The 57,671-nt window shown below is 57.7% G+C and carries 50 protein-coding genes and 1 tRNA gene (2 of these 51 running past the window's edge); 29 read left to right on the forward strand and 22 right to left on the reverse strand.

What is annotated here, in order from left to right; all coding sequences use genetic code 11:
- Nucleotides 1-520, forward strand: the 3' portion of a protein-coding gene (gene pbpC / locus PG871_RS02470) for a penicillin-binding protein 1C (protein WP_270725621.1). The gene continues 1,523 nt to the left of window position 1, outside the view; 520 of the gene's 2,043 nt are visible here — the last part of the coding sequence; the start codon falls outside the window, past its left edge; the stop codon is at nucleotides 518-520.
- A gap of 75 nt (nucleotides 521-595) precedes the next feature.
- On the opposite strand, the gene PG871_RS02475 is transcribed toward pbpC, so the two are convergent.
- From PG871_RS02475 to petA, 4 genes are all read right to left on the reverse strand, one after another.
- On the reverse strand, nucleotides 596-1,390 hold the full coding sequence (locus PG871_RS02475) for a hypothetical protein (RefSeq protein ID WP_270725622.1): 795 nt from the start codon (nucleotides 1,388-1,390) through the stop codon (nucleotides 596-598).
- A 142-nt stretch (nucleotides 1,391-1,532) separates the two neighbouring features.
- Nucleotides 1,533-2,324 carry a cytochrome c1 gene (locus PG871_RS02480; protein WP_270725623.1) on the reverse strand — a complete coding sequence of 264 codons (792 nt, stop codon included), beginning with the start codon at nucleotides 2,322-2,324 and terminating at the stop codon, nucleotides 1,533-1,535.
- Nucleotides 2,325-2,338: 14 nt separating this feature from the next.
- Entirely contained in the window at nucleotides 2,339-3,652 is a 1,314-nt protein-coding gene (gene petB / locus PG871_RS02485) for a cytochrome b (RefSeq protein ID WP_270725624.1), read from the reverse strand.
- A gap of 11 nt (nucleotides 3,653-3,663) precedes the next feature.
- Nucleotides 3,664-4,224, reverse strand: a complete 561-nt coding sequence (petA, locus tag PG871_RS02490) for a ubiquinol-cytochrome c reductase iron-sulfur subunit (protein WP_270725626.1) — start codon at nucleotides 4,222-4,224, stop codon at nucleotides 3,664-3,666.
- Between the two features lie 452 nt (nucleotides 4,225-4,676).
- Here petA and PG871_RS02495 point away from each other — a divergent pair, with 452 nt between their 5' ends.
- The 3 genes from PG871_RS02495 (at nucleotide 4,677) to fdhF (ending at nucleotide 10,132) form a co-directional block, all read left to right on the forward strand.
- Nucleotides 4,677-5,567 carry a LysR family transcriptional regulator gene (locus tag PG871_RS02495; protein ID WP_270725628.1) on the forward strand — a complete coding sequence of 297 codons (891 nt, stop codon included), beginning with the start codon at nucleotides 4,677-4,679 and terminating at the stop codon, nucleotides 5,565-5,567.
- An 88-nt stretch (nucleotides 5,568-5,655) separates the two neighbouring features.
- Complete coding sequence (locus PG871_RS02500) at nucleotides 5,656-7,347, forward strand: NAD(P)H-dependent oxidoreductase subunit E (protein ID WP_270725630.1); 1,692 nt, start codon at nucleotides 5,656-5,658, stop codon at nucleotides 7,345-7,347.
- A 1-nt stretch (nucleotide 7,348) separates the two neighbouring features.
- Nucleotides 7,349-10,132: a formate dehydrogenase subunit alpha gene (gene fdhF, locus PG871_RS02505; RefSeq protein WP_270725632.1), complete on the forward strand. Its 2,784-nt coding sequence runs from the start codon at nucleotides 7,349-7,351 to the stop codon at nucleotides 10,130-10,132.
- A gap of 204 nt (nucleotides 10,133-10,336) precedes the next feature.
- On the opposite strand, the gene PG871_RS02510 is transcribed toward fdhF, so the two are convergent.
- From PG871_RS02510 to dapF, 5 genes are all read right to left on the reverse strand, one after another.
- Nucleotides 10,337-10,942 (reverse strand): glutathione S-transferase, encoded by a 606-nt coding sequence (locus tag PG871_RS02510; protein WP_270728681.1) that lies wholly within the window; start codon nucleotides 10,940-10,942, stop codon nucleotides 10,337-10,339.
- 12 nt (nucleotides 10,943-10,954) lie between these two features.
- Nucleotides 10,955-11,590, reverse strand: a complete 636-nt coding sequence (locus PG871_RS02515) for an FMN-binding negative transcriptional regulator (RefSeq protein WP_270725634.1) — start codon at nucleotides 11,588-11,590, stop codon at nucleotides 10,955-10,957.
- 121 nt (nucleotides 11,591-11,711) lie between these two features.
- Nucleotides 11,712-12,371 carry a glutathione S-transferase gene (locus PG871_RS02520; RefSeq protein ID WP_270725636.1) on the reverse strand — a complete coding sequence of 220 codons (660 nt, stop codon included), beginning with the start codon at nucleotides 12,369-12,371 and terminating at the stop codon, nucleotides 11,712-11,714.
- A complete protein-coding gene (gene mtaB, locus PG871_RS02525) occupies nucleotides 12,368-13,630 on the reverse strand; it encodes a tRNA (N(6)-L-threonylcarbamoyladenosine(37)-C(2))-methylthiotransferase MtaB (RefSeq protein ID WP_270725638.1) in 1,263 nt (420 codons plus the stop codon). The genes PG871_RS02520 and mtaB overlap by 4 nt, the downstream gene beginning before the upstream one ends.
- Nucleotides 13,627-14,472 (reverse strand): diaminopimelate epimerase, encoded by an 846-nt coding sequence (gene dapF, locus PG871_RS02530; protein ID WP_270725640.1) that lies wholly within the window; start codon nucleotides 14,470-14,472, stop codon nucleotides 13,627-13,629. The genes mtaB and dapF overlap by 4 nt, the downstream gene beginning before the upstream one ends.
- A gap of 99 nt (nucleotides 14,473-14,571) precedes the next feature.
- On the opposite strand from dapF, the gene PG871_RS02535 reads away from it, so the two are divergent.
- Nucleotides 14,572-14,647 (forward strand) — tRNA-Lys (locus PG871_RS02535).
- Between the two features lie 174 nt (nucleotides 14,648-14,821).
- Here the strand turns inward: PG871_RS02535 and PG871_RS02540 are convergent.
- Entirely contained in the window at nucleotides 14,822-16,918 is a 2,097-nt protein-coding gene (locus tag PG871_RS02540) for a DEAD/DEAH box helicase (RefSeq protein WP_270725642.1), read from the reverse strand.
- 269 nt (nucleotides 16,919-17,187) lie between these two features.
- Here PG871_RS02540 and PG871_RS02545 point away from each other — a divergent pair, with 269 nt between their 5' ends.
- From PG871_RS02545 to PG871_RS02580, 8 genes are all read left to right on the forward strand, one after another.
- A complete protein-coding gene (locus PG871_RS02545; protein ID WP_270725644.1) occupies nucleotides 17,188-17,673 on the forward strand; it encodes a MarR family winged helix-turn-helix transcriptional regulator in 486 nt (161 codons plus the stop codon).
- A complete protein-coding gene (locus PG871_RS02550) occupies nucleotides 17,670-18,710 on the forward strand; it encodes an efflux RND transporter periplasmic adaptor subunit (protein WP_270725646.1) in 1,041 nt (346 codons plus the stop codon). Before PG871_RS02545 ends, PG871_RS02550 begins: the two co-directional genes overlap by 4 nt.
- Nucleotides 18,711-18,721: 11 nt before the next feature.
- Nucleotides 18,722-21,778, forward strand: coding sequence for an efflux RND transporter permease subunit (locus PG871_RS02555; protein ID WP_270725648.1), 3,057 nt, complete (start codon nucleotides 18,722-18,724; stop codon nucleotides 21,776-21,778).
- Between the two features lie 189 nt (nucleotides 21,779-21,967).
- Complete coding sequence (locus PG871_RS02560) at nucleotides 21,968-23,089, forward strand: MlaE family ABC transporter permease (RefSeq protein ID WP_270725650.1); 1,122 nt, start codon at nucleotides 21,968-21,970, stop codon at nucleotides 23,087-23,089.
- 2 nt (nucleotides 23,090-23,091) lie between these two features.
- Nucleotides 23,092-23,901, forward strand: a complete 810-nt coding sequence (locus PG871_RS02565; RefSeq protein WP_270725651.1) for an ABC transporter ATP-binding protein — start codon at nucleotides 23,092-23,094, stop codon at nucleotides 23,899-23,901.
- A 3-nt stretch (nucleotides 23,902-23,904) separates the two neighbouring features.
- Complete coding sequence (locus PG871_RS02570; RefSeq protein WP_270725652.1) at nucleotides 23,905-26,019, forward strand: MCE family protein; 2,115 nt, start codon at nucleotides 23,905-23,907, stop codon at nucleotides 26,017-26,019.
- Nucleotides 26,016-26,678, forward strand: a complete 663-nt coding sequence (locus PG871_RS02575; RefSeq protein WP_270725654.1) for an ABC-type transport auxiliary lipoprotein family protein — start codon at nucleotides 26,016-26,018, stop codon at nucleotides 26,676-26,678. Before PG871_RS02570 ends, PG871_RS02575 begins: the two co-directional genes overlap by 4 nt.
- A gap of 172 nt (nucleotides 26,679-26,850) precedes the next feature.
- Nucleotides 26,851-29,286, forward strand: coding sequence for a HAMP domain-containing sensor histidine kinase (locus tag PG871_RS02580; protein ID WP_270725656.1), 2,436 nt, complete (start codon nucleotides 26,851-26,853; stop codon nucleotides 29,284-29,286).
- A 152-nt stretch (nucleotides 29,287-29,438) separates the two neighbouring features.
- Here PG871_RS02580 and PG871_RS02585 read toward each other — a convergent pair whose 3' ends face one another.
- The 3 genes from PG871_RS02585 to PG871_RS02595 all read right to left on the reverse strand — a co-directional run bounded on the left by PG871_RS02585 (nucleotide 29,439) and on the right by PG871_RS02595 (nucleotide 32,580).
- The gene (locus PG871_RS02585; protein ID WP_270725658.1) at nucleotides 29,439-30,383 is read right to left on the reverse strand and encodes a DMT family transporter; all 945 of its coding nucleotides are present in this window, start codon (nucleotides 30,381-30,383) and stop codon (nucleotides 29,439-29,441) included.
- 138 nt (nucleotides 30,384-30,521) lie between these two features.
- Nucleotides 30,522-31,625 (reverse strand): 3-isopropylmalate dehydrogenase, encoded by a 1,104-nt coding sequence (gene leuB, locus PG871_RS02590; RefSeq protein ID WP_270725660.1) that lies wholly within the window; start codon nucleotides 31,623-31,625, stop codon nucleotides 30,522-30,524.
- Between the two features lie 58 nt (nucleotides 31,626-31,683).
- Nucleotides 31,684-32,580 (reverse strand): LysR family transcriptional regulator, encoded by an 897-nt coding sequence (locus PG871_RS02595; RefSeq protein ID WP_270725662.1) that lies wholly within the window; start codon nucleotides 32,578-32,580, stop codon nucleotides 31,684-31,686.
- An 88-nt stretch (nucleotides 32,581-32,668) separates the two neighbouring features.
- Between PG871_RS02595 and PG871_RS02600 the strand changes: the two genes are divergently transcribed.
- Nucleotides 32,669-33,580, forward strand: a complete 912-nt coding sequence (locus PG871_RS02600) for an epimerase (RefSeq protein WP_270725664.1) — start codon at nucleotides 32,669-32,671, stop codon at nucleotides 33,578-33,580.
- Here PG871_RS02600 and PG871_RS02605 read toward each other — a convergent pair.
- Nucleotides 33,547-34,497 (reverse strand): endonuclease/exonuclease/phosphatase family protein, encoded by a 951-nt coding sequence (locus tag PG871_RS02605; RefSeq protein WP_270725665.1) that lies wholly within the window; start codon nucleotides 34,495-34,497, stop codon nucleotides 33,547-33,549. The genes PG871_RS02600 and PG871_RS02605 overlap by 34 nt on opposite strands.
- 80 nt (nucleotides 34,498-34,577) lie before the next feature.
- Nucleotides 34,578-35,411 carry a hypothetical protein gene (locus PG871_RS02610; protein ID WP_270725667.1) on the reverse strand — a complete coding sequence of 278 codons (834 nt, stop codon included), beginning with the start codon at nucleotides 35,409-35,411 and terminating at the stop codon, nucleotides 34,578-34,580.
- A 428-nt stretch (nucleotides 35,412-35,839) separates the two neighbouring features.
- Here PG871_RS02610 and PG871_RS02615 point away from each other — a divergent pair, with 428 nt between their 5' ends.
- Nucleotides 35,840-37,051, forward strand: a complete 1,212-nt coding sequence (locus PG871_RS02615) for a TsoY family (seleno)protein (protein WP_270725669.1) — start codon at nucleotides 35,840-35,842, stop codon at nucleotides 37,049-37,051.
- 39 nt (nucleotides 37,052-37,090) lie between these two features.
- Here the strand turns inward: PG871_RS02615 and PG871_RS02620 are convergent, their stop codons facing one another.
- From PG871_RS02620 to leuC, 3 genes are all read right to left on the reverse strand, one after another.
- Complete coding sequence (locus PG871_RS02620) at nucleotides 37,091-37,807, reverse strand: barstar family protein (protein ID WP_270725671.1); 717 nt, start codon at nucleotides 37,805-37,807, stop codon at nucleotides 37,091-37,093.
- Between the two features lie 77 nt (nucleotides 37,808-37,884).
- Complete coding sequence (gene leuD, locus PG871_RS02625; protein WP_270725673.1) at nucleotides 37,885-38,490, reverse strand: 3-isopropylmalate dehydratase small subunit; 606 nt, start codon at nucleotides 38,488-38,490, stop codon at nucleotides 37,885-37,887.
- Entirely contained in the window at nucleotides 38,490-39,896 is a 1,407-nt protein-coding gene (gene leuC, locus PG871_RS02630; RefSeq protein WP_270725675.1) for a 3-isopropylmalate dehydratase large subunit, read from the reverse strand. Before leuC ends, leuD begins: the two co-directional genes overlap by 1 nt.
- Nucleotides 39,897-40,167: 271 nt before the next feature.
- On the opposite strand from leuC, the gene PG871_RS02635 reads away from it, so the two are divergent.
- The 3 genes from PG871_RS02635 (at nucleotide 40,168) to rlmH (ending at nucleotide 42,607) form a co-directional block, all read left to right on the forward strand.
- A complete protein-coding gene (locus PG871_RS02635; RefSeq protein WP_270725677.1) occupies nucleotides 40,168-41,568 on the forward strand; it encodes a mechanosensitive ion channel family protein in 1,401 nt (466 codons plus the stop codon).
- Between the two features lie 168 nt (nucleotides 41,569-41,736).
- Complete coding sequence (gene rsfS / locus PG871_RS02640; RefSeq protein ID WP_270725678.1) at nucleotides 41,737-42,084, forward strand: ribosome silencing factor; 348 nt, start codon at nucleotides 41,737-41,739, stop codon at nucleotides 42,082-42,084.
- Between the two features lie 46 nt (nucleotides 42,085-42,130).
- Complete coding sequence (gene rlmH, locus PG871_RS02645; RefSeq protein WP_270725679.1) at nucleotides 42,131-42,607, forward strand: 23S rRNA (pseudouridine(1915)-N(3))-methyltransferase RlmH; 477 nt, start codon at nucleotides 42,131-42,133, stop codon at nucleotides 42,605-42,607.
- 97 nt (nucleotides 42,608-42,704) lie between these two features.
- Here the strand turns inward: rlmH and PG871_RS02650 are convergent, their stop codons facing one another.
- Nucleotides 42,705-43,403, reverse strand: a complete 699-nt coding sequence (locus PG871_RS02650) for a DUF599 domain-containing protein (protein ID WP_270725681.1) — start codon at nucleotides 43,401-43,403, stop codon at nucleotides 42,705-42,707.
- An 86-nt stretch (nucleotides 43,404-43,489) separates the two neighbouring features.
- On the opposite strand from PG871_RS02650, the gene PG871_RS02655 reads away from it, so the two are divergent.
- The 6 genes from PG871_RS02655 (at nucleotide 43,490) to PG871_RS02680 (ending at nucleotide 50,365) form a co-directional block, all read left to right on the forward strand.
- Nucleotides 43,490-44,929 (forward strand): FAD-linked oxidase C-terminal domain-containing protein, encoded by a 1,440-nt coding sequence (locus tag PG871_RS02655; protein WP_270725683.1) that lies wholly within the window; start codon nucleotides 43,490-43,492, stop codon nucleotides 44,927-44,929.
- A 78-nt stretch (nucleotides 44,930-45,007) separates the two neighbouring features.
- Nucleotides 45,008-46,114 (forward strand): glycolate oxidase subunit GlcE, encoded by a 1,107-nt coding sequence (glcE, locus tag PG871_RS02660; protein WP_270725684.1) that lies wholly within the window; start codon nucleotides 45,008-45,010, stop codon nucleotides 46,112-46,114.
- A gap of 86 nt (nucleotides 46,115-46,200) precedes the next feature.
- A complete protein-coding gene (glcF, locus tag PG871_RS02665; protein ID WP_270725686.1) occupies nucleotides 46,201-47,523 on the forward strand; it encodes a glycolate oxidase subunit GlcF in 1,323 nt (440 codons plus the stop codon).
- A gap of 92 nt (nucleotides 47,524-47,615) precedes the next feature.
- The gene (locus PG871_RS02670) at nucleotides 47,616-48,419 is read left to right on the forward strand and encodes a trypsin-like serine peptidase (RefSeq protein ID WP_333559652.1); all 804 of its coding nucleotides are present in this window, start codon (nucleotides 47,616-47,618) and stop codon (nucleotides 48,417-48,419) included.
- A 121-nt stretch (nucleotides 48,420-48,540) separates the two neighbouring features.
- Nucleotides 48,541-49,014 (forward strand): Hsp20 family protein, encoded by a 474-nt coding sequence (locus PG871_RS02675; RefSeq protein WP_270725688.1) that lies wholly within the window; start codon nucleotides 48,541-48,543, stop codon nucleotides 49,012-49,014.
- A 139-nt stretch (nucleotides 49,015-49,153) separates the two neighbouring features.
- Entirely contained in the window at nucleotides 49,154-50,365 is a 1,212-nt protein-coding gene (locus PG871_RS02680) for an MFS transporter (protein WP_270725690.1), read from the forward strand.
- Between the two features lie 52 nt (nucleotides 50,366-50,417).
- Here PG871_RS02680 and PG871_RS02685 read toward each other — a convergent pair whose 3' ends face one another.
- On the reverse strand, nucleotides 50,418-52,607 hold the full coding sequence (locus PG871_RS02685) for an esterase-like activity of phytase family protein (RefSeq protein ID WP_270725692.1): 2,190 nt from the start codon (nucleotides 52,605-52,607) through the stop codon (nucleotides 50,418-50,420).
- Between the two features lie 186 nt (nucleotides 52,608-52,793).
- Here PG871_RS02685 and PG871_RS02690 point away from each other — a divergent pair, with 186 nt between their 5' ends.
- Nucleotides 52,794-53,576 carry an alpha/beta hydrolase gene (locus PG871_RS02690; protein WP_270725694.1) on the forward strand — a complete coding sequence of 261 codons (783 nt, stop codon included), beginning with the start codon at nucleotides 52,794-52,796 and terminating at the stop codon, nucleotides 53,574-53,576.
- 12 nt (nucleotides 53,577-53,588) lie between these two features.
- Here the strand turns inward: PG871_RS02690 and PG871_RS02695 are convergent, their stop codons facing one another.
- Complete coding sequence (locus tag PG871_RS02695; protein ID WP_270725696.1) at nucleotides 53,589-54,560, reverse strand: P1 family peptidase; 972 nt, start codon at nucleotides 54,558-54,560, stop codon at nucleotides 53,589-53,591.
- Between the two features lie 81 nt (nucleotides 54,561-54,641).
- Nucleotides 54,642-55,067 (reverse strand): organic hydroperoxide resistance protein, encoded by a 426-nt coding sequence (locus PG871_RS02700; RefSeq protein ID WP_270725698.1) that lies wholly within the window; start codon nucleotides 55,065-55,067, stop codon nucleotides 54,642-54,644.
- 121 nt (nucleotides 55,068-55,188) lie between these two features.
- Between PG871_RS02700 and PG871_RS02705 the strand changes: the two genes are divergently transcribed.
- The 4 genes from PG871_RS02705 to PG871_RS02720 all read left to right on the forward strand — a co-directional run.
- Entirely contained in the window at nucleotides 55,189-55,641 is a 453-nt protein-coding gene (locus PG871_RS02705; protein WP_270725700.1) for a MarR family winged helix-turn-helix transcriptional regulator, read from the forward strand.
- A gap of 148 nt (nucleotides 55,642-55,789) precedes the next feature.
- A complete protein-coding gene (locus PG871_RS02710; RefSeq protein ID WP_270725702.1) occupies nucleotides 55,790-56,866 on the forward strand; it encodes a hypothetical protein in 1,077 nt (358 codons plus the stop codon).
- Entirely contained in the window at nucleotides 56,863-57,369 is a 507-nt protein-coding gene (locus tag PG871_RS02715; protein WP_270725704.1) for a DUF4279 domain-containing protein, read from the forward strand. Before PG871_RS02710 ends, PG871_RS02715 begins: the two co-directional genes overlap by 4 nt.
- On the forward strand, nucleotides 57,366-57,671 hold the start of the coding sequence (locus tag PG871_RS02720) for a hypothetical protein (RefSeq protein ID WP_270725706.1). The gene runs 816 nt beyond the window's last position; only the first 306 of its 1,122 coding nucleotides appear in the window; the start codon lies at nucleotides 57,366-57,368; its stop codon lies off the right edge, out of view. The genes PG871_RS02715 and PG871_RS02720 overlap by 4 nt, the downstream gene beginning before the upstream one ends.

Below are 57,671 nucleotides of genomic sequence, written 5' to 3' on the forward strand. Positions count from 1 at the left end.
AACGGGGACCAGCTACGGGCATCGGGACACTTGGGCGATTGGTTTTGACGGGCGCCACGCGGCAGGTGTCTGGATCGGCCGGCCCGATGGAACACCCGTGCCAGGGGCGTTTGGGGCCGACGTCGCAGCGCCTGTGTTGTTTGACATGTTCCAGCATATCAAGCCGGAGCTTGATCCGCTTGGGACGCCGCCGCCAGAAACGATCCTATCGGCCAATGCACAACTGCCTGAACCCCTAAGGGAATTTCGCAGTCGGAGTGCTGTTTTTGAAGCACCGAAAGACGGATTGACGTTGGTATTTCCGCCGGACGGGGCGAGGTTGGTTGATGGCGGTGACGGGGTGACGATCAAGTTCAAGCACGGGGCGACACCGTTTACGGTTCTGGCAAACGGTTTGCCTGTCGCAACCGGTGTGCGCCGTCGGGAAGTTGCGTTGCCGTTGGTGGATGTGGGCGCCTCCACGCTGACGGTAATAGACGCCGAAGGCCGGTCTGATCGCGTGACAATCTGGCTGGAATAGGCCTGTCGGTATCGCGTCGGTATCGCGACTGTTTTGCGACAGCGTCGGTTTCCGGTCTCAGCCTTGATTGCGAAATCAATTAAAGACGTGGCTATAGGCGAAGAATGGGCCAGTGGACCAGATATCAGATCCAAACGTGCCGTCTGATCGCTGGGTGCTGAAGCTAAAGTCTACATGCCGCCAGCCAAACATTAGGGCTGAACGCTCGTTGATTTTTTTGACCAAACCGACGGTTCCGCTCCAGCTAAGATCGTTGCCGTTTACACCAAAGCCCGAAGCATCGACCATCGCGGTTCCGCTCCACTTTTCGTTGATCCCCCACGCATAGCGCGCCCCGACAACGGGTGCCCACCAGTTTTCTGTGCCGCCCACTGTTCCCAAAGGACCTGACGATGTCAGCGTTTGTTTCAGATGGTTGTAGCGTGCACCGGCTTGTACGTCGAAGGCGTAGGGTTGACCGGTCTGCGTGGTGCCTTTAGCCACCCGATATGCGGCCATCAGGCTGAGCCAGCCTTGCTCGGAGTCCACAGACACCTGTGTGCCAGCGAAGCCACCCGACTTGATAGTTGAGGATTCCGACAGGCCGATGTAGTGCCCTTCGGCAATCAGACCGAAGTCTCCGTTCCAAGCTTCGTACCGGCCAGTTGCGGTGAAATCGAGATGTTCGAGCGCGTCCCGGAGTGACAGGCTCAGGTCGGAGCTATTGCCCGCAACTGTGGTCTCGCCCTTTGTCCGAACGGCACCAAAAAGACCAATTGTAAATCCGTGCCTCCAGCCGTCGCTGTCTTTTAGGGTCAGGGTTTGCGCGGCAGTACCTGACGCTGTGACTAATGCCAGACTAAGTGCGGCTAGGAGTTTTCTTAAATGCATTTGACTACCGTTGCTGGTTTGTAATTGGCGAACCATAGCACGAAAAACGTCTTATGCTAAAACGGCAGTTTTCTGTCAGGCAAAGAAAAGCCCCGCTGGAATAACCAGCGGGGCTTTCAATTCTTTAGGATCAGCGGGCTGATCAGATGTCGAGCTTTTTGCCTTTGATCGGCGCCCAGAGCTTTTTGTTGGTCAGATACAAAAGCACCGTCAGGATCGACAGGAACAACACACCCACAAATCCGGCCTGCTTGCGGGCCATCATTTTGGGTTCTGCAGCCCACATCAGGAAGGCTGCAACGTCTTCTGCTTCGTGGTGCAGAGAGTTGGAGTGTCCGTCAGCATAGTCGACATCCTCACCGTAGAGCGGGGGTGCCATGGCGATCCAACCACCTGGGAAGGCGGTGTTTTCATAAAACGTGGTACCGGCTTCTTCTTTTTCTTTGCCGGTGTACCCGTCGAGCAGCGACACGATGTATTCCGGGCCACCCATGCCTTTGAACAGCTGGTTGATACCAGTGCCGTAAGGACCGTGGAAGCCGGCGCGGCCTTTGGCCATCAGAGATAGGTCAGGCGCTTCGGCGATACCGCTCATTGGGAAGTGGTCGGTTGGTGTCCGGGCACGATCTTCGTCCAGCTCGGCATCATAGATGTCAAACTGTGCCGAATAGGCGCGCACCTGATCTTCTGGCAGGTGTGGACCACCTTCGTCAGCCAATGTGCGCAGTGGCACATAGCGCAGCCCGTGACAGGCTGAGCAGACTTCGGTGTAGACCTGAAGGCCACGTTGCAGTTGGTTCTGGTCGAATTTGCCGAACGGGCCTTCGAACGAGAACTGCGTGTCGTGAATGTGGCCTGCGCCACCCGCCGCCAGTGCGCCACCTGCCGAGAACGACAGGGCGGCCAGAGCAGCAATGCTAAGTTTCTTAAGCATAATCCTATGTCCTCTTATTCTGCAGGTTTGCCGTAGTGGGCTTCGAAGTCTTCCTCGATGGTCGCCGGCGGAGCCGTCGGCTTTTCGATCACACCCAAGAGGGGCAGGATCACGAGGAAATATCCGAACCAGTAGGCCGATGCGATCAGCGAGAAGGTCGCATAAGGCTCTTCTGCAGGCATGGCACCAAGCCACATCAGCGCGATGAAGTCGACGATCAGCAGGGCGAACCACCACTTGAACATCGGACGGTAGCGACCGGAGCGAACACGCGATGTGTCGAGCCATGGCACCAGCGCCATCACGATGATCGCGGCAAACATCGCCAGCACGCCAAAGAATTTGGCGTCGATGATGCCACCGGTGATCCAGCTTGCGAACATCACAACCCAGACTTCGGAGGTGAAGGCACGCAGGATCGCGTAGAATGGCAGGAAGTACCATTCAGGCACGATGTGTGCAGGTGTCGCCAGTGCGTTGGCTTCGATGTAGTTGTCCGGGTGGCCCAGATAGTTGGGCATGAAGCCAACAACCGCAAAGAAGATCACCAGGATCAGAGACAGCGCGAAGAGGTCTTTGATCACGAAGTACGGCCAGAATGGCAGGGTGTCTTTCTTGGCTTCTTCTTTGGAGCCGCGACGCACGTCAACCCCGGTCGGGTTGTTGTTGCCCGTGGTGTGAAACGCCCAGATGTGCACGATTACCAGAGCGGCAATCACGAAGGGCAGAAGGTAGTGCAGCGAGAAGAAGCGGTTCAAGGTGGCGTTGTCCACCGCAGGGCCGCCAAGCAGGAAGGTCTGCAGTGCTTCGCCCACAAAGGGGATGGCGCCAAACAGGCCGGTGATCACGGTTGCGCCCCAGAAGGACATCTGACCCCAAGGCAGAACGTAGCCCATAAAGCCGGTTGCCATCATCAGGAGGTAGATAACCATGCCGACGATCCATGTGATCTCACGTGGGGCCTTGTAGGAGCCGTAGTAGAGACCGCGGAAGATGTGGATGTAGACGGCAAAGAAGAACAGCGAGGCGCCGTTCATGTGCAGATACCGCAGCATCGCGCCGCCATTCACGTCACGCATGATGTGTTCGACCGAGGCAAACGCCATGTCGACATGCGGCGTGAAGTGCATCGCCAGCACGATGCCGGTCACAATTTGCAGCGCCAGACAGAATGCGAGGACGATGCCCCAGATCCACATCCAGTTCAGGTTCTTCGGAGTGGGGATCATGAGCGTGTCATAGATCAGGCCAATCACCGGCAGGCGGGATTCGACCCATTTTGCGCCCTTTGATTTGGGCTCGTAATGATCGTGAGGAATTCCGGACATAAGCGCGCTCCTTATCCGAGGACCAGTTCGCTGCCCTCAAACGAGGCAATCGGAACGTGGAGGTTTTCAGGCGCCGGACCTTTGCGGATGCGGCCGGAAGTGTCGTAGTGGGACCCGTGGCACGGGCAGAACCAGCCACCGAAGTCACCAGCGCCGTCGCCCAGAGGCACACAGCCGAGGTGTGTACATACACCCATCATCACCAGCCATTCGCCAGCTTCGTCCATCGCGCGGTTTTCATCCGCTGCGTCGGTGTCGGGTTTGTTGGCGTTCTGGCTGCCTTGGTCGATGGACAACTGATCCATTGTGACGGCACGGGCTTCGTCGATTTCCGCTTGTGTGCGGCGACGGATGAACACCGGCTTGCCGAGCCATTTAACGGTCAGCTGGGTGCCTTGCTCGATGCCGGATGTGTCGACGCGAATCGACGACAGCGCGCGCACATCGGCGGAGGGGTTCATCTGGTTGACGAGGGGCCAAACTGCGGCGCCTGCGGTTACGGCACCGGCGCCAGCCGTGGCGTAGTAGAGAAAGTCTCTCCGGGTGCCTTCGTGGTCTTCTGCGTGGGACACGAGGTTCTCTCCATTCTTCAGCCGAATCCGGCCAATAAGCTCCGGGCCGCGGTGTCCCGCAGCCTCTCCCCGCCGCTATTTAACGAAGGGGATCGCACCCGTCCAGCGAACATTCGCTAGATACGGCCCGTAGCGTCCCTCTGTCGCGCTTGAAGTCTTGACAAATTGAGCGACGAAACAGGTTTGCGGGCGTGATCCAAAGGAGCGTCTGCGGTGCGCAGGCTGTGCACTGCGTGCGGATTGGGCGGTCGCGCCAAGGTTTGGGGCCCCTTTTGGCGTTTTGATCGTCAGATACCCTTGGGGGGAATCGCAAGGACGCGCGGCGGGCGCTGGTCCCCTCAGCACAATGACTTGTGCGGTGTCAGCAGGGCGAATCAGCGCTGGAGAAAATGCTGCTTCTGGTTCACTGATAGTTCATTGCGTAGGAGAGGGTCATCAATGGAGCAGCGTCAGTGATTAGCCTCAAGGATTTGGAATTCCTGTCGTCTTTGGCGCGTCATCGCCATTTCGCACGCGCGGCCGAAGAGTGCGGCGTGTCGCAGCCGGCGTTCTCGATGCGGATCCGCAAGCTCGAGGAACGTCTTGATTCCGCGATCGTCAAACGCGGAAACCGCTTTCAGGGCTTCACGCCTGCTGGCGAGGCTTTGCTGCGACATGGCCGCAAGATTATGGATGGCATGAAGCTGCTGGAGGAAGAGTTCCGCTCGGCAGGAGGCGACGTCACCGGTCAATTGGCGCTTGGGGTTGTGCCGACGGCGGTGGCCTATGCGGCGGGCGTGGTGCAGCGGCTGCGTCACGGCAACCCCGGCATCACTGTGCGGTTGCAGGCGGCAAGCTCTCTGGCGATCCAACAAGGGTTGGAAAACGGGCTTTATGATGCAGGCATCACATACGGCGAAGGCGTTTCGCCGGATTTGATGCGGGTCGAGCACCTTTATGATGAGCGGTATCTGCTGCTTGCGCCAGCCGCACTGGCCCCGAGGACCAGCGGGCGGGCTACGTGGGCGGAGGCGGCTGAGCTGCCGCTGGCATTGTTGGAACCGGGGATGCAGAACCGGCGCATTCTTGATCTGGTGTTTCGCGAAGTTGGCATTGTACCGGACGTGATCGCCGAAACCGGCGAGTTCACGTCGGCAATGATGATGGCAGCCAATGGAATGGCGGCCACGGTGGTGCCCGAAGGGTTGGCAGAAGCGTTTGGCGAGAATGCCGGGTTGGTGGCGTTGCAGCTTGAAGCGCCGGTGGTGGAAAAAGATGTGAGTCTGGTTTCCGCCCATCGCCACCCGGGTCTTTCCACAGTTGAAGCTTTGCGGCGGACTTTGGAATTGTCGGATTTTTCGTGATAAGCAAAAATTATGGTGAATTAAATTCTTGCTGATTGATTATCAAAAAGCGTGATGCGAGGGTTTCCCATCTGGCAGGGAGGCTAAGATGGCACCACTCGACGATCAAAAAGGCGTCTGGAAGAAAAAAGGCACCGGAAAATCGCGGCGCACTCCAAAGGGGCGTCAAGTTGATGATGTCGCGCTGAGCGAGGTGCAGGCGCTGTTGGGCGATACACCGCGCCGACGTGATCTGCTGATCGAGTTTCTGCATCTGATTCAAGATGCTTATGGCCATCTGTCCGCAGCCCATATCCGCGCGTTGGCCGAAGAGATGCGCCTTGCTCAGGCGGAGATTTATGAGGTTGCCACTTTCTATGCGCACTTTGATTTGGTGGGTGATGGAGAGGCGCCGCCGCCTGCCTTGACCATCCGCGTGTGCGAATCGCTGTCGTGTGAGTTGGCCGGTGCTGATCAATTGGCGCAGGCCTTGCGCGACGGTGTGGACCCTGCTGCCGTGCGTGTGTTGCGCGCGCCTTGCATGGGGCGGTGCGATACCGCGCCAGTCGTCGAGCTGGGTCACAACCACATCACCTATGCCACCGAGAACAAGGTTTTGGCCGCGATGGAAGCCGGACAAGTGCATCCGGCGGTGATCGATTATCAAGGTCTGACGGAGTACAAGGCAGACGGCGGATACCGAAAGCTGCGCGAGCTGCGTGAAAACGGCGATTGGGAAGAGGTACAAGCCAAGATCGGCGAGGCCGGATTGCGAGGTCTGGGCGGCGCGGGTTTCCCAGCCGGCACCAAATGGGGCTTTGTACGTGCCAATCCCGGTCCGCGGTATCTGGCCGTGAACGGCGACGAAGGCGAGCCGGGCACATTCAAGGATCGCCATCACCTTGAGCGCAATCCGCATATGTTCCTTGAGGGTATGTTGATTGCGGCTTGGGCGGTCGAGGCCGTGACTTGCTTTATCTATATGCGCGACGAAAACCCCGGTGTGATCCACATCCTGAACCGCGAAATCGGGCGGTTGGTCGACGATGGTATCGTCGAGGCGGGCTTTATTGAGGTCCGGCGCGGCGCGGGGGCTTATATCTGTGGCGAAGAGAGCGCCATGATTGAATCCATCGAAGGCAAGCGTGGCTTGCCACGTCATCGTCCACCCTTTGTGGCGCAGGTTGGCGTTTTTGGGCAGCCGACACTCGTGCACAATGTCGAGACGCTTTATTGGGTTGCGCGGATTGCGCGGTTCGGACCCGAGGTTCTGAATTCGGTTGAAAAGAACGGACGCGTTGGTCTGCGAAATTATTCGGTGTCGGGACGGGTGAAGCATCCTAGCGTGTACCTGCTGCCAGCGGGGTCGACGATTGACGACGTGATCGAAGCGGCGGGCGGCATGGCTGATGGTCATGTGTTCAAAGCCTATCAACCGGGTGGGCCGTCGTCGGGATTGTTGCCTGCGACGTTGAATGATGTGCCGCTGGATTTTGACACCCTGCAGCCGCATGGAACCTTTATTGGCTCTGCCGCCGTGGTGGTGTTGTCCGATCAGGACAGCGCGCGGGATGCGGCGCTGAATATGCTGAAGTTCTTTGAGGATGAAAGCTGTGGCCAGTGCACGCCGTGTCGGGCGGGCTGTGAGAAAGCAGTGAAGCTGATGCAGGCGGACACATGGGATCAGCCCTTGTTGGAGGAGTTGTGTCAGGTGATGGGCGATGCGTCGATCTGTGGTTTGGGGCAAGCGGCGCCAAACCCGATCCGCTTGACGATGAAACATTTCGGGGAGGAGATCTGAGATGGCTGACGGAGCACAGATCGACATGGTGACGTTTTCTCTGAACGGTGAAGATGTGACTGTGCCTGAGGGCACCTCTATTTGGGATGCGGCAAACGGGCAGGGGTTTGTAATCCCGCACCTGTGCCACAAGCCGGCCAAAGGCTATCGTCCCGATGGCAACTGTCGGGCTTGTATGGTTGAGGTTGAAGGCGAGCGCACATTGGTGGCGTCCTGCATTCGTCCTGCGGCCGAGGGCATGGTGGTCAAGACGGACAGCGACCGCGCCACCAAAGCGCGCGAAGTGGTGATGGAGTTGCTGGTTGCGGATCAGCCCGAGGTCAAACACGACGCATCAAGCCATTTCTGGGATATGGCCGAGATGGCCGGTGTGGACGAGAGCCGCTTTCCGGCCAAAGAGGCCGAGCGCGTGCCGCTGCTGGATGCCAGCCATGTGGCGATGAGCGTCAATCTGGACGCCTGTATCCATTGCAACCTGTGTGTGCGGGCCTGTCGCGAAGTGCAGGTCAACGATGTGATCGGCATGTCAGGGCGCAACAACACCGCGCAGATCGTGTTCGATCAGGGCGACGACATGGGTGCCTCAAGCTGTGTGGCTTGTGGTGAATGTGTGCAGGCTTGCCCAACAGGCGCTTTGATGCCTGCGGCTGTGCTGGACGAGGATGGCGCGGGTGACAGTGCGGATTATGATCGCGAAGTCAAAAGCGTGTGCCCCTATTGCGGGGTTGGCTGTCAGATCAGCTTCAAGGTCAAAGACGATAAGATCAAATATGTCGAAGGCATCGATGGCCCAGCCAATGAAAACCGGTTGTGCGTCAAAGGCCGCTTTGGGTTTGATTATATCGACCACCCGCACCGTTTGACCAAACCGCTTATTCGTCGTGATGACGCGCCAGCCAAAGGATTGAACGTCGACCCCGGAAATCTGTTGACGCATTTCCGCGAAGCGACGTGGGATGAAGCGTTGGATTTTGCCGTAGGTGGCATGAAGCGCCTGAGTGCGGAAAAAGGCACGAACATTGCTGGTTTTGGCTCTGCAAAGTGTTCCAACGAAGAAGCTTATCTGTTTCAAAAACTGATCCGTCAGGGCTTTGGCCACAACAACGTCGATCACTGTACGCGGCTGTGTCACGCATCATCCGTGTCGGCGTTGCTGGAGAATGTCGGATCGGGTGCTGTGACGGCGACGTTCAACGAAATTGAGAACGCCGATGTGGCGATTGCGATCGGCTGTAACCCGATCGAGAACCACCCTGTGGCGGCGACCTATTTCAAGCAGTTTGCCAAGCGTGGCGGCAAGTTGATCGTCTGTGACCCGCGCGGCGTCGGCCTTGGACGATATGCAAGCCACAAGGTGCAGTTCAAACCCGGTGCGGATGTGTCGATGCTGAATGCGATCATGCACGTGATCGTCGAAGAAGAGCTTTATGATGAAGCCTACATCGCGCAGTTCACCGAGAACTGGGACGAGATGAAGGCGCATCTGAAGGGGTTCTCTCCGGAAGCGATGGAGCCGATCTGTGGCGTTGATCCCGCATTGCTGCGCGATGCGGCGCGGACGTTTGCGGCTGGCAAAGCGGGCATGATTTTCTGGGGCATGGGTGTCAGTCAGCACATTCACGGGACGGACAATGCGCGTTGCCTGATTTCGTTGGCATTGATGACCGGCAATGTTGGAAAACCCGGCGCTGGGCTACATCCGCTGCGGGGCCAAAACAACGTTCAGGGTGCGTCCGATGCGGGCCTGATCCCGATGTTCTTGCCGGACTATCAGTCGGTGACAGATGACGGCGTGCGCTCGGCCTTTACGGATGTGTGGCAATCTGAGGACTTCTCCAGCCAGAAAGGTCTGACGGTGGTCGAGATCATGCATGCGATCCATGATGGCGACATCAAAGGCATGTATATTCTGGGTGAAAACCCTGCGATGTCGGATCCGGATGTGGATCATGCGCGCGCGGCTTTGGCCAAGCTAGAGCATCTGGTGGTGCAGGACATCTTCCTGACGGAAACGGCGAACTATGCGGATGTGATCCTGCCGTCGTCGGCGTGGTATGAAAAATCCGGCACCGTGACCAACACCAACCGTCAGGTGCAGATGGGGCGGCCCGTAACATCGCCTCCGGGTGAGGCGCGCGAGGATTGGTGGATCGAAGTCGAACTGGCCAAACGGTTGGGTCTGAATTGGGATTATACGCACCCTTCTGAGGTGTTTGCGGAGATGAAGCTCAACATGGGTTCGCTCGACAACATCACGTGGGAACGGCTTGAGGGCGAGGCGGTGACCTATCCGTCGCTTAGCCCCGAAGACCCCGGTCAGGCGATTGTGTTTGGCGATGGCTTCCCACGTGCGGGCAACCGTGCGCGGTTCACGCCTGCGTCTGTGATCCCGCCAGATGAAGTGCCAGATGCCGAATATCCGTTTGTGTTGATCACTGGTCGTCAGTTGGAGCATTGGCACACAGGCTCGATGACCCGCCGAGCCAGCACGCTGGATGCGCTGGAGCCGGAAGCAAACTGTTCGTTGCATCCGTCGACATTGCGCAAACTGGGTGTCGAGGCAGGAGGCTATATCGCGCTGTCGACCCGTCGAGGGACAGTGACCGTGATGGCGCGTGCGGATCGGGCTGTGGCGCCGGACAACGTGTTCCTGCCGTTTGCATATGTCGAAGCGGCGGCCAACATCTTGACCAATGCGGCGCTGGACCCATACGGCAAAATCCCCGAGTTCAAATTCTCGGCGGTACGTGTGGAAAAAGCGGAAACACCCGTCGCGGCGGAATGAAATGAACTCCGGTGGTGAGGCGATTGCGGCGCTTCGCCACCGGAGTCCCCCTCGCCACTGTTAAACCCCTTAGACAGTCGCAAGGCTGACGGCAGACCCGCTAAAAGGCGTGCCGACAGCAAATCGGTAGCCGATTTTACCGTCCAGATAAAGTATTTTATTTGAGTCGCGAATTAAATATGGATTTTGTTTGGACGCGTGTTGTCAGTCGCTTGGGGCGGTGGCAACCATGCTGTTTCGCGCGCCAAATGTCTCGTACCACGCGGCCAGATTGTCGCGCCCCTGCCGCCAGTCACGATCGCCGTGACGAAAGTCGAGGTAGCCAAGTGCGCAGCCAATTGCGATTTGCCCCATGTCGAGAGGCCCGTGCAGGTGGCTCATCCAGCGGTCATTGACCGCGTCAAGCGCGCCAGCGACTTTGCCCCATTGCGCCTCCAGCCAGTCGTCAAAAACGATCTCGGCGGGGCGCAGGCGTTTTTCGTAAACCATCAAAACTGCGGATTCGAGGATCCCGTCCGCGGTGGCCTCAAGTGTCAGCACATCCCATAGGCGGTCCTCGGGATAGAGGTCAGCCCCAGCACGAGCGACCAGAAAGCGGCAGATCACGCGGCTGTCGTAAATTGCCGGACCATCGGGCCGGACCAATGCCGGGATTTTACCGAGCGGGTTGGCTGCGGCGGCTTCGTCGGCAGTCGAGAGCGCAGTGGTGTGCACGCGCACAAGATCGACATCGTCGGTCTGGTCGGTTTCGGCCAGTGTCACGCGCACCTTGCGCACAAAAGGTGAGGCGGGGGAGTGGATCAATTGCAGGCGGGACATGGGTTAATCCTTTTTGGGGTCTGAAACGGGCGATTGCATCATGGCCGCCAACTCTCGTGTGTGCGAGCCAACCGATTGGGCGGCCATCTGGCGGGCAGCCGCGTGGCGCGCCTCTGTGGGTTTGTTCTGGCCCAGTTTCCAAGTGCCCTGAACATCGGTGATCTGCAGTCGGAAAGGCTGGATCATGCGCAGCATACGGGTGTAGGCCTCGCTATCCATCTTGTCGCTGCTCCAGGGTGGTTTCGGCAGAAGCTGTGCCTCAAAATGATCTGACAGGCGGTCCAGCAGGTCGGGCAGGTCGCTTTGTGGCAGCGGCGCAAGCGTACCTGTCAAGTGCACGGCCACATAGTTCCACGTTGGTACCTGATCATCCAAATCGTACCAATCGGGGCTGACGTAGCTGTCTGGCCCACTGACCGCGAGACGGGCTGGTTTCGCATCCCGTAACGCGCGCGCCATTGGGTTGGACCTCACCAAGTGCAAGTCCACACAACTGCCGTCACCGCTCACCAAAAATGGCACATGCGACATCAAAGGCGCGTCGTCGGTTGAGAGCGTCAGAACGCCAAAGCCGCGTTCGCGCGCAAAGGCAAGGTTCTGGTCGGTATCGGCGTCTCTGAAGGTGGGGTTTGGGTGCATCGCGTGGCTCGCTTTAAAGTCGCGGCGATGGTGCCGTGAGCGCGGATGTATGGCAACCGCCAATTCGTGATGCGATAGCAAAGAGAACGTGATCTGAAGGAGCGGTTTGTGGTCCGGTAGCCTACGCCTGCGGAGGCGCCTGTGGCGGTGTGATTGCACCCGCAAAAACCGTCGGCGCATCGCCCTCGCCCCATTTGGGCAGTTTGGGCATAATGGTGGCAAAAAGCGCGCTTGTCAGGAATGTCTCCAGCCATCGGGCGAGGTTCGGCCCTGCATCTGCGTCAAACCGGGCTTTGTCGATAAATGCAAACTGGCGCACGAAAGGCAGGATCGCCATGTCTGCAAGGCTTGGCGCGGCGCCAAACAGAAATCCGTCAGCAAGGTGTGTTTCAAGGTTGGTCAGAAAGGCCATCGCCGCGGCGCGGCTGGCTTGCGGATCAAGCTCTGGATAGCGGGTGTGGTATTTTGTGTGATCCAAAGCGGCTTTGAACGGGCCGTCGGCCTCGGCAATCAATGCGTGGCCCTGATCAGGCATGTCCAACCACCCCATCGGGTCGTTTTGCCCCAAGGCCCACGTCATAATGTCGAGGCTTTCGTCGATCACGGTGCCATTGTCGTCAAGGCAGGGCACGGTTGCACTTGGAGACACCGCCAGAAATGCCGGCGCCTTGTCGCGCAACACAATCTCTCGCAATTCGACGCCTATTTCGGACACCGCTACGGCCAAACGTGCCCGCATGGCATAGGGGCAACGGCGAAAGCTGTAGAGGATCGGCATCATGCCACCAGTTGCGATCCACGCAGGTCTAGAATTGGTGCGGTCACGATGGACCCTTCGGTCTGGGCGACGTCAAACGCAACTTCGGTAAATTGTTCCGTGCGGCCCATGTGCGGGTTTTCCATCAGGATGTGATGGGTTTTGCCAAGTTGGCCCCGCAAATGCCGCGCGACTTGCGCTTGCCCGGCTTCGCGCAGGCGGGCGGCACGTTCTTTGATAATGGCGCCGTTCACTTGCGTCGGAATTTTTGCCGCTGGCGTGCCTTCGCGTTTGGAATAAGGAAACACATGCAGCCAAGTCAGGTCGCAGTCATCCACCAGTTTCATAGAGTTCTCAAAATGCGCCTCGGTTTCCGTAGGGAAGCCCGCGATGATGTCCGCGCCATAGGTCATGTCGGGACGGAGCTTTTTGGCCTCTTCGCAGAACCGGATTGCGTCATCGCGCAAATGCCGGCGTTTCATGCGTTTGAGGATAAGGTCGTCACCGTGTTGCAACGACAAGTGCAAATGCGGCATCAGGCGTGACTCGGTCGCAATCGCCATCATCAGGTTCTCATCGACCTCGATGCTGTCAATCGAGCTGATCCGCAGGCGGCGCAGGTCCGGCACCAGTTTCAGAATGCGCATCACCAGATCGCCGAGTTTTGGCGCTGCAGGCAGGTCTGCGCCCCAGCTGGTCAGATCGACGCCGGTCAACACCACTTCGTTGAAGCCTTTGTCCACCAGCCGTTTGATCTGATCCACCACAACACCTGCGGGCACAGAGCGGGAATTGCCGCGTCCGTACGGGATGATGCAGAACGTGCAGCGGTGGTCACAGCCGTTTTGCACCTGCACATAGGCACGAGACCGGGTGCCAAACCCGTCGATCAAGTGACCGGCGGTCTCTGTGACAGACATGATGTCGTCCACCATGACTTTCTCGGTGTCGCCGATGAAATCCGCGGCCATGCCCTGCCATGTGGCGGGGTTCATTTTTTCGGTGTTGCCGATGACTTTGTCGACTTCGCCCATGGCGGCAAATGTTTCCGGTTCGGTCTGGGCCGCGCAGCCGGTCACAATGATGTTGGCATCCGGGTTTTCACGGCGCAGGCGGCGGATTTCCTGGCGTGATTTGCGCACAGCCTCGGCGGTCACGGCGCAGGTGTTGACGATGACGGCGTTCTCAAGACCAGCTGACTGGGCCATGTCTTTCATCGCCTCGGATTCATACGAATTCAGGCGACATCCGAGCGTGGTAAATTTGGGGGGCGCGGTGGTCATTTTGCACGCGCCAGAAAATCGGCGGTGAATTCGCCGCTCATCACATGCTCGGTCGCGCCGGTCATCCAGACGCCATCGTCGCGCCAGTCGATCCAGATGGTGCCGCCATCAAGCTCTATCTGCACAGCGCGGCCGGTCAGGCCACGACGGTGCGCAGCGACGGCGGTGGCACAGCTTGAGGAGCCAGAGGCCAATGTCGGGCCTACACCACGTTCCCAGACGCGCATACGGATGTGGTCGGTGCCGATGATCTGCGCGATCTGCACATTGGTGCGTTCGGGATATAGCGGGTGATGTTCATGTGCCGCGCCGAAAGAGCCAAGATCCACGGCCTCTGCATCGTCAACAAAGAAGGTACAGTGCGGATTGCCCATGCCGGTCGCGGTTGGTGCACCGTCTATTGGCAGGGCGAGGGTGTCCATCTCGTGAGAAAGGGGTACCTCGGACCACAAAAGTTGCGGCTGCCCCATATTCACCGACGTGAGCCCTTCGCCGGCATCGCGGGCGTAAAGCGTGCCACGGTCTGTCGTCAGGGTCAGCGCATCAGTTCCCGACTCGTCCATCAGATAGCGGGCAATGCACCGGGTCGCATTTCCACAAGCTGCCGAGGTCGATCCATCGGCGTTGTAAAACACCAGATGCGCATCCGCATCGCCGCGGGTTTCGATCACTGCAAGCTGATCAAATCCAACGCCTTTATGGCGATCTGCGATGGCGGTGATCTGGGACTCAGACAGATCAAAATCGCGCACGCGCGCGTCCACAACGACAAAATCGTTGCCAAGGCCGTGCATTTTCATGAAAGCAAAAGGGGTATGTGCGCGCATGGTCATTGCGCGCATATACGCCTGATGGAAGACGGTTTCCAGTGGTGTGCATTTTTTCTTGAGAATCGTCTTGACCGCCCTGCGCAGTCAGCATAGTACCGCGCCACAGAGAGTGGGCCGTTAGCTCAGTTGGTAGAGCAACTGACTTTTAATCAGTAGGTCGAAGGTTCGAACCCTTCACGGCTCACCACTTTCTCCCCCTTCATTCGGTCAGACAATCGTAACAGCCTTATGACGGCCGTTGGTGTCGCACCGATTCTGCTCTTTCGGTGTTGCGCGTGGACGCCAGAAAACGGGCAGTCATAAAAAACGCCGCGCAGATTGCTTTGCGCGGCGTTGGCTAGTCTTAAGCGTCTTTGCAGAGTTAGCTGCGTCCACCTTTGCCTTTGGCGGCTTTCGCTGCCGCCGCGCGGGCTTTGTTTTTCTTACTGTTGGATTTGCCTACCGGGGGCGGGGGCCCTTTGCGGGCTTCGGTTGGACGCGCTTCCTGATGCGCGCCTGAGCGACGGCGCGGGGCCTCGGCGCCGCCTTTGCCTTTGGGTCCATCAGAGGTGCGGTATGGCTTGGATTTCGCCGCTGCCGGCTTGCCGCCCTTGGAGGCCGGTTTTGGTTTCTTGGCGCGTGGTGCCGGATCGTCGTTCCAGTCGATTGGCGCGCTGGATTTAGACGCGGGTTTGCCACCGGATTTGCCACCGGGTTTTTCAAACTTCGGCTTGTCCGATTTTGGCTTGTCGAATTTCGGTTTGTCGAACTTGGGGCGCTCCGAGTAGGGGCGGTCCGACTTGGGTTTGTCGCCCCAGGGTTTGTCGGACTTTGACTTGTCATACGACGGCTTGCCTTTGCCGCCGAACTTGGACCCGCCACGGGGGCCGCCGCCCTTCATGCGCTCAAGCTTGGGGGCTTCGGCCAGTTGGGTCAGCGTTGCGCCGCGTTCCAATTTGCCTTCGGGTCCGACGTTCGCGAGGAAGCCTGCGACGCTGCCTTCTTTGATTTGCACAAAGGACTCGTTTTCTTGGACGCGGATCGCACCAATGTCGTTTTTGTTGATGCCGCCAACGTCACAGAGCATCGGCAAGATGCGGCGAGGCTCGGCGCCGGTTGCGCGGCCGCCGGACACGGAGAACCAGACCGAAGCGCCAAAATCTTCGCGCGGGGCGGGTTTGGCGTCAACATCGCTCAGTTCTTCGGGCGCGGTGCGCATCGAGCTCATCAAACGCAGGAAACCAGCGGCGATTTGTTCCGGCGTGAAGGCGTCCATGATCGAGGCGACAGTTTCCTGATCGCTTTCCGGCACAGGTTCCAGCCAGGCTGGGTCGGCGAACAGCCGCTCTTGGTCGCGTTTCTTGACCTCTTCTGCGGATGGTGCGCCGCCCCATTCCGCCTTCAATTTGGCCATGCCCAAGATGCGGCTGGCCTTTTTGTTTGACTTGCGGTTGATGATCAGCGCGCTGACACCTTTGCGGCCCGCACGGCCTGTCCGGCCAGACCGGTGCAGCAGGGTCTCGTGATTGTTGGGCAATTCGGCGTGCACAACCAGATCAAGGTTGGGCAGATCGATGCCGCGCGCGGCGACGTCAGTGGCAACACACACTTGCGCGCGGCCATCGCGCATCGCTTGCAACGCGTGGGTGCGTTCAGATTGCGACAGTTCGCCGGACAACGCCACAACGTTAAAGCCGCGATTGGACAGGCGGGTCGTCAGGCGGTTTACCATCGCGCGGGTGTTGGCAAAAACAATCGCATTTGGTGCTTCGTAGAACCGCAGCGTGTTGATCACAGCGTTGTCGACGTCTCGGTCGGCCACGGTCATGGCGCGATATTCGATGTCAGCGTGCTGGCCGTTTTCGGATTTGGCAATCACACGCTCTGCGTCACGCTGATAGCTTTTGGCGAGGCCAAGGATCGCATTCGGTACGGTGGCCGAAAACAGCAAAGTCTGGCGATCTTCGGGTGCTTCGCCAAGGATGAATTCGAGGTCTTCGCGGAAGCCCAGATCAAGCATTTCGTCGGCCTCGTCGAGCACCACGGCACGCAGGACTGATAGATCGATGGAGCCACGAGAGATGTGGTCGCGCAGACGGCCCGGAGTGGCCACAACGATATGTGCGCCACGCGCCAGCGCGCGACGCTCGTCGCGCATGTCCATGCCGCCCACACAGGAGGCCATCACTGCGCCCGCCTTGGCATAAAGCCACGCGAGTTCGCGTTTTACCTGAAGCGCCAGTTCACGCGTCGGGGCAATCACCAGCGCCATCGGCGCCGCGGCAGCTTCAAACGTTTCGGCGTCTTGCAAAATGGTCGGGGCGATGGCGAGGCCAAATCCCAGCGTTTTGCCGGACCCGGTCTGGGCGGAGACCAAAAGGTCACGGCCCGTGAGGTCGGGGTTCAACACAGCGGTCTGAACAGGTGTCAGGGTGTCATATCCGCGCTCATCAAGCGCGTCTTGCAGGGCAGTTTTCACAACGATTCTTCTTTATCTCTGGAGTGATGTCCTTTGGCAGGCATCCCTTGGCGCCACCGGTATGTGGGCCTCTCATGCGCGATAAAGAACAAGAAGCGGCCCGCTTAGACCATCCTTGGGCGGATGTATAGGGGCCAGTCGCCTTCGTCTCTTGGGACAGGAAGACAGAAATTTAGAAAAAGATGAACTGACCAGTTCACTTTTGGGCTTGAAAGCACGTTTTGAGGCTCTTAATTGAATATTTCAATTTCTGAAGCATGTGGGGACGGATGACGAGGGACACCGAAGACACGCAGCTGCTATTGCCACCCGACCTGCCGCCAGAGATGACGGCGGCGATTGGGGCGTTTGCGCTGGTGCGGCAGATGGAGACGCGTCTGGACGACGCCGCATTTGACACGGAACTCACCAAACAGGAACGCCGCATGGTGCTGTTCCTGGATCCACCACGACGCATGGGCGTGATGGCTCAGATCATGGGCGCCTTGCCGTCCAGCGTGACGGCGATGGCGGACGCTTTGCAGGAACGCGGTTTGGTGGTGCGCGAACGCGATCCGGACGACGGGCGGGCCTGGCAGCTGGCACTGACAGCAGCCGGCAAAGCCGCGCGGGCAGAAACTATGAACAAGGTCGCAGAACAATTTCGCGACATTTCCGGAATGACACCGGAAGAAATCGAGACATTCGGGAAACTGGCCACCAAGGCGTTTCCCCTATCGGTATTGGCTGGAATGGCCATTGAGAGGGACACATGAAACTTTGGAACATGGTGGCGTTGGCCACATCGCTTTTGGCGCTTCCGGCCGTTGCTGAAACGCCGCTGAAACCGGTCAAACTGATGGAGATATCATCGGACCAGGCCGCCCTTGTCCGGCAGTTTTTTGGGCAAGTGAAAGCCCGCCAGTCGGTAGACCTTGCGTTTCAGGTGGGAGGGCAGATCATTGATTTTCCCGTGACCGAAGGGTTTCGCATCCCCAAAGGCGCCTTGATCGCCAAACTCGATCAGGAGCCATTTGAGTTGCAGCTTGATCAGGCGCGACTGCAAAAGGGGCAAGCCGACCGGACTGTCGCGCGACTTGAGAAGTTGAAGGGCAACACTGTTAGCCAAGTGACAATTGATGATGCGGAAACGCAGGCCGGGCTGTCTAAAATTTCGGTCAGCAATGCAGAATGGTCGCTGCGCCACGCCACATTGCGCGCGCCGTTTGACGCCTTGGTATCCAGCCGCAATGTCGAGCTGTATTCGACAGTTGCGGCGGGTACGCCCGTGGTACGTATTCATGACCTCAGCGAATTGCGCATAGAAGTCGACGTGCCGGAAATCCTGTTTCAAAACACCGGCGACAGTGGTGAAAACGTTGAGATCACCGCGCGGTTTCCGGGGTTGGAAGGCAGCTACCCACTGGACATACGCGAGTATGACGCGGAGACCTCCGACATTGGCCAAACCTTCCGCATCACCTTTGGGCTTGAGCCGCCCAAGGAACGTGTGATCCTGCCCGGGTCATCGGTTACCGTGACGGTGCGCGCGATTGAGCAGTCACGTGTGATCGAAGTGCCAATGTCCGCGATTGTCACAAACGACAAGGGTGAGACCGGGGTCATGAAGTTTGACCCCAAAGGCGGCGAAACAGGCCATGTTCGGTTCGCGGTCGTGCAGGTGGAACCTTCTGAGACCGGGCAGGTGCGGGTGAACTCCGGACTTGCAGACGGTGAGGAAATTGTTGTCGCCGGGGGCAGTGCGCTGGGCGAGGGCCAAGAAGTGCGCCGTTTTGTCGGCTTCGGCAACTGAGGTCGCGTGACATGAACATTGCACGTATGTCGATTGAAAAGCCGATTTACACTTGGCTGATCATTCTGGTGTTTCTCGGTGGTGGTATCATCGGGTTTCTAAATCTTGGCCGTCTCGAAGACCCGGCCTTTACGATCAAACAGGCGGTGGTGACCACGTCTTACCCCGGCGCCACTGCAGAGCAGGTCGCGGCCGAGGTCAGCGAACCGCTGGAAAGTGCCATCCAAAAGATGGGTGAAGTGGATCGGATCACATCGATCAACAGCCCCGGTCAGTCGATGATCGAGGTGCACATCAAATCGACCGTGAACGGTGATGAGCTTCCCGAAATCTGGACCCGCCTGCGCGCACGGATGCGCGATGCAGCCCGGGCATTGCCGCAAGGCGTGGGGCAGCCCTATGTAAATGACAGCTTTGGCGACGTGTTCGGACTGTTTTATGCGATCACCGCTGAAGGGTTCACGGACGCCGAGAAACACGAGCTTGCAACGTTTTTGCGGCGCGAGTTGCGCACAGTAGAGGGTGTGGCAGATGTCGAGGTCAAAGGTCTGCCCGAAGAGGCGATCTATATTGAGCCGAATCTGGCGTTGTCGGTAAACCAGAACGTATCGATTGCGGCGATTGCCAATGCGATTGCCACGTCGGACAGCGTTACGCCTGCGGGCACGTTGACCACCGAGAGTGCGCGCACACGGATCATGACCCCGGACGGGTCCGATACGGTCGACGCCATTCAAGGCCTGTCTGTTGGCACGGGCGGCAAAGTTGTCAATCTGGTCGACACCAGCCGCGTATATCGCGAACGCAAACCAAACCCAGGCCAGATCATTCGCCACAACGGCGTCGAGGCATTCACGCTGGGCGTGGCCGGATTGAGTACAGAGAACATTGTTGAAGTTGGGCAGCGGGTTGACGCTCAGTTGACGGCAATGGAGGCAAATTTCCCAGCCGGTGTTGAGTTGCATCCGGTGTACCAGCAGCACGAGGTTGTGGACAAAGCGTCAACCGACTTTCTTTTGAACCTCGCGATGTCGGTGGCCATTGTTGTGGCTGTTTTGGCGGTGTTCATGGGCTGGCGTGCCGCTGTGGTTGTCGGGGTGACACTGTTTTTGACAGTAATTGGCACGTTCCTGTTCATGTCGATGTTTTCCATCGAAATGGAGCGGATATCGCTGGGCGCGCTGATCATTGCGATGGGGATGCTGGTCGACAACGCCATTGTTGTAGCCGAAGGCATGCAAATGGCCATGTTGCGCGGCAAGTCATCGCGCGAAGGTGCGGACGAGGCTGCCGGCAAGACGCAAATCCCTCTGTTGGGCGCGACAATTATTGGCATCATGGCGTTTGCCGGCATTGGACTCAGCCCTGATGACACCGGCGAATTCCTGTTCTCGCTGTTTGCGGTGATTGGGATCTCGTTGTTGCTGAGCTGGCTGTTGGCCCTGACGGTGACTCCGATGTTGGGGCATTATCTGTTCAAACAGGGCAAAGGGGACGAAGGCGACGCTTATGGTGGCTGGATTTTCCGGATGTATGGCTGGAGCCTTGGGCTGGCGCTGAAATTGCGCTGGTTGGTTGTTGTTGGTCTGATTGGCGTCACAGCGCTGTGTTACGCGGGTTTTGCCCGCGTGGATCAGCAGTTCTTCCCCGAAAGCAATACGCCGTTGTTCTTTGTGCATTACAAGCTGCCACAGGGCACGCCGATTGCCACAACGTCCAAAGATATGGCCCGCATGGAAGCGTGGCTGGATGGGCGCGAGGACGTGGTCAGCTATTCCACTTTTGTGGGCCAGGGCGCGACACGGTTTATGCTGACCTACGAGTCTGAGAAGCCGAACCCAAGCTATGGCCACATCATCGTGCGGACTGCGCAGATGCAGGACATCACGGCGTTGCGCGAGGATTTGAATGCCTTTGGGGCCGAGGCGTTTCCCGATGGGGAATTCCGCACCAAGCGGTTGGTGTTTGGACCGGGCGGGGGTGACCCCATTCAAGTCCGGTTCTCGGGTTCCGATCCGGTGGTATTGCGTCAGCTGGCGTCGCAAGCAGCAGCGGTTTTGGAAACATCTTCCGAGAATATCCGCGAAGTGCGCACCGATTGGCGTGAACAAGAGCTGGTGATCAAGCCGCTTTATGCCACAGAGCGCGCCCAGACGGCGGGCGTGAACCGTGATGATGTGGCGGATATGCTGAACTTCTCGACCGACGGCATCAGCGGCGGTTGGTTCCGCGAGAAAGACCGGCTGTTGCCGATCGTCATCCGCCGCGCCTCCGATCAGGGCTTCGGGCTTTTGGATCAGGTGGTCTTTTCCGCCAACACCCAAAGCTTCTTGCCGCTCGAGCAGATGGTGGACGGATTTGCCTATGACAGCCAGAACACGCTGTTTCACCGCCGTGACAGGGTGCCGACAATCACGGTTGGCGCCGACATCGCTCCGGGGTTGAACGCCGTGCAAGTTCAGGCCGAGGTGACAGCCGCAGTTGAGGCGATGGAGCTGCCGGTGGGATACCGCATGGAATGGGGTGGCGAAAAAGAGAACTCCGCCAAGGCGCAAGAAAGCCTTGGAGGACAGCTGCCGGTGACCATTCTGGTGATGGTGCTGATTTCGGTGCTGCTGTTTAACGCGGTGCGCGAGCCAATCATCATCTGGCTGTTGGTGCCGATGTCGGTGAACGGTGTGGTGATCGGGCTGTTGGGCACGGGGCTACCGTTTTCGTTCACCGCGCTTCTTGGTCTGCTGAGCCTGTCGGGCATGTTGATAAAGAACGGCATTGTGCTGGTCGAAGAGATCAACTTTGTGCGTGAAGAAGGCGGTCCGCTGCGCGAGTCGATCATTAGCGCCAGCGTGTCACGTTTGCGTCCGGTGATGTTGGCAGCCGTGACAACGATTTTGGGCATGCTGCCGCTGTTGTCGGATGCGTTCTTTAAGTCAATGGCGGTGACCATCATGGGCGGGTTGGCTTTTGCCACTGTCCTGACGCTGATCGCAGCACCGGTTTTGTATATGATCTTCTTTGCGCGTGAAGATCGCCGGGCCCGCGCGGCTGCCGATACCGTGGCCGTTTGATCTAACGCCGCCCCAACTTCGCAAGTTGGGGCGGCGCTACCTTCCCCCAATCATCGTGCTTTGCTAAGCTGCGGCAAATGACCGGAAAATCCGGTGTCAGTTGCTGCGTTTTTTGGGGGGCCATTTGTCAGCATTTAGTAAGACAAATCAGCCGGTCTCGGCGGTTACGCGGCACGATCGCGCGGCCGTATGAGCGGTGTGAGCCCGCCCTTTTTGCGCGACGAAGACGCAGAGATTCACGTCGGCGGCGCATTGGTGACCGCGAGGCTCGGCGGCATTGAGGCAGATTTTAACGCCGTGGGTGCCCGATCTGGAAAGGTGACGCTGAATCTTGGGGAACTTACGGCCTTTGATACCGGCGGAGCCTGGATGGTTGCGGCGCTGAAATCCCGGCTTATGCAGGCAGGATCCGAGGTCGAGATCACACAAGCCTTGCCCGCCTATGCGGCTCTTTTGGAAAACGTCGAAACAGCCACGCCCGAGCGTGAAGCAGAGGTCACGCAACCGCGTAGTGCCACGGCTATGCTGGACAGCTTTGGGCGCAAGGTGGCCGGCGCTTGGGGTGGAGTGATCTCCTTCAACGGGTTTCTCGGCGAAACGTTGGTGTGTATTTCTCGGCTGGTTTTGCGGCCCTGGCGACTGCGTTGGGCGTCTTTGGTGACGCATATGCAGGATGCGGGTTTGAACGCGGTTCCAATCGTGGCTTTGATGGGATTTCTTATCGGTATCGTTCTGGCCTTTCAGGGCGCGTCGCAGCTGCAACGCTTTGGCGCCGAGGTGTTTGTGGTTGAACTGATCTCGATCTCGGTATTGCGCGAGTTGGGCATTCTGTTGACCGCGATCATCGTTGCGGGCAGGTCCGGCTCGGCCTTCACCGCGTCGGTCGGATCAATGAAGGTGCAAGAGGAAATCGACGCCATGCGCACGTTAGGTCTCGATCCCATCGAAGTGCTCGTGGTGCCGCGGGTTCTGGCCTTGGTGCTGGTTTTGCCAATCCTCGGTTTTGTGGCCAACCTCTGTGGCCTGTTTGGCGGCGCGTTGATGAGCTGGATCGACCTTGGCGTCAGTCCCGGCATGTTCCTGACGCGGCTTTATGAAAACACCGGTGTCTGGCATTTGGCGATTGGCATGATCAAGGCGCCGTTCTTTGCGATTGTGATCGGCGTGGTGGCTTGCTGGCAGGCGTTTCAGGTGCGCGGGTCTTCGACCAGTGTCGGGCAACGCACCACGGCATCGGTCGTGCAGGGGATCTTTCTTGTGATCGTGCTGGATGCGCTGTTCTCAATCTTTTTTGCGCAGTTGGGGATTTGAGCATGACTCAGGACACAACGCGCGAAGCGGTGATCAAGGTGCGCGGCTTGCGCAATCAGTTTGGTCCTCAGGTGGTGCATGACAATCTGGATCTGGATGTCTGGCGCGGCGAAGTGTTGGGCATCGTTGGCGGATCGGGCACCGGTAAATCCGTGCTGTTGCGCACGATCGTTGGGTTGAACAAGCCAGCGGCGGGCAGCATCGAAGTGCTGGGTGTAGACGTGTTGACCGCGCCGGACGTGGAGCGGCGAGAGGTTGAAACCCGCTGGGGTGTGGCGTTTCAGGATGGGGCGTTGTTTTCGTCTTTGACGGTGCTCAACAACGTCATGGCGCCGATGCGCGAACATTTGAATCTTAGCCCCGCGTTGATGCGCGCGTTGGGCGAATTGAAAATTTCAATGGTGGGCCTGCCCCCGCTGGCCTGTGGCAAACTGCCGTCGGAGCTTTCGGGCGGCATGCGCAAACGCGCGGCATTGGCCCGCGCCTTGGCGCTGGACCCGCAGATCGTGTTTTTGGATGAGCCGACCGCGGGGCTCGATCCCATCGGTGCGGCAGCCTATGACGACCTGATCGGAGAGCTTCAGCGCGCTCTGGGCCTAACAGTTTTTATGGTCACCCATGATCTGGACAGCCTTTATGCGATTTGTGACCGCATCGCGGTGCTTGCTGAAAAGCGGGTATTGGTGGATGGTCCAATTGAGGGGATGACCGAAGTGGATCATCCGTGGGTAAAAGAATATTTCACCGGTCCGCGTGCGCGCGCGGCACAGGGCAAGGGTCAAAGCAAAGGCCAACGAACGGGGACGACATAAAGCATGGAAACGCGGGCCAATTATGTGCTGATAGGGTTTTTTGCCCTGATAGGCCTGATCGGGTCTTTTGCCTTTCTTTTGTGGTTGGCCAAGATCGATGTCGACCAGCGGTTTGCCTATTATGAAGTGACCTTCGAAAGCGTGTCCGGCCTCGGTATGGCCGGGGATGTACGCTATAACGGGCTGCCTGTCGGCCAAGTGGTGGATCTGAAGTTTGACGAAGCCGACCCCTCGCTGGTGCGGGTGCGGCTAGAAGTTGATGCAGACACGCCGGTCAAGACCGACACTGTTGCGCAACTGAATTCGATGGGCGTGACCGGGGTCAGCTTTGTGGCGCTCTCCGGTGGCTCGCCCGATGCCGCGCTTTTGGCCTCAGGGGGCGAGATCCCGTCAGAGCGCAGCACCATTCAAACGTTGCTGGAAGGCGCCCCCGAATTGCTTGAAGAGGCAGTGGCGCTGCTCGAAGACATCCGATCCGTGGTGAGCGAGGACAACAAGGCGGCTGTGTCGGACCTGCTTGGAAATTTGGCCTCGGCCTCTGGCAAGCTGGATCGCACGTTGGAGGATTTTGAGGGCCTGTCCGCGGACCTAGGCGCCGCAGCACGTGAGATTGCAGGTTTTACCGACACACTGGAGGATCTGTCAGACACGGCCGAGGTGACGTTGACCGAGGCCACTGAAACGCTGGTGTCCATTCGCGGCGCGGCGGATCGCACGCAGGGCACGTTGGACAGCGCGCAGACTGCGTTTGACACTGCCAACGATTTGGTGACCGGAGAGCTGAAAGAGCTGATCACGCGCGGCGCGGATGCGGCGGCGGCGCTGGATACGATACTGGACACGGTAGAACCCTCAGCCATCGCCGCCTTTGATGCGGCGCAGGGCCTGATCTCGGAGAGGTTGCCAGGCTTGGTGGACCAGATCGAAAGCACCGCAAAGACGCTTGAATCCGAGGTCGCCTCGGTCAGCGGATCTGCGACGTCTTTGATGGATCGCTATGAGACTGTTGGGGAAGCGGTGCAGGCGCGGGTCAATGAGGCAGAAGCCGCGATTGCCGCCGTGCGTACTGCCACAGATACCGCTGGCGACACGCTGGCCGCGGTGCGTGACACAGCGGACACCGCGACGCAGCTGATGCAGGAAGACGTCACAGCGCTGGCGCAGGAAGCCACCGCGACATTGGCCGAAACGCGGGTTCTGGCGCAGGAGCGGCTGCCGGGCCTAATCGACACGGCCAACAGCACATTGACCACCATCGAACGCGAAGCCGCAGAAGTGGGCGACTCTGCAAGTGAAATGATCGTAGAGGCAACGGCCCGCCTCAGCGAAGCCCAGACAACGCTGTCGGGATTTCACGCCGCCTTGGAAAGCTCTGACAAGATGCTGACGTCGCTGACCAACACTGCCGAAAGTGTAACAACCCTGGTCGAAGGCGATGCGACCACGTTCCTTGCGGATGCGAGCGCTGCGGCAGAGGCCGCGCGTGCTGCGTTGGAGACCATCAACCAGTCGGTGGACGAAGAGTTGCCGTCAGTTATGGCTGATGTGCGCGCTGCCGCCAAAGGGGCGAATGAGGTGATTGCGGCGGCGGGTACGGAGTTGACCGATCTAGGGGATCTTCTGGATGGGCTGTCCGCCGACGGCCGCGCCACGCTGGATGCGGCCACAGTGGCCTTTGGCAATGCCAATGACACCTTGGCCGCCATCACCACTGCAATGGATGCTGCGGAAACCACGCTCACCACTGCGGATCAGACATTTACCGCAGCCAACGACATTCTCGAAGGCGACGTGGACGTCATCATCGCCGACGTCCGGGGCGCCGTTTCGGCGTTTTCTGACACCGTTGTAAGCGTGGCGGACGACATAGAACTGGCCGGAGCCGAGGTGTTGAAAGTTTCGCAGTCCGCCGCCAATCTTGTGGGAACAGTTGATAACATCGTGCAAGACAACAAACGGCAGGTGTCGGATTTCCTAGGGGTCGGTTTGCAACAGCTTTTGCGGTTTGTCGAAGAAAGCCGCTACTTGGTGGGCAATCTGGATCGACTCGTGGACCGTATCGAGCGCGACCCTGCGCGCTTCCTGCTTGGCACTCAAGGATCGGAGTTTAACCGATGACAAGATTTCTGCCCGTTCTCGCGATGCTGGGGGCCATCGGACTGAGCGGCTGTGCCGGACTTGGAACCATCAATCGCGCTGCTACACCGACGGATCTGTTCACGCTGACACCCAAAAGCACCTTTGCGTCAAACCTGCCGCGATTGAAGCAGCAAATTGTGATCGAAGAACCCACGGCAACGGCTGCGGTCGATACCGATCAGATCGCGGTGCATCCAACGCCGTTGCAGGTCGAATACCTGCCGCGCGTGCGCTGGGTGGATCGTGCACCGCTGATTGTGCAAGCACTGATGATTGAGAGCTTTGAGAACAGCGGCAAGGTGGCAGCCGTCGGGCGCTCAACCGTCGGATTGCGTCCGGATTACACAATTGTCACGGATGTACGCGAGTTTCAGGCCAATCTGCCGGCGGCGGATATCGAGGATGCACCGTTGGAAATTCACGTGCGCCTGAACCTGAAAATCATCGACAGCTTTAGCGACCACATCATCGGGTCCAATTCATTTGGCGAAGTTGTGGTGGCGCAAAGCGATGAGATGGTTGATGTTGCAGCCGCCTTTGACACGGCGCTGGGCCGCGCGATGCGCAAATCAGTGGAATGGAGCATCCGGAAAATCCATAGTCACGCACAGGCCAATCGCCGCCCGACGCTGCAATAGTCAACCGGACACCCAGGGCACACAGGCCCCGTGGGATTTGGATAAAGTGCAACGCAAGTTCCTAACCTAATCTCAAATCGCACCCTTTAAAGCGCAGGGCTGTTGAAAGGTGTGCAGGTGTGGCCATGGGGAATTTGTCAGCGCGACAGGCTATCGAGCCGGGGGGAAAGGTATGACCCTGTGGCCCAAGAAATGTCTGGACTCCGAAGGCGCGAAATTGCCGTCCCGGTGGCATCGCCGTTTGATGATTTATGTTGTCGGCATGGTTTTCGTCTTTGCCTTGGCACTGGTCTACACAAACACGGCCGGCCATCTCAGTCATCTCGCCAAACGTAGCAAAGAGGACACGCAAGCCGTCCTCGACCTTCTTACAAGTATCTCCTTAGGACCGTTGTCGGAGCAGCGTCTCGCGGAACTGGACTACATCTACGGAGAATTGGTGGCGCTTCCGAATGTTCAGTCGTTGAAGTTCATTAGCTCGGGCGACCTTTTATTGGCCGCTGACCGCTACAATACGTCGGTGCGGCCAATGAGCCGGTTTGACGACGCGTTGGTACAGCGTGTGCACGAAACCCAGAGCATGCATTTTGTGAGAGAAAAAACACGCATTGATCTTGCCGCACCGGTGATGGATGGGCCGGATTACATCGGAGCAATTCGAATGGTGCTGGACTATTCGCAGGAGCGACAGGGCGTCATCGATGTCATCCGCAAAAATCTGCTGCTGGGTTTGGTCTTTCTGTTGATAGGGTCGTGTCTGGCAGTGTGGTTGGCGCGGCGTATGTCGGGGCCTTTGCAAGAGCTTACTATGGCCACGCGACGTGTGGCGGCCGGAGATTTGAACCACACCATCAACATCCGGACCGGGGACGAAATCGAGAGTCTCTCGAATTCTTTCACTGAAATGGTCGGGCAGTTGCGCAATCGGGTTTGCGCGCTGGAAAAGACGGATTTCGACTTGCGCGTGTCCCGCGACGCGCTGGAAGACCGCAACGCCGCGCTGGAGCAGGCTTTGGCCAACGCTGAGGCCGCAGAAGTCGCAAAATCGCAGTTCGTGGCCCGGATGAGCCACGAGATCCGCACACCGATGAACGGCGTTTTGGGCATGTCCGAGCTTTTGGCGGATTCGGCCCTTACCCCGGAGCAGGAAAACCTGCTGGAATCCATCCGCTCGTCGGGCAAATCGCTTTTGGCAATCATCAATGACGTGCTTGATTTTTCCAAAATTGATGGAGGTGGCATGTCGCTGCGGGATGAGACATTTCCAACGTCGGATCTGGGCGATGATCCGGTTAAGACGCTTGCGCTGTTGGCATCAAAATCCGGGTTGATCATGATCGCGCGGGCAGATCCGAGCCTGCCCAACCGCATTATCGGTGACCCGGCACGCCTGAAGCAGGTGGTGATGAACTTGGCCGGCAACGCCATCAAGTTCACCAAACACGGTCACGTCTTTATTGAAATCACCCGTCAGATCGACCCGGACGGCACCGAGATGCTGCGTGTTGATGTTTCTGACACAGGAGTGGGCATTCCTGCAGATCGTATCGAGGCGGTGTTTGAGGAGTTCTCGCAGGTCGACGACAGCTATAGCCGCAAGGTCGAAGGCACCGGCTTGGGGCTGGCGATTTCCAAAGGGTTTGTTGAACTGATGGGCGGGCGCATCTGGGCAAAATCGGAATATGGCAAAGGGTCCAAGTTTTCGTTTGTGGTGCCACTGACGCCGGCGACCGAAAATGAACCTCCGATTGCCGCGCCGGAGACGGTGCTTTCCGGCCTACGCGCGGTGGTGTCGTTTGTTGAACCTCTGGCCGCCAAAGTGACAGCAGAGCGTATGCGTCTTTGGGGACTGGACGTGGTTGAGGAAAACGACCCCAAGAAACTCCAATCACTGCTGGCTCAAAATCGCAGGGACGCGGCGGACATTTTGGTGATTGACCACAATGCATTGCCGGCCCTCCACGAAGCCGGAGGCCTTCCTGGTAAGGTGGCTGGTGACGGCCAGTCGCCACAGGTTGTTTCGCTAAAACCTCTGCGGTGCCTAAGCGATGACTGCACCAATCTTGAGGTTTGGGTGGATCGGATCATTGTTCGACCGTCAACACCACCCATACTACGCGAAACGATCTTGCAGATTACCGGGAGAGCCACAGGCGAGGCTTTGATGGGTGCCACGCCAACGTCCTCGGAAGCCGCAGCCGACTTGCGGGACATTGAGGTTCTGGTTGTGGATGACAACAAGACCAACAGAACGTTGATTGAGCTGTTTTTGAAGCGCGAAGGTGTGACGTGTGACAGCGCGGCAAATGGCGTGCAGGCCGTGACGAAGATGCAAACCGGTGCGCCGGATTTGATCTTTATGGATGTGGCGATGCCCGAGATGAACGGTCTTGAGGCCACACGTGCCATCCGCAGTATCGAGGCGGGTCAAACTGGCAAGCCGAGCCGCATCATCGGTTTGACGGCGCATTCAACTCCTCAGGATCGCGCGGCCTGTATCGATGCGGGAATGGACGATCACATGTCCAAACCGGTGTCTTTTGCACGCCTGCGGGAGATCCTGACACAGGTGGCTTCAAGTAAGGGTGATGGCGCCAAAGTGGCTTGACGGGCGGGCGGCGCGCGGGCCTGAAAGCCACCAAAGGCGCGCCTTGGCGCCTTTTAGGGGTCAAAGAGAGATTCCAACCTCCAACCCCTGCCTCTCGAAGGCAGCGCTCTACCGAGCTGAGCTACATTCTGATCGACCCGCGCGGACGCCAATCAGTCGGGTTCCGAACGTCGCATGGCCTGACTGACACGAAAGCTTCCTGGCGAAATGCCGCGTGAGCGTGTCCGTAGCACCGGGGTCTGAGACGACGTGCCGCCGCGCGCTTCGCGGGCGATGATGACCAGCCCGCTTGCGACGATCACAGAGGCCCCCAAAAGAGTCACACTGTCCGGCACTTCGTCAAACAACAGGATGCCGAAAAACGCCGCCCAAATAATTTGGGAATACTGCATCGGCGCCACCAAGGCAGCTTCGGCATTCGTGTAGGCATAGACCAACAGGAGGGATGCGGTGAAGCTGAAGAGCGCCACGGTCGCCATGCCGCCTAGGTCGCCCAACTCTATGGGTTCGTAGACAAAAATCATCGCTACGCCCATCACAGCGACGTTTACCAGAAGAGGATAGAGCATCAAAACCGCCCGCCGTTCCTCGCGGCCAATTTTGCGCAGAATCACGGATTGCAGCGCGACGGCAAATGCCGCCAAAAGAGCGGCGAAATGGCCTGTTTGCAACTCTGTCACACCAGGGCGCACAACGATGATGACCCCGCCCAGCCCCAACAAAACCGCCAGCATCCGCAAAAGGCCGACTTTCTCCCCCAGAATGGGAATCGCCAAGAGAGTGATGAGCAAAGGCGCGGCAAAAAGCAGAGCATAGACCTGCGCCAGCGGCAGAACCGTAAAGGCGAAAAACGCAGCCGTTGGTGACGTCACAACGCAGACCGATCGCAGCGCCACCCACCACGGATGAACAGGCCGCAGGTTGCCCTGCGTGGGGTCGCGCACCAACATGATTGTGATCAGGGGAAAGCTGAAGAGTCCGGAGAAAAACACGATCTGAAACGGCGAAAAAGTCGCGCCGAGATACTTCACAATAACATCGTGGGTAGAGAAGATCGCGAACGCCAAAAGCGCAACCAAAATGGCTTTGATGTGCATACAATTTCCCCTGAGGACGCGGTTGGATTGGCGTAATGCTAGCGCAAACACGTCTGGGGCGATAGGCGGGCAACAAAAGAAACCGCAAAAGAAAAAGGGCGCCCGAAGACGCCCTTTCAAATTCTGATGCGCAAAAACTTACAGGCTGGCGTCCAGCGCAGCGAGCAGGGCATCGCCCATTTCTGAGGTCGATACGGGTGTGCCACCATCAGCTTGCATCAAATCGCCGGTGCGCACGCCATCTGCGAGAACCTTTTCCACGGCCGCTTCCAGACGATCCGCTTCGCCGCCTTCGGCGAAAGAATAGCGCAGCGCCATCGCAAAGCTCAGCACACACGCGCACGGGTTGGCTTTGCCTTGGCCCGCAATGTCAGGGGCGGAGCCATGCACGGGTTCGTACAATGCTTTGGGGCGGCCGTTGTCCATTGGCGCACCCAGAGACGCGGAGGGCAACATGCCCAACGAGCCGGTCAGCATGGCGGCGCAATCCGATAGGATGTCGCCAAACAGGTTGTCGGTGTAGATCACATCGAACTGCTTTGGCGCACGCACCAACTGCATCGCGCCGTTGTCGGCATACATGTGCGACAGCTCGACTTCGGGGTAGTCTTTGGACACTTCGGTCACAACTTGGCGCCACAGGATGCCGCTTTCCATGACGTTGGCTTTTTCCATCGAGCACAGACGCTTGTCGCGCTTCATTGCCAATTCAAACGCCGCCCGTGCGCCGCGTTCAATTTCGCTTTCCGTATAACGCTGCGTGTTGATGCCAACCCGCTCGTTGCCCTCTTCAAAAATGCCGCGCGGCTCACCGAAGTACACACCGGATGTCAATTCGCGCACGATCATGATGTCCAGACCGGCAACCAGTTCGGTTTTCAGCGAGGAGAAATCCGACAGCGCGTCAAAACATTGCGCGGGGCGCAGGTTGGCGAACAGGTCCATCTCTTTGCGCAGACGCAAAAGGCCGCGTTCGGGTTTCACCGAGAAATCCAGATCGTCGTATTTCGGGCCACCCACAGCGCCAAGCAGAACCGCGTCCACTTCTTGGGCTTTGGCCATAGTGTCGTCGTGCAGCGGCACACCGTGTTTGTCATAGGCGGCACCGCCCACGAGGTCTTCGCTTACGTCAAAGTTCAGGCCACGATTGTCGCCAAACCAGCCAATAACGCGCTGCACTTGGCTCATGACTTCGGGGCCGATGCCGTCGCCGGCGAGGATGAGAAGCGAGGGATTGCTCATGGGGTGTCGTCCTTGATCATATGGGTCGGCAATGGACTAGCGGTTGGGGCCGCAAAGATCAAGAAACCAAGGGCGTTAAAGCGTCTTCTAACAGGGCCCAAATACGAGAAATCCGCGGTGTATGGCGCAGCGCTTCATGCGCGGTCAACCAAATTGGCAAACTCGGTAGGGGAAAATCCAGCGGCACCTCCTGCATGCCTGGCGTGTTGCGGCCGATATGGGTCTGGCAAAACCCAAGCCCACAGCCAGCGCGTACCAACTCCCAATAGGCGGTTTGATTGTCACAGCGCACCGCAAACCAATCCCGCGTCGCAGGGATGCCCATCGCCCGCATCTCGCGCAGGATGTCGTCATTGGCGTCATAGCCCACCACATCGTGATGGCGCAGATCTTCGCCGGTTTGCGGCATGCCTTTGCGGTCCAGATAACTGCGCGCGCCAAACATGCCCAATGTGATGTCGCCAAGATGGCGCGTGACCATATCAAGCTGCTCGGGGCGATACATGCGCACGGCAATATCAGCCTCGCGGAATAGCAGATTTTCGGATTGGTCCGAGGGCAAAAGGTCGATCCTGATGTTGGGTTCTGTCTGGCGAATTTTGGCGATGATGTCGGGCATCACGTGATGCGCCATAAACACCGAACACGCGATACGCACATCACCTTCGAGCTTGTTTTCGTGCCCCGCCGCCTGAAGGGACAAGTCCGCCATTGCCCGCGCCATGGCTCGGGCAGGAGACAGCAACTCCTGTCCTTTGGCGGTCAATTCAAATCCACGCGCCTGACGGTGAAACAACTCGAGCCCCAATTGATCCTCAAGTGTGCGAATATGGCGCCCCAACGTTGGCTGCGACGCGTTTAGATGTCGCGCAGCCGCGGACAAAGAACCGGTTTCGGCCACGGCCACGAAAGACTGAACCAACGACCAGTCGAGGTTTGAGAGAGGTGTACCCATTCACAAATGAATATCACAGCTTTGATTTTTGCCAATGATCAATTGAAAACGAATGTCTTATCTTGGGTGCAGAGATAGGAGAACGAATATGAGCAAGACAGTTTTGATCCTTGGCGCGTCTGGCCGATTTGGCCGCAACGCTGCAGAGCAATTTGACCGTGCGGGCTGGGTTGTGCGCACATTTGACCGCAAAACCGATACCCTCCGTCAGGCTGTGCATGGCGTGCAGGTCATCGTGAACGCATGGAACCCCGAGTATTATGACTGGGAACAGCAAGTACCGGGTTTGCATGCCGAAGTTGTCGCCGCCGCCAAGACCGTGGATGCCACCGTCATCGTACCCGGCAATGTCTATGTTTATGGCGAAGGGCACGGCGGCACGTGGGACGTTACCACGCCACATCGCGCAACGAACAAGCTAGGCCAAGTCCGCCGCAACATGGAGACCGCCTACCGCGATAGTGGGGTGCAGACGATCATTCTGCGGGCCGGAGATTTCCTGGATACCGAGGCGTCGGGCAACTGGTTTGACATGATCATGGCGCCGAAAATGGCCAAGGGCAGGTTTGTTTATCCCGGTGCAACCGATGTTGACCACGCATGGGCGTTTTTGCCTGACCTGTGTCGCGCGGCTGTGATGTTGGCGGAAAAACGAGACACGTTGAACCGGTTTGAGGATGTGCCGTTTCCTGGCTACACGCTCACCGGCGCGCAGATGGCAGATCGGCTTGAGGCCGCCACAGGGCGAAAGGTAACGTTGAAGAAAATGAATTGGCTGCCCATCCGCATGGCACGCCTTTTCTGGAAACCCGCGCCGTATATTCTGGAAATGCGGTACCTCTGGAATATGCCACATCGGCTCAGCAGCACGCGGTTTGAGGCGTTGTTGCCTGACTTTGTGGATACGCCGGTCGAGGTCGCTTTGGCCCAAGCGGTGCCGCCTGCCGCCTTGATGCATCCGTTGGATCAAAAACTGATGTCGACCCAAACCAGTCGATGACGGCTGGCGGCGACGTCTTTGATTGCAAGCAAGTCATGGTCCGGCGCGTTCGCGGCGGGCCAAAACACGCCAGCGCCGGACACCGTCCAGTCGCGTGAAGGCAGCACATAACTTACCCGCAGATCGCCGGGTGTGGGATCGGTCCAGTCAACCGTGGGGCCCGCATGCCGCAACGGGTCCTGCAGGCGCGGGTCAGAAATCAGATCAGCAATGGCCTTGCGCCGTCCCTCGCCTGCAGTTGGGTCCAGATTGGCATTGCCCGCGATGACATATCGTTGTGTGGGCGTCTCACCAATCGCGCCGTCTAAAAACAGTCGCCAGAAGCGGATTTCATCGGCATTGCGCAACCCGTTGCGATCCTCAGGTCCGTCAAACACGGGTGGCCCCGCTGCAAACGTCAGTACGGTCATTTGGCCCAACGGATGCGCAATAGGCACGGCCCAATGCCCGACACTGGACAAGCGTTGAACGGATTGAGCCGCGTCACTGGGAAAGGGTGCGCCATCGACTTTCGGCATCTTTGTCCCAGGCAGATCACGCCACAAAAGATGCGAAAAATCTTGCACGTCCTCCGTCAGGATTGGCCAGCGCGACAGCACCGCCATGCCATCAGCCCCGCGAAACCGGCCATAGCCCTGCGCATCCGCCGGCCCGCCCAATCGCCCGTCGCCATTTAGGTCCAAACCTGTTTGCATTCCGGTGTTGGGTGCCAAAGCAATCACGTGATCATACATTTGACCGGCCTCGGAGATCACGTCCCGCAGGGCGCTCAGGGCCAGTAGATCCGCGTCATAATCGACGCCCTGTAATACCAGAATGTCCGGCGCGACGTGGGCCACTATTTGCGCGACGGCGCGCGCCTGATCATCGCCGCGCAAAAGATCGCGCAACAACGTGCCCGGCCCTCGGCGGGACATCTCTACATCATAAGTGGCAATCCGAAGGGTGTCTGCAAAGGTGATGGACGCACAGCACAGCGCGACAAGCGCTGCGCAGATTACGCTGGTTGCACGCCCCGCGCTGCCGCATAGGCGCGGCGGCGGTTTTCGTTGATCATTGTTGCGACGCGCAGCATCGACATGCCTCGCATGATCATGCTGGCCGGAATAAAGGCCCATGCCGTAATTGTCCAAATCAATGTCAGCGGATCATCCAAATGGATGGGATCAATCAGGTCAGACATCATCTGCACAACCGCTGGTATTAAGAATGGCATCAGAAATCCTAACGCAATGTTAAGACGTCCGTCCCGTTGCAGGCGCGGCAGCACATCGCCCCCTGCAGTGGGGTCAAACAGCGGCAGGTTGACCCAGACATTGAACGCGCCATTGCGGGCGGGCCAGCCCAGAATGCGAACAAAGAAATAGAAGATCGCCAGCGTACACAGCGAAATCAAATAAGCCATGCCGGACGCGGTGCGCACTTCGGACAAAAGCTCGGCCGAGGCGTTGTTGGGCAACATGATCACCATCAGGCGCACGGGTGAATAGGGGAAGTCGATGGCGTCCCCGACGATGTAGCCCAAGGCGTGCAAAAAGGACGTGAAGGCGTTTGGCGCCGCGTCGCCGCGCGCGATGACCGACAGGGTAAAGACCGTTAGGAACACCGCCAGAAAGCGCAATCGGTTGAACGGGGGCGCATAGCGGAATTCAATTATCGATGGATAGGCGGAGACGTATTCAATGAACACCAGCATCCCGGCGAACAAAGCGAACAGCAACATGATGTGCACAGCATCGGCGCTAATTGTCGGCATCAGAATCGCTGGCAATGCAAACAGCAATGCCACCAAGAGTGCCCGCGTCAACGCGCTGATAAATTTGCCAAACACTGCTCGTTTCCCTTCAAACTGGACGCCGCGATTCTATGGCCTTGGTTTATGGCCCACGATCTTTTTCCAACTTGATCCCGCCAACATTGCGGCGGGGTGCCTCATTATTGCCTTATTGTGGCATCCGTTCAGGTCGTGGCTCAAGGATTTGTTTCAGAGTTGGTAAATTTTTTGCTGACGGATTCGGGACTGGTGCGCGTTTGCATCAATTGGCCGCTTGGAAAAACGGTGATTTCTCAGATGGATACTAAATCTGGTGGCATATGGTGCCCTCTCCACAAGGAAGACGTGTGACTTTTGGTTTACCTGCACCTGCGCTGCCTTATTTCCGCCTCATTTCACGACCGCTGGGGTCTTTTGATTTGGATCAAGGTTTTCAAAGACAACAAAACATATTCTGTATTTAGAATATGTTTAGGAGCTTTTCCATGTCACATCACCCCAACACCGCGAGCGCGCCCTATTCGCCGCTCTACTTTCTTGCCACGCTCGGCGCCGGTGGCCTGATGGTCACGTTTTTCATGTATCTTATGTTCTGGGTGCCCCACCCAAGCCAGCCTGTGCCGATCTTTGAAGACATCCTTGCTGCCTTTCAATCCGGCGGCGGCGCTCTGAAGGCCGCGATCATTGTCGCGGTCACGGGCATCGCCGGTTTAGCGGTTCTGATGATCCGTAGCCTGATCTGGAACCTGTCGCGCCTGTCGCAGTTCCGCAAGACCGATGCTTACACAGCCCTGCGCGCCTCCAACGCGGAAACACAGCTGATGGCCATTCCGCTGGCGCTGGCGATGGTGGTGAACGGTGGTTTCATCATTGGTTTGGTGTTTGTACCCGGCCTTTGGGGCGTGGTTGAATTCCTGTTCCCGCTCGCAATGATCGCATTCATCGCCATCGGCGCTTACGGGCTCATGATTATGCGCGACTTTTTCGGCCGGGTGATGGTCAAAGGCGGGTTTGATTGCGCCAAAAACAACAGCTTTGCACAGGTGCTTCCGGCTTTTGCCTTTGCCATGGTTGGCGTGGGTCTTGCCGCCCCCGCCGCAATGAGCAGCCTGCCTGTGGTTGTCGGCCTGTCCTTTATCCTGTCGAGCTTCTTTATCGTTGTCGCGATCCTATTGGCCCTTGCCAACGTGATCCTTGGTCTGCGGTCGATGATGGAGCACGGTGCCACAGCCGAAAGCGCGCCGACGCTTCTGGTGATTGTGCCATTGATCACCGTGATCACCATCGCCTGGCTGCGCCAGAGCCATGGCATGCACGTGCATTTTGACGTGCACGGCGGCGCAGGCGCGACCTTCTCGATGCTGACAACCCTGCTGATGGTACAGCTTGCGGTTCTGGCCTTGGGTCTGACCGTTCTGCGGGGCTTTGGCTATGTCGGCACCTACATCACGGGTGACGCCAAATCTGCCGGATCCTACGCGCTGGTCTGCCCCGGTGTGGCGCTGTCGGTGATGCTGCATTTCTGGCTGAACAAAGGGCTGGTGGCGAGTGGCCTCGTGGACAAATTCTCGCTGATCTATCTGGCGATATCGGCGGTGGCGATTGCCCTGCAGGTCTCGATGATCTGGCTGGTATTCAAGCTCAACGCCAAACACATGGGGCGCGATGACCGCCAGGTGGCTGTGCCTGCGGAGTAAGTTAAACCTTTGGCCAGCGAGCGAGTATGATCGCTGGCTTTACACGACTTTTCCATCCTGCACATCTACCACAAGCAGATCGAAGCCATGGTTTTTGGCCTCGGTCATGTTGTCTTCAAATATTTCGACCAAAGCAGCAGCTTGTGCGGCGTTTCGTTTGCGGCATTCTTCGAACTGTTCCAGAACCAAAACCAAACGCGGTTTGTCCCTATTGGGGACATTGCAAAAGGCATCGTTTAGCGCGTCAAGATTTAGCTTTTGAGGACAATAGCCGAAGTGTTTCTTCCATTCGAGTGCTTCAGCGAAATCGCGCAACATGTGGTCCTGATCACCACAGCGAACCGTATGAATCACGTAACCGCTCTTTAGATATTGCTGCATTGACTTGCCAAGGTCCTTATTCGCAACTTTAGTTAGGCGAATTGGTTTGGTGCTCCTTTTGTTGTGCTGCTCCGTGAGCAGATAAAGCGCGCTACTATGTCGGCTGAACAGCCTGTTCTTTTCTTCCAGTTCGGTTTCTGTTCCGGCATCGCTATTCAATTCGTGGAAAAGAATGTCATTAAAGGATCCCATTCCGCCGTACATGGCCCGGACGGCATAACAAAGTCGGGTTTCGTTTGAGATTTTCAACAAGCTGCACAGTTCGCGTACCCAAAACACACGACCCTGTGAACCTTCCAAAATCCCGATTAACGCGTTTATTTCTTCGTGAATGCGCTCAACACGGCTCCTGCGTGAAAACCACTTATTCAGCAATGAACTACACCTCAAAAAGAAAACCCCGCACAACCTGAGCGGTTATGCGGGGTCAAGTCAATCAAGTGATTGTGCGCCTACACCCAAGGACGCGCTGCGTCCGCTTTGGCTTCAAACGCATCAATCGCGTCGACCTTTTCCATGGTCAGGCCGATGTCATCCAGACCATTGATCAAGCACTGCTTTTTGAACGCATCAACTTCAAACGGGATCACATCGCCATCCGACGAGGTGATTTCCTGTGCTTCCAGATCCACAGTCATCCGTGCGTTAGAGCCTTTTTCGGCGTCTTTCATCAACAGGTCGACCTGTTCCTGCGGCAAGACAATCGGCAGGATGCCGTTCTTGAAGCAGTTGTTGAAGAAGATGTCGGCGAATGACGTGGAGATCACGCATTTGATGCCAAAATCCGCGATCGCCCAAGGCGCGTGTTCGCGCGAAGAACCACAGCCAAAGTTATCACCCGCCACAAGGATTTGCGCCTCGCGATACTGTGGTTTGTTCAGCACAAAATCAGCGATCTCGGTGCCGTCGCGGTTGAACCGCATCTCGTCAAACAGGTTCGCACCAAAGCCGGTGCGCTTGATCGATTTCAAGAACACCTTGGGTATGATCATGTCGGTGTCGATATTCACCAGTGGCATAGGCGCCGCAATGCCGGAGAGGGTTTCGAACTTTTCCATTACATCATCTCCCGAATGTCAGTCAGCTTGCCAGTCAGTGCAGCCGCTGCCGCCATCGCAGGCGACACAAGGTGGGTGCGGCCTTTGTAACCCTGACGACCTTCGAAGTTGCGGTTCGACGTTGCCGCGCAACGCTCTCCTTCCGAAAGTTGGTCGGGGTTCATGGCCAGACACATGGAACAGCCAGCAAGGCGCCATTCAAAGCCTGCCTCGCGGAAAATATCCGCCAGACCTTCTTCTTCGGCCTGCGCCCGTACAAGGCCGGAGCCCGGAACGATCATCGCCCGCATGCCGTCTTTGATCTTCTTGCCTTTGACCACCTCGGCCACAGCGCGGAAATCCTCGATACGGCCGTTGGTGCACGACCCGATGAACACGGTGTCGATCTCAATGTCGGTCAGCTTCTGGCCGGGTGTGAGACCCATGTAGTCAATCGAGCGACGCGCCGCGTCGACTTTGCCGCCTTCGAAATCTTCGGGGTGTGGCACAACGCCAGTGATCGGCAGAACGTCTTCGGGCGAGGTGCCCCAAGTGACAACCGGCTGGATGTCTTCGCCCTTGAGCGTCACAACCTTATCAAAATGCGCGCCTTCGTCGGTAAAGAGTGTTTTCCAGTATTCCAGAGCCTGCTCAAACGCACCGGCTTTGGGCGCATGGGGACGGCCTTTGACATAGTTGTATGTGGTGTCATCTGGCGCGATAAGGCCAGCGCGGGCGCCGCCCTCGATGGCCATGTTGCAGACGGTCATACGGCCTTCCATCGACAGATCGCGGATCGCTTCGCCGCAATACTCGATGACATAGCCGGTGCCGCCAGCTGTGCCGGTCTCACCAATCACGGCCAGCGTGATGTCTTTGGCGGTCACACCAGGCTTCAGTTTGCCGGTGATCTCGACCTTCATGTTTTTGGATTTCTTCTGGATCAGCGTCTGCGTCGCCAAAACGTGCTCTACCTCGGATGTGCCGATGCCGTGGGCCAACGCACCAAAGGCGCCGTGCGTCGCGGTGTGGCTGTCGCCGCACACAACGGTCATGCCGGGAAGGGTCCAGCCCTGTTCGGGGCCAACGATGTGCACGATGCCCTGACGCACGTCAGAAACGGGATAGTAATGCACGCCAAATTCCTTGGCGTTTTTGTCGAGCGCTTCAACCTGAATGCGGCTCTCTTCGGTCATCTGGCTGGGATCGTTGCGGCCCTGTGTGGTGGGCACGTTGTGATCTGGCACAGCGATGGTTTTTTCCGGCGCACGCACGCCACGACCGGCCATGCGCAGACCCTCAAAAGCTTGCGGGCTGGTGACTTCGTGCACGAGGTGGCGGTCAATATAAAGCAGGCAGGTGCCGTCGTCGGCCTCGTGGGCGACATGGGCATCCCAGATTTTGTCATAGAGCGTCTTGGGGGACATGGGTCCTCTCCATTCTGTTGGGGTAGCTAGAAAGTTTGGCTTTCAGAAAGGCACAGCTTCGCTGCGCCCCAAGCTCATAGCGCGGCGATTATTGACTTGGATTGACCGAAGAAGCGCCAAGGCAAAAAGGCGTGGTCAGCAATATCGTAGATGCGTTTCATGCCCCTCCCCTACAGGCTTGCGCAGATTCCTTCAAGCGCATCCCGCAATTGTGCATCTTGAATTGAAGGTAAGTTGCCGAAAACGCAATTGTCGTGCCAAAGTGAAGCCAATGGAAGAAGACGCAACAGATACCGGCGGCGTGCAGACATCGGAGCTCGACCGCATTGCGGGGGCCGAGGCGCAAGTGCAGCCCCAAGGCACAGGTGCGGAAACGACAGAGATCGCTCTGACGATCTGGGATCAGGTGCAGGGGTTTCTCGAAGGGTTGCTGCGGCCATGGGCGGCTTATCAGGTGATCATTGCGGTGGTGCTGTTGCTTTTGGCGCTGGGTCTGACGCATTTGGTGAAACCGCGGTTTTATGACTGGCTGAAAACCCGCGATGGCTGGTCCAAGTTGCGATATCGCTATGGGGTGATGGTGCATCGCCGCATGGCGTTGATCATCTTTGTTGTTCTGATCTGGATCGTGATCTGGGCGATGCTATCGGTGACGTGGCCAAGTCGCTCATATATCTTGGTGATGATTGGCAACCTTGCGCTGGCGTGGCTGGTAGTCGTCGCAGTGCTACGCGTCGTGATCAACCCGACTCTGCGCGCATTTTTGCGCTATGGGCTGTGGATCTGGGTCACGCTTGTAATCACCGGATTGCGCGACGAGACGGTACAGCTGATGGACAGCATGGCGCTGGAATTCGGCGAGACACGTATTTCGCTGTGGATGATCGCCCAAGCAGCAGTCTTGCTCGGTCTGACATTTGCCATCACACGTCTGGCAGCACGCAAAGCGGACAGCCGACTGAAGCGGAGTGAAGACATTTCTCCGTCAATGCGGGTGCTGTTTGGCAAACTTTTGCAAGTGTTGTTCTACACGGCCGCATTCTTTATTGGCCTCAAAATTATTGGCTTTGATTTGCAGGGACTGGCCTTCTTGACCGGCTTCATTGGCGTCGGTCTGGGCTTTGGCTTGCAAAAAGTCGTTTCCAACCTGGTCTCTGGCCTGATCATTCTCATGGACAAGTCGATCAAGCCCGGTGACGTGATATCTCTGGGCGAAACATTTGGCTGGATCAACTCACTGGGCGCCCGCTATGTCAGCGTGGTCACGCGCGATGGCAAAGAGTTCCTGATCCCGAATGAGGATCTGATCACCAATCAAGTGGTGAATTGGTCTCATTCCGACAGGTATGTGCGACTCGATATCTTCTTTGGCACCTCTTACAGCAACGATCCGCATTTGGTGCGCAAGATTGCGGTGGAAGCGGCGCAAACGGTTAATCGGGTTCTAAGCTACCCGAAGACGCCAGTCTGCCACATTACAGGATATGGCGACAGCAGCGTCGACTATATCTTGAGGTTCTGGATCGAGGATCCGACCGGTGGGCTGACCAATATTCGCGGCAATGTCTATTTGGCGCTCTGGGACGCGTTCAAGGCGCATGACATTTCGTTGCCGTTTCCACAACGCGAGGTGCGGTTGCTTAGTGATCAGGCAACACCTCCGCAAACGTGATCAATTTCTTGCCGTTGGCACTTGCCTTTCGTTGAGAATGGCGTCAGGGGGTGCTATTCTGAAATTACGCCCGGCACCGGGGCACTGCGGTGCGCAAACCAGGAGGGCAGAATTCTGTCTTTGAACTCAGACGTGGCCAAGGCTGCTGAACCCCGTCCAACACCTGTTTTGGACGACACAGGTGCGACCAGCGACGCATTGTTGGCCCGCATCCTCTCCTCTCTCGACGAAGACAAAGCCGAAGAGATCGTGCAGATTGATCTGCGCGGTAAAACGTCGATCGGTGATTACATGGTGATCTGTTCCGGGCGCTCTTCGCGTCAGGTGATCGCTCTTGCCGAGAAACTGGTGGAACGCCTGAAAACCGAATTTGGCCGCTTTGCCAAAGTCGAAGGCAAAGAAACCGGCGACTGGGTGTTGATCGACACCGGCGATGTGATCGTGCATGTCTTCCGTCCCGAAGTTCGGGAGTTCTATCAGCTCGAGAAAATGTGGCTGCCTGCGCGCACCGCGTGATCGACTGACGTGAGTGGCCGCCGTGGGGCGGCCGAGGAGAACATGAATGGCACTCAAGGTGCATATCTGCGCCGTGGGTCGGCTGCGGTCTGGTGCCGAGCGTGACCTTCTTGACGATTATCTGACACGATTTGATCGCACGGGCCGTGCGCTGGGCCTTGGCCCTGTGGCGGTGCATGAGGTCGAAGATCGCAAAGGCGGCGGCATGTCGATGGAGGCCCCTCTTTTGCAGGGTGTGATTCCACGCGGGGCCGTGATTTGCGCACTGGATGAGCGTGGCAAGCTGATGAGTTCACCCGAGTTTGCCAACATGCTGGGCGGTTGGCGCGATGACGGGCGTGGAGATGTGGCGTTTGTGATTGGTGGCGCGGACGGGATCGACCCAAGCCTGCGCGCGCAAGCGGATGCCAAGCTGAGTTTCGGTAAAATGGTTTGGCCACACATGTTGGCGCGGGTGATGCTGGGCGAACAGCTGTATCGTGCCGCCAGCATTCTGGCGGGTGCGCCGTATCATCGGGTGTAACGACATGGGGCTGTGCCGCGCAGGCCGTCAGAATCACTGCTGAAAATGACACCGTCGCAATACCGACGTGATGCCGACGCGATACAGACAGCGATTTTTAACGTGGTTCTTGCAGCAAAGCAGCGCGGCTTTGAGAGGCAAATTCCCGGCGCGCGAGCACAAAAACCGTGACTACAGAGGCAACAATGAGCGCCTGTGCGCCAAACAGCCAAGTTAAGCAGGCCATCGCAAAATAGACCGCCCGAAGCCCGCGGTTAAAGCTGCGCGAAGCGGTGATATTGACCGTTGCCGCCTTTTCAGCGCGGGGCAACGCCGTCGGATTTGATGCGTCGTTCGGCACGGCGGCCATCAGGATTGCGCAATAGCCAAACAGCCTGTGAGACCAGACAAATTTCAGGAAAGCGTTGGCCAGAAAAATCAGGATTACGGCCAGTTTAATCTCGATTTCCACCTGCGATTCGGGTGTTTGGGCGAGGTCGCGCGCAATGCCCGCGACGCGCTCTGGGTTGCCCATCAACGCCAACAAACCACCAATGGCGATCATCGATGTGGACGAGAAAAACGCCGTGCTTTGACGTAGGTTGGACACGATCTGCGCGTCAAAAACGCGTGTGTTGCGGTCCACCAAGTGCAACATCCATTCACGCCGATAAAACGACATCATCCTGGACACAGAGGGGCGGTTTTTCGGAGGGTTTTCAATGATGTATCCAACACCAAGCCAACCGATCACGAGCATCGTCAAAGCCAGTGTATCCAGCGCGTCAAAATGGGAAATCCAGTGCGTCCAAAACATGAAAGACACAGTAGCGGCAACGCAAAGGTCTTGCCAGTCGGCAAAATTGGTTATATTTGTTTACCAATTATTGGGAGGTTCCGGTCATGCAGATGCCAGACCCGGATCGCGCCATTTTGGCGCGCAAGGACAGGATTGTAGCGCGGTTGCATCAGGTGTTGCCTGCGCACGCAGTGATTTCTGACGAAGCGGAGACGCGCGCCTATGAGTGCGACGCGTTGACGGCGTACCGATGCCCGCCCTTGGCAGCCGTGTTGCCGACCACAACCCAAGAAGTTTCTGACGTTCTTAAGGTGTGTCATGACGAAGGCGTGCCCGTGGTGCCGCGCGGCGCCGGGACATCGTTGGCAGGAGGCGCAATGCCAACGGCTGATTCAGTTATCCTTGGCGTGGCGCGGATGAATGACGTGTTGGAAACCGACTATGACAACCGCTTCATTCGGGTGCAGACAGGGCGCACAAATCTGAGCGTGTCCGGCGCAGTTGAGGAGGACGGTTTCTTTTACGCACCTGATCCGTCAAGCCAACTGGCCTGCGCCATCGCGGGCAACATCGCGATGAACTCCGGCGGTGCGCATTGCCTGAAATACGGGGTGACCACCAACAACCTCATGGGCGTTACAATGGTCATGATGGACGGTGAGGTCGTCGAGATTGGTGGCGCGCATCTGGATGCCGCGGGTCTGGACCTGCTCGGGGTGATCTGCGGCTCGGAAGGGCAGTTGGGCGTCGTGACCGAAGCGACTTTGCGTATTCTGCACAAACCCGAGGGCGCGCGGCCTGTGTTGATGGGCTTTGACAGCAACGAAGTGGCTGGCCAGTGCGTGAGCGACATCATCAAATCAGGTATCCTGCCGGTGGCGATCGAGTTTATGGATCGTCCCTGCATTCGCGCTACCGAGGCCTTTGCAGGCGCGGGTTATCCGGATTGTGAAGCTTTGCTGATTGTAGAAGTTGAAGGATCAGATGCCGAAATTGACGCTCAGCTGGAACGAATTTTGGCAATCGCACGTCGGCACAATCCTGTGGAGCTGCGGGAAAGCACGAGCGCCGAAGAAAGCGCGCGGATCTGGTTGGGACGCAAGTCGGCCTTTGGGGCAATGGGGCAAATCAACGACTACATGTGTCTGGACGGGACCATCCCCGTTAGTCAGTTGCCGCATGTTCTGCGCCGGATTGGCGAGTTGTCCAAAGAGTATGGATTGGACGTGGGCAATGTGTTTCACGCGGGGGACGGCAATATGCACCCCCTGATCTTGTTTGATGCCAACAAGCCCGGCGATCTGGAGAAATGCGAAGCCTTTGGCGCCGACATTTTGCGGCTTTGTGTCGAGGTTGGCGGTTGCCTGACCGGTGAGCACGGTGTCGGCATCGAAAAACGTGATTTGATGGTGGACCAATACGAGCCGGACGATCTTGAGATACAGATGGCGATCAAAGATGTGTTTGATCCAAAATGGCTTTTGAATCCTGCAAAAGTGTTTCCGCTGGATGCCAGCGCGACACGGCGGATCGCGGCGGAATAATGGGACGGGGAAGGGGGCTTTGCCCCCGTCACAGCGGGCTGTGACTCCCCCGGGGTATTTGGGGCCATAGAGAACATGATGACACCTGAACATGAAACTGAAGTTGCTGACATGATTGTTGGCGCGACTGGTGCGTTACGCATTCAAGGCGGCGGCACACGCGACATCGGAGCGCTGGTCGAGGGCGACGTTCTGCGGACTTCGGGTCTTAGTGGCGTGACGCTTTATGAACCGGGCGCGCTGACCTTGGTGGCGCAGGCCGGAACTCCTTTGCAGGATGTCGCGGCGACATTGGCTGCCGAAGGCCAACGGTTGGCGTTTGAACCGATGGATCATCGCGCGCTGCTGGGCACCAGTGGGAATTCGACGATTGGTGGCGTGGTGGCTGCAAATGTCAGTGGGCCGCGGCGCATTCAGGTTGGGGCGTGTCGGGACAGCCTCTTGGGGGTGCGGTTTGTCGATGGAGCCGGTCGCGTTTTGAAGAACGGTGGGCGGGTGATGAAAAATGTCACCGGATATGACCTTGTGAAACTTATGGCCGGCAGTTGGGGTACCTTGGGCGTGATGACCGAAGTCAGCCTGAAAGTGCAGGCCGTTCCAGAGACCGAAGCAACGCTTGTCGCAGAGGGCTTGACAGCAGAGAGGGCAGTAGGAGCCTTGTCGGCGGCGTTGGGGTCGCCTTTTGATGTCAGCGGCGCGGCCTTCGTTAGCGAAGATGGCAAGGCCTTCGTTAGGCTCGAAGGGTTGGACAGCTCTGTCCGATATAGAGCGACGCAATTGCAGTCTGGCGCCTGCCAGGGCTGGTCTGTTGTCGAAGGCGACAAGAGCGCTGCCCTGTGGCGGGATGTGCGTGATTTGACGGCATTGACCGGTGGAGACAGCACGATCTGGCGGCTGTCCGTTAAGCCCACGGATGCACCGGCAGTGTTGCAGAAACTGGGCAACCCCAACGCGGTTTGCGATTGGGGCGGCGGGTTGATTTGGGTGGATGTGCCTGACGAGTTGGATTTGCGAGCGGCGGTTTTGGAAGTGTCCGGACATGCCACGATGGTCAAAGCCTCCGAGGCAATGCGCAAACACGTCCCGGTGTTTCATCCCGAACCGGCCCCATTGGCCGCCCTTTCCAGAGATTTGCGGGCAAAGTTTGACCCGCGCGGTATTCTCAATCCGGGTTTGATGGGATGACCCGCCACATTCGAGATCTGGTTTTCAAACACGAAGGCGGCGGGTCGCGCGATGCCTCCGACCAGCCAATTCAAGCGGAATAGATCATGCAGACGACATTCACGGAAAAACAGCTTGAAGATCCCGGCGTTCAGCGTGCCAATGAGATTTTGCGCGCATGCGTACATTGCGGATTTTGCACAGCAACGTGCCCGACGTATCAGGTGTTGGGCGATGAGCTTGATAGCCCGCGCGGGCGGATCTATCAGATCAAGGATATGCTTGAGAACGAGCGTGTGCCGGATGCAAAAACGGTTATGCACATAGACCGCTGCCTGAGCTGTTTGGCCTGTATGACGACCTGCCCGAGTGGGGTGCATTACATGCATCTGGTGGACCATGCGCGGGAGTATATCGAGGCCACATACAAGCGGCCTTTCACGGATCGTGCATTGCGATGGCTGCTGGCGCGCATTCTGCCGTATCCGATGCGGTTTCGCTGGGCGTTGATAGGTGCCAAGCTTGGGCGGCCTTTTCGGTTTCTGATGCCGGATGCGCGCTTGCGGGCGATGTTGGATATGGCGCCAAAATCCATTCCTCCTGTGAGCCGCAACGACGATCCGCAGAGTTTTGTCCCTGACGGTGCGCGCAAGAAGCGCGTCGCTTTGATGACCGGTTGCGCTCAAAAGGCGCTCAATACTGATATCAACGACGCCACCATTCGATTGCTGACTCGGCTGGGGTGCGAGGTTGTTGTTGCCGAAGGCGCAGGCTGCTGTGGGGCGCTCACACATCATATGGGCAAGGCAAATGAGAGCCATGCGACAGCCGCAAAAAACATCCGGGCCTGGTGTGCGGAACTCGATGGCGACGGGCTGGATGCGATTGTGATCAACACCTCGGGTTGCGGCACGACGGTCAAGGATTATGGGCATATGTTCCGCAATGATCCGCTCGCAGAAGACGCGACGCGGATCAGTGACATCGCGATGGATGTATCAGAAATACTGATGCAACTTGATCTGCCCGAAGGAGCGACCAAAGAGACCGTGGTGGCCTATCATGCGGCCTGTTCGCTGCAGCACGGGCAACAGATCAAGACGTTCCCCAAAGATCTGTTGAAGCGTGCAGGATTTACGGTGGTGGAGCCGGCTGATAGCCATCTTTGCTGTGGCTCAGCCGGGACCTATAATCTGATGCAGCCCGAGATTTCCGGTCAGCTCAAAGAGCGGAAAGTACAAACTCTAGAGGCGAAAAATCCGGACATTATCGCCGCTGGCAACATTGGTTGTATGATGCAAATCGGGTCAGGGACCGATGTCCCGATTGTGCACACTGTTGAGCTTTTGGATTGGGCAACAGGCGGGCCACAGCCCAGAGCATTGACGGAACCGGGAAAACAGGTGCCGGATATCCCGATACTGCGATGAGTTTGAGAAAGAGCCACGCGCGACAAGGTGCTGCCTCAATTCTGCCTAGAGATGGCGGTACGCGTTTGGGAAGGTACAAATAGGAGCGTGTGGTGTCCCGTTTTTTTGCATCTTTGCTGATCTTTCTGATGGCCTCTGTTGTTTCGGCAGAGGATTCAGGTCTGCGCCGACTGGACACAGGCGAAGCCAGCAAAGGCTGGGGCGCGGTTGGTCGACTGGAATTTGACGGGCGCGGCTTTTGTACCGGTGCTTTAATCGCACCGGACAAGGTTCTGACAGCGGCGCATTGCCTGTTTGACCGCAACACTGGCGAGGCACGTGACCTGAGCGCGGTGGAATTCCGCGCTGGTTGGCGCAACGGACGTGCGGAGGCCTATCGAAAAGTACGGCGTGCCGTGGTGCATCCGGATTATGCCTTTGGTCAGGACGAGTTGATGACGCGGGCACAGAGCGACATTGCCCTGCTGGAATTGTACCACCCGATCCGCAACACTCAGATCGCACCGTTTGAGACAGCTGGCCGGTTGCGAAAGGGATCTGAAATCGGCGTCGTTTCTTATGCTGTGGGTCGCGACGCCGCGCCCTCGTTTCAGGAAACCTGTCGCGTGCTCGGTCGCCATCGGGGCGTCTACGTCTTGTCGTGTGACATTGATTTTGGCAGCAGTGGCGCGCCGGTCTTTGTGAGCGAAAACGGGCAAACCCGTATCGCGTCGGTTGTGGCGGCCAAAGCAGAACTCAACGGCGAAAAAGTGGCCTTGGGCACAGCGCTGGATTTCACGCTTTCGGAGTTGCAGGCGGTCATGGCGCAAGAACCCGTTGTGGTTGATAGGTCCACGACCTCGCTTGAGGATCGCAATAGCACGGGTGCGAAATTTGTGCGACCCAACGGGGGTTGAAACCCAGAAATCCTTTCCCAAATGACACTGTATCGGGGCGCCAAAGATGGGTCCCGTATCTGATTGCCTGTCCGTTCTTGGAAGGCACACATCTGTTGTCGCTTATGTAAAGGATAACCCTATGCGCACGTATGATTTCGCACCGCTGTACCGTTCGTCAGTTGGCTTTGACCAAATTGCAAACCTGATGGATCGGGTTCTGACCAACGATGTTTCCCAGCCGAGCTACCCACCCTACAACATTGAAAAAACTGCGGACGACGCCTACCGGATCTCGCTGGCCGTCGCTGGTTTTTCGTCCGATGATCTGAGCATCGAGGTCAAGGAGAACGCCCTTCTGGTGACTGCGAACAAGGGCGCGGAAAACACTGATAAGACCTTTTTGCACCGTGGCATCGCCACCCGCGCGTTTGAGCGTCGCTTCCATCTGGCTGACCACGTACGCGTGACAGGCGCAAGCCACACCGACGGTATGCTGCACATCGATCTGCAGCGTGAGATTCCCGAAGCACTGAAACCACGGCGGATCGAGATTGCCAATGGCGCAGCAAAAGCTGTCGAGCAAGACGTGGTTGAGACCAAGGCCGTCAATTAAATCAAACCACTGACGAAGCAATCCTCCCCTTGCTGTCAGGCGCGCATCCCACAAATGGGGTGCGCGTTTTTTGTTTGTGTGGTTGCGGTTCGCGCGCTCACGGGCCAATGTCGCGCCCTACCTGAAACAGGAGCCGCGTGTGAATCTGGGCGCTTTGAAATCAAACAACTTCCGCGCTTATGTGTTTGGCTCGGCCTTTGGCCTGCTGGCAATCTGGATGCAACGCATCACAGTGGGCTGGCTTGCGTGGGAGATGACCGAATCCGCCACTATGGTGGGGGCTGTGGCGTTCTTCCTGTTCGCGCCGTCGATCGTGCTGTCGCCGCTGTTTGGTGTCTGGGTCGATCGAATGAACGTCAAAGGCGCGGTTTTGGTGGTGCAAATCCTGAATGCCGGTTTGTCGGCGGCACTTTGGGCGACAGTGGCATCGGGAACGGCCTCTCCGTTTCTTTTGGTCCTGTTCTCGCTGTTGTTCGGCGTGGTGATGGCGGCAAACCATCCGGTCCGGATGGCGCTGACCCCAAGGCTTGTGCGGCGGGAATACGTCGGCTCTGTCGTCACCATTGTGGCGATCAATTTTAACATCGCACGAATGATTGGCCCCGCTGTGGGCGGCGTTTTGATTGCGCAGATTGGCGTGGCGCATACGTTGTTGGTGCAGTGGGTATTGTTTCTGCCTTATATCTTCGTTTTGTCACGCCTTTCCTTGCGCCCTCGGCGCGACACCGGCAGTGCGCAGGAACCTTTTTTTCAAGCTTTGGCCACAGGTTTGAAGTATGTCTGGCGGACGGTTTCGGTGCGGGAGGCAATGTTCGTTGCCGGAGTTCTGGCGCTCGTGGCGCGCGGCGCATTGGAAGTGTTGCCACCTCTCGCCGACGGTGTTTTCGACAAGGGCGCCAGCGGCCTTGGTATTCTGATGAGCGCGACCGGCGCAGGCGCCATTTTAGGCGGGTTTTCACAAGCATTGTTGCCTCCGCAGGAACCAGGCCGCCTGCCGTTGTCGACCCGACTGGCAATTGTGCTGGGGCTCGCGATGGTCGTTGGCCTTGGGTATGCCCCAACCTGGGAAAGCGCCTTGTTGGTGGCGGCGGCGATGTCATTTGTCACAACGGTCACCGCGATATCAACACAGACGGCCATTCAGATTGATCTTGAGGACGACATGCGCGGTCGGGTCATGAGCCTGTGGGCCGTGATCGCCGCGGGTGGGTCGGCATTGGGTGCTGGAATGATGGGGATTTTGGCAGATGCGATTGGACTTCAGTTGGCGCTGATCCTGACTGGCGCGTCTTCTACGGCACTTGTGGCAGGTTATCTCTTGTTCATGCACTTTCGGCGAATTTACCAATAAAAAGGCCCCGACGTATGAACGCCGGGGCCATCTTGCGAGTTCACAGAAACGATTAGTTGGCAGCGGGTTCGATGTTGCCGAGGTTGAGGAAGATCGTCTCACCGGAGTGATCGTCGACACCGTCGTTGTCGGTGACCATGAAGGCGGTCCCGTCTTCGGAGATGGCCAAACCCTCGACTTTGTCCAATACATAGCCGCCGGTAGAGGTCAGGTCAGGCAGCAGATCACGTACCAGAGATTTGCTGACAACCGGCAAGTCACCACTCAAAGGTGCAGGCACCATCTCGGAAGCCGGCACGCGATAGATTTTCTTGGTCACTGCGCGGAAGTCGTGCTGGTTGTCACGCTCCACGATATAGACCCAATCACCGTGTGCGACGATTTCCGAAAGGCCAACCCAACCCGTGGCTGGTTCCGCTTTGGGATAATGCACCGCACCCCACTCCTTGGTTTCAAGGTTGTAAGACACCAGTTTGACATGGTGCTTTGGATCGTCTTTCCATTCCCGCTGAACGGCCATCCAAAGGGTGTCGCCGATCTTGGTAATGCCTTCGAAACCAAAGCGTTTCTCAACCGCCATCAATTCTGCTGGCAGGCCGATCTCGCCCTTGCGGTCCTTGATCATGCCTTCGGCCGACACGTGATAGATCGCATGAGGGATCACCCGTTCGGTGCGACCTTCGGAAGAGACGTAAAAGCCCCCCTTGCCGTCAAGCGTGATGCCTTCGAGATCCAGTTTCTGCGCTGGGTGACCGTCCTGACGATGGATGCGGATCACGTCAACGATACGCGCCGGAGTGTGGCTGGTGTCGATCTTGAAGATAGACGGCTGGAAGCCATAAAAGCTATCGTTGACCGCCCAGAGGATGCCGTCCTTGTCAGCCACAAGACCAGACAATGCACCCCAGCCGATCAGCTCATCGGTGCCGGCGGATGTGAGATGCGGGTAAGAGGCAGGCGCGTTCTGATATTCAAACATCATAACGTGCGCGCGGGCGCCGTTGTCTTCGATCAGGTCTTTTTCATTCGCCGAAATCAACAGATTACGCTCAGGGATTGCGACGTAACCTTCGGGGCCAACACCCGACGGCAGCAGCTGTTTCAGCACCGGTGCGGCGGGGTTGGTTACGTCATACACACCCACAATCGAGGCACGTTCCGCACCGACAAAGACGTAAGGGGTGTCGCCGAATTTGGCGAAAGTCACACTCTCGGGCTCAACACCTTTGCTATCGGAGCGTTTGTCAGGATAGTGGCCGATTTCGATGATGGCTTTTTCAAACTCGGTGCCGTTTTCGTACACAACGGAGCCGTCTTTGTTAAAGATCGTCCAGCCGCGCGAACCACCTTCGTAGTCGCCTTCGTTGGCGGTGGCAAAGTGGGCATCGTCGATCCAAGTCACCGCATCAGGTTCGCGTTTGCGGCCCTGTTGGCTTTCGGTGAAGATCAACGCGCCGCGCTCATCCGTCGCGTCAATGCCTTCTAGATCAACCGCACCGGCGGAGAAGTGATTTTGCACAGTGCCGTCTTTGGCAACAACCACAAGGTGGTTGTTTTCCTGAATAGTAACAACAGTTTCACCCAATGCGTTGATCGAGACGAATTCGGGCTCGGGATCAGATGGAGCGATGTCGGCGAGGACGGTAAGATCAACTTTGGCCAATGTAGCGCAGTCCAACTGTCCGTCTTCGGTCAGCTCTATCATCGCCAGAAATCCGGCTGGGCCTTGTGGAATAATCCCGTCGTTGAGGTCTTCGTCACGTTCGTTTTCGATCGCTACAGACACAAAACTTGCATCGGGTGCTACGGCAACCGAATCCGGTTGGCCGCCGAGGTCGCAGCTGTTGGTGACGGTGCCATCGGCGATGTTGATCGACTGCAGCATGCCAGACGGCGCGGTATAGCTTTCGGAGGTGTTGACGCCGACGATGGCGAGGTCACCAACGATGCCCACGGATGTCGGTTCACCGGTTAGGGCGATGTTGCCCAGCGGCTGCGGGTTGGCCGGGTCGGTGATGTCGATGCGACCCAACGCGCCCAGTGGACTGTCGGTGTAAACCAGTGTCATGCCGTCGGCCGTAGCGGCGATAATTTCTGGCGAAGTTTCGCGGTTGGTGTCTTCACCGGCGGCCATGTTTTTGACCACGGGAAAAGACGCGATGCGGTTGAAGTTCATCTCGGCTGCGGCCTGAGAGGCAACCAACGCCACGACTGAAGTCAGGCAAAGGGTACGAAGCGACATCAAAGGTCTCCTTTTGGGATTGTCTTTGTCGGTGCTGTATCGCGTGTGCAAAACGTCGGTATCGCGGCGGTGACAGATTTGTGAAATCCGCGTCCGCATTTTCGGCTGAAGAGGGGGCAAAGAAGGTTTGTGATCTTTGTCTCTGTGCCCCATTCTGCGCGACAAATCAGAGATGGGGAGAGACTGATGGATTGGGACGATGCCTATGCCAACGCGGCCTATATAGAGGGTGCAGATGCCTATCCGGATCGCTGGGCCAAAGAGGCTGCAACCTATCGCAACGAGTCGGCGGCGCGGGTTGATGTGGCCTATGGCACCGGTGCGCGGGAAGTCTACGATCTGATGCTGCCCGAAGGCACACCAAAGGGTCTGCTGGTTTTTGTGCATGGCGGCTATTGGCTGCGGTTTGACAAGTCTTTCTGGAGCGCGTTTGCACAGGGCGCACGCGCGCGTGGCTGGGCGGTGGCGATGCCATCATATGATCTGGCACCCGACGTGCGGATTTCAGAGATCACGCAGCAGATTGCCGCGGCCATCACGCATGCGGCGGGCGAGGTTGCGGGACCGATCGTTCTGGCGGGGCATTCTGCAGGCGGGCATCTTGTTGCGCGGGCTGTTTGTTCGGGTGTCTTGCCGGAGAATGTGGCGGCGCGGGTGGTGCGGTCTGTGCCAATCTCGCCGGTGTCGGACTTGAGGCCCCTTATGCAGACCACAATGAATGTCGAACTGAAGCTGGATGAGGTGGAATGTATCGCTGAGAGCCCGGCGCTGTTGTCGCCGCGCGATGATGTGGAGGTCACGGTTGTGGTTGGGGCGGCTGAGAGGCCTGTTTTTCTCGATCAGGCCGAGTGGTTAAGCGAGGCTTGGGGCTGCGACCGGATTGTGGTCGGCGGCAAGCACCATTTTGATGTGATCGATGCGTTGGCGGATGCCGACAGCGATCTTTGCCGTACGCTGTTTGCTGGCTAAGCGGAAACGCGGTTAGGCGTTAAGGCAGGGAAGTGTGTCACCGTCCGCCGGAGTGGCGGCCCAGACGCCCCGTGCAATTGCGCGGGCGAGACAGGTCGCGGCGGCGTGGCCGAGCATCAAGGCGTCGGTTGCCGGATCTGTCAGCGGCTTTGCATTGGTTGAAGCCGCAAAGATCAGATCACCATCCATTGGTGTATGAGACGGCACCAAAGCGCGGGCCATACCGTCGTGCGCTGCGGTGGCGATGCGGGTGCAAACGGCTTGCGAAACATCAGCGTCCGTCGCGACGATGGCGATTGTCGTGTTGTGGCTGCTGAGTTTGGTTTTTGGCCACCCTTTGGGCGCGTTGGTCAGCAGGCCGCGACCGCCAAATTCTGAGTCGATTTCCCAAGGTGCGGCCCACAAGTGGGTGCCGTCCGGGCTGGCGTCGCCCAAGGCGTTTACAGCGACCAAGGCGCCAACGGTGTGACCGGACGGCAGCATTATGGAAGCTGAGCCCAATCCGCCTTTGTGGCTGGCAAGCGTGGCGCCGGTGCCCGCGCCGACGGAGCCGAGTGCAAAATCGTCAGTCGCCGATTGCAGTGCAGCAGCGCCTAGGGCTTTGTATGGGTTTTCGCTCCAGGCCTTGTCGCCGCCATTGAGCAGATCAAACAGGATTGCGCCCGGCACGATTGGCACGTTCTGATCGCCCACAGCAAAACCGCGCCCCATTTGGCGCAGCACGTCTGCCACGCCCGACGACGCATCAAGCCCAAACGCCGAGCCGCCTGACAACGTAAGCGCATCGACCTGTTGCACGGATTTGTCTGGTGCAAGCAGGTCGGTTTCGCGTGTGCCCGGAGCTCCGCCCATGACCGATACGCCGCAGGTGAAAGGTTCGTCCGCCACCAACACGGTTGAGCCGGTTTTGATGTGGTTATCTTGGGCATTTCCGACCCGCAGGCCGGCAACATCGGTGATCAGGTTCTTGGGACCGGTCTGCATGGGGATCTCCTTTGGTTGGGTCCAGAGTAACGCCCCGATCCAAAGGAACAAGGCCGCCCGTTTGAGACGGCCTTGATTGGCTTATGCCAGCTCTGGCGAAATGCTGAGTGTGCCTTTGGTGGCGTGGCTGTAGGGGCAGGTCAGATGGGCGGTTTCCATCAGTTTTTGTGCCACGGCGGTCTCGACGCTGGGCAAGTTGATTTTTAATCCAACCTCAAGTCCAAACCCGATGTCTTCACGCGGACCAATCCCGACGGTCGCAGTGACGGCTGCGTCTTCGGGCAGGGCGATTTTTTGCTGCATGGCAATGAATTTCATCGCAGAGAGGAAACAGGCGGCGTAGCCGGCGGCAAACATCTGTTCGGGGTTGGTGCCGTCGCCGCCCGCGCCGCCCAAAGCTTTGGGTGTGGAGAGGGAGACTTCGAGTTTGCCATCGTCACTTAGGGCGCGGCCTTCGCGGCCTCCGGTTGCGGTGGCGGATGTTGTGTAGAGTGTGGTCGTGAGCATGAGTGCCTCCATTTCAGTCGTGTGCGATTTAATTGCTAGCGATGTAATTTAGCGGACTGCGATTCGTCAAGGCCTTGCGATTTAATCGTGGACGATTTATTTTGCCTGCAAGGAGTCGCCCATGTCAGAACCGTCCAAATCCATCCTCGACCAAATGCTATGTTTCGAAGTTTACAGCACCGAACACGCCTTTTCGCGGCTCTATAAGTCGTTGCTGGCGCCCCTGGGGCTGACCTATCCGCAGTTTCTGGTGATGATCCTTTTGTGGGAAAATGACGGCCAGACGGTGAATGGCATTGGGGGGCAACTGGGGCTGGAAAGCAGCACATTGACGCCGCTTCTTAAGCGTATGGAAAGGGCCGGAATTGTATTGCGCAAGCGCGATGCCGACGACGAACGCCGCGTGCGGGTGTCGTTGACCGAGGCTGGCGACGCTTTGCGCCATGAGGCCAAAGGCATTGGCACTTGTGTGGCGGATGCAACCGGTATGCCGGAAGCCGAATTGAAGGCGCTGTTGTTGGAATTGCGCAAACTGCGCAACGGATTGGCGGCGCATAATCTGGCAGCGGATTAATCCATTCATCTTTGCGGTGAATTCCCCTGCGGACTTTCTTTTGTCGTGCGCATTTGCAACACTTCGCCCGAATAGAAGCGAGGCAGGATGTAAATGGGCGTAACATTGCCCATATCGGCCTCAAGGATTTGAAAAGAGGAAGTGTTTCATGGCGAATTTCGACGCGCAGGTGCGGGAATCTCAGGCACAGGTTGAGGAAACGCAGGCAAAGATTGCAGAGCTGACAGGCCGGATCGATGCGGCGCGGGCCAAAATGAAAACAGGCGAAGATGTCGCCATCGATATTGAAAACGCGACGCTGGACGATGTGCATGCACATACCGAAGTGATGAACGCCAACATTGCCGAACTAATTATGGGTTTGGACGATGTGACGGCGGCGTTTTCCAAAGATTTTGACCAGATGCGCGATAAAACCGGCTGGGAGAGTTTTGTTGGCATCTTTAGTCGTGGAAAATCCGAGAGCCTGCGAGCGGAGCGGATCAAGACCGCCAATATCGACGACAAATTGCAAGATTTGATCGCGAAATCGGATGTGATTACCCAGCTGTTGCAGGGTCAACTTGGTGTGTTGGAAGAGCAGAAAGTCAAGGTTGAGACCAACCTGACTGAGACGCTGGATGAGCGGGAATTCACGGTGGGGGAACTGGAAACCTTGCGGGCGGAGATTTTGGGTATGGATCCCAAGATCATCGCACTTGAGAACAAGATTTCGGTTGAACAGGACGCAGCAGCGCGCACCAAGCTTGAGACTGAGTTGGCGGACCTGAACAAGGCCTACAATGAGTTGGTGCAGCAGGAGCAGGTCAAGCTGGCGAAATCGCAAACGCTGGAGCGCTATATCGAGAAGGGCAAGACCTGGGTCGATTCACTGCAAAACCAGGCGGCGACGCAGATGGTGTTGATCAACAAGCTGCAAACGGACACCAAGCAGCGGGTGGTGCTCTATGATGCGTTGACCAAATCTTTGAAGACGGCACAGCAACAAGACATTGCCCACCGCATCAATGAAATTGGCGTGGAAACCGATAAAGAAGCGCAGGCATCGATGGCGGCGATCGGAACGGCGACGAACCAGAAGATGGCGGACATGATGGAAGCCCATGAGGAGCACATGGTGTTTGCGCGTGATGTACTGGAAGCGAAGGCCAAAGCGGATGAGCGTTTTGCACGGCGGTTTGCCAAGATCGTCGAGAAGCACGACAAGAACTTGTATGGGGCATGATGCCAGATCCGAATGAATTCGCCTTCAATGAGTGCGTCCGTGATGCTCAGGAGGATCGCCAGTATGCCTACTTTCGAGTGACATCGGAGCAGCTTTTGGGTGAGCTGGAAAATCGGCTTGAGATGACGCCCATACGGTTCTGGAACAGAGGCGATTTGGTGGAAAGAAGAGGGCGAAAATTTCGCCGTCAGGAGTCGTCTTTGCAGTTTGAAAGTGGCCTTAAGGAGAGTGAAACGCTAACGAGTCACATTCTTACGTTGCTCGAAAAACTGGAACAAAACGCGGAGGTTTTGAGGTCTTTGGACGATCGATTTCGTTGTGCGATTGTTTGCGTAAGTCACAACGCCCAGAGCATGGGTCTTTCTCTGAATTCAGATGTTTTGCGGCAAATCTCGGATTTGGATTTGGGCTTGGAGTTTGACCTCTATGGTTTGACCGACCCACACGATGCACTTGTTGAGGCGCGCTCGTTGATGGCGTTGCAATCCGGAGAAACGAATTGAACGACACCACCAAAGACCACACCGCTTTGATGGAAACACGCGCGTCGCGGCGGTATTTTCAGAAGTTTGAGCGCATCACCGAGCACCTGACGCAGGTGGCGGCGGCGCGGGCGGCTGAAGGTGCGATCGGGGATGATGAGGTCAAGATTTTGACCCGCTATCTGGTGGCGATCGGCTATACCTTCAAAGCCCTGAGCATGAAGTACCTGCTGGTGGGTCGCGAGACGGGGCATTTTTTCGGCAGTCTGGCGATGGATGCGGTGGAGAGCGGCTTTCCGGTGTTCAATGAGTTGCTGGTCATG

The sequence above is a fragment of the Shimia sp. Alg240-R146 genome (assembly GCF_947331465.1).
Classification (GTDB): Bacteria; Pseudomonadota; Alphaproteobacteria; order Rhodobacterales; family Rhodobacteraceae; genus Shimia.

Excerpts from the sequence above, each read along its gene's own strand:
- PG871_RS02475 (WP_270725622.1), bottom strand. The coding sequence starts at position 1,390 with ATGCATTTAAGAAAACTCCTAGCCGCACTTAGTCTGGCATTAGTCACA.
- PG871_RS02480 (WP_270725623.1), bottom strand. The coding sequence starts at position 2,324 with ATGCTTAAGAAACTTAGCATTGCTGCTCTGGCCGCCCTGTCGTTCTCG.
- petB (WP_270725624.1), bottom strand. The coding sequence starts at position 3,652 with ATGTCCGGAATTCCTCACGATCATTACGAGCCCAAATCAAAGGGCGCA.
- PG871_RS02500 (WP_270725630.1), top strand. The coding sequence starts at position 5,656 with ATGGCACCACTCGACGATCAAAAAGGCGTCTGGAAGAAAAAAGGCACC.
- fdhF (WP_270725632.1), top strand. The coding sequence starts at position 7,349 with ATGGCTGACGGAGCACAGATCGACATGGTGACGTTTTCTCTGAACGGT.
- PG871_RS02515 (WP_270725634.1), bottom strand. The coding sequence starts at position 11,590 with ATGCACCCAAACCCCACCTTCAGAGACGCCGATACCGACCAGAACCTT.
- PG871_RS02520 (WP_270725636.1), bottom strand. The coding sequence starts at position 12,371 with ATGATGCCGATCCTCTACAGCTTTCGCCGTTGCCCCTATGCCATGCGG.
- mtaB (WP_270725638.1), bottom strand. The coding sequence starts at position 13,630 with ATGACCACCGCGCCCCCCAAATTTACCACGCTCGGATGTCGCCTGAAT.
- dapF (WP_270725640.1), bottom strand. The coding sequence starts at position 14,472 with ATGCGCGCAATGACCATGCGCGCACATACCCCTTTTGCTTTCATGAAA.
- PG871_RS02545 (WP_270725644.1), top strand. The coding sequence starts at position 17,188 with ATGACGAGGGACACCGAAGACACGCAGCTGCTATTGCCACCCGACCTG.
- PG871_RS02550 (WP_270725646.1), top strand. The coding sequence starts at position 17,670 with ATGAAACTTTGGAACATGGTGGCGTTGGCCACATCGCTTTTGGCGCTT.
- PG871_RS02555 (WP_270725648.1), top strand. The coding sequence starts at position 18,722 with ATGAACATTGCACGTATGTCGATTGAAAAGCCGATTTACACTTGGCTG.
- PG871_RS02560 (WP_270725650.1), top strand. The coding sequence starts at position 21,968 with ATGAGCGGTGTGAGCCCGCCCTTTTTGCGCGACGAAGACGCAGAGATT.
- PG871_RS02565 (WP_270725651.1), top strand. The coding sequence starts at position 23,092 with ATGACTCAGGACACAACGCGCGAAGCGGTGATCAAGGTGCGCGGCTTG.
- PG871_RS02570 (WP_270725652.1), top strand. The coding sequence starts at position 23,905 with ATGGAAACGCGGGCCAATTATGTGCTGATAGGGTTTTTTGCCCTGATA.
- PG871_RS02575 (WP_270725654.1), top strand. The coding sequence starts at position 26,016 with ATGACAAGATTTCTGCCCGTTCTCGCGATGCTGGGGGCCATCGGACTG.
- PG871_RS02580 (WP_270725656.1), top strand. The coding sequence starts at position 26,851 with ATGACCCTGTGGCCCAAGAAATGTCTGGACTCCGAAGGCGCGAAATTG.
- PG871_RS02585 (WP_270725658.1), bottom strand. The coding sequence starts at position 30,383 with ATGCACATCAAAGCCATTTTGGTTGCGCTTTTGGCGTTCGCGATCTTC.
- leuB (WP_270725660.1), bottom strand. The coding sequence starts at position 31,625 with ATGAGCAATCCCTCGCTTCTCATCCTCGCCGGCGACGGCATCGGCCCC.
- PG871_RS02595 (WP_270725662.1), bottom strand. The coding sequence starts at position 32,580 with ATGGGTACACCTCTCTCAAACCTCGACTGGTCGTTGGTTCAGTCTTTC.
- PG871_RS02600 (WP_270725664.1), top strand. The coding sequence starts at position 32,669 with ATGAGCAAGACAGTTTTGATCCTTGGCGCGTCTGGCCGATTTGGCCGC.
- PG871_RS02605 (WP_270725665.1), bottom strand. The coding sequence starts at position 34,497 with ATGTCCCGCCGAGGGCCGGGCACGTTGTTGCGCGATCTTTTGCGCGGC.
- PG871_RS02615 (WP_270725669.1), top strand. The coding sequence starts at position 35,840 with ATGTCACATCACCCCAACACCGCGAGCGCGCCCTATTCGCCGCTCTAC.
- leuD (WP_270725673.1), bottom strand. The coding sequence starts at position 38,490 with ATGGAAAAGTTCGAAACCCTCTCCGGCATTGCGGCGCCTATGCCACTG.
- leuC (WP_270725675.1), bottom strand. The coding sequence starts at position 39,896 with ATGTCCCCCAAGACGCTCTATGACAAAATCTGGGATGCCCATGTCGCC.
- PG871_RS02635 (WP_270725677.1), top strand. The coding sequence starts at position 40,168 with ATGGAAGAAGACGCAACAGATACCGGCGGCGTGCAGACATCGGAGCTC.
- rlmH (WP_270725679.1), top strand. The coding sequence starts at position 42,131 with ATGGCACTCAAGGTGCATATCTGCGCCGTGGGTCGGCTGCGGTCTGGT.
- PG871_RS02650 (WP_270725681.1), bottom strand. The coding sequence starts at position 43,403 with ATGTTTTGGACGCACTGGATTTCCCATTTTGACGCGCTGGATACACTG.
- PG871_RS02655 (WP_270725683.1), top strand. The coding sequence starts at position 43,490 with ATGCAGATGCCAGACCCGGATCGCGCCATTTTGGCGCGCAAGGACAGG.
- glcE (WP_270725684.1), top strand. The coding sequence starts at position 45,008 with ATGACACCTGAACATGAAACTGAAGTTGCTGACATGATTGTTGGCGCG.
- glcF (WP_270725686.1), top strand. The coding sequence starts at position 46,201 with ATGCAGACGACATTCACGGAAAAACAGCTTGAAGATCCCGGCGTTCAG.
- PG871_RS02675 (WP_270725688.1), top strand. The coding sequence starts at position 48,541 with ATGCGCACGTATGATTTCGCACCGCTGTACCGTTCGTCAGTTGGCTTT.
- PG871_RS02685 (WP_270725692.1), bottom strand. The coding sequence starts at position 52,607 with ATGTCGCTTCGTACCCTTTGCCTGACTTCAGTCGTGGCGTTGGTTGCC.
- PG871_RS02690 (WP_270725694.1), top strand. The coding sequence starts at position 52,794 with ATGGATTGGGACGATGCCTATGCCAACGCGGCCTATATAGAGGGTGCA.
- PG871_RS02695 (WP_270725696.1), bottom strand. The coding sequence starts at position 54,560 with ATGCAGACCGGTCCCAAGAACCTGATCACCGATGTTGCCGGCCTGCGG.
- PG871_RS02700 (WP_270725698.1), bottom strand. The coding sequence starts at position 55,067 with ATGCTCACGACCACACTCTACACAACATCCGCCACCGCAACCGGAGGC.
- PG871_RS02705 (WP_270725700.1), top strand. The coding sequence starts at position 55,189 with ATGTCAGAACCGTCCAAATCCATCCTCGACCAAATGCTATGTTTCGAA.
- PG871_RS02710 (WP_270725702.1), top strand. The coding sequence starts at position 55,790 with ATGGCGAATTTCGACGCGCAGGTGCGGGAATCTCAGGCACAGGTTGAG.
- PG871_RS02715 (WP_270725704.1), top strand. The coding sequence starts at position 56,863 with ATGATGCCAGATCCGAATGAATTCGCCTTCAATGAGTGCGTCCGTGAT.